48 protein-coding genes (1 of these 48 running past the window's edge) are annotated in these 57,671 nt (G+C 61.1%); 16 read left to right on the top strand and 32 right to left on the bottom strand.

The window, feature by feature from the left end; genetic code table 11:
• Positions 1-175 carry the 3' end of a helix-turn-helix domain-containing protein gene (locus PQR40_RS21395; RefSeq protein ID WP_494478198.1) on the top strand. Its footprint begins 764 nt before the window's first position, so only the last 175 of its 939 coding nucleotides appear in the window; its start codon lies off the left edge, out of view; it ends in the stop codon at positions 173-175.
• A 17-nt stretch (positions 176-192) separates the two neighbouring features.
• Here the strand turns inward: PQR40_RS21395 and PQR40_RS21390 are convergent, their stop codons facing one another.
• From PQR40_RS21390 to PQR40_RS21375, 4 genes are all read right to left on the bottom strand, one after another.
• Positions 193-3,213, bottom strand: a complete 3,021-nt coding sequence (locus PQR40_RS21390; protein WP_408509822.1) for an FAD-binding and (Fe-S)-binding domain-containing protein — start codon at positions 3,211-3,213, stop codon at positions 193-195.
• Positions 3,214-3,237: 24 nt separating this feature from the next.
• Entirely contained in the window at positions 3,238-3,987 is a 750-nt protein-coding gene (locus tag PQR40_RS21385; RefSeq protein WP_408509821.1) for a 2-keto-4-pentenoate hydratase, read from the bottom strand.
• A gap of 37 nt (positions 3,988-4,024) precedes the next feature.
• Positions 4,025-5,305, bottom strand: a complete 1,281-nt coding sequence (locus PQR40_RS21380) for an MFS transporter (RefSeq protein ID WP_408240161.1) — start codon at positions 5,303-5,305, stop codon at positions 4,025-4,027.
• 214 nt (positions 5,306-5,519) lie between these two features.
• On the bottom strand, positions 5,520-6,740 hold the full coding sequence (locus PQR40_RS21375; RefSeq protein ID WP_408509820.1) for a pyridoxal-phosphate-dependent aminotransferase family protein: 1,221 nt from the start codon (positions 6,738-6,740) through the stop codon (positions 5,520-5,522).
• Positions 6,741-6,901: 161 nt separating this feature from the next.
• Here PQR40_RS21375 and PQR40_RS21370 point away from each other — a divergent pair, with 161 nt between their 5' ends.
• Positions 6,902-7,627 (top strand): GntR family transcriptional regulator, encoded by a 726-nt coding sequence (locus PQR40_RS21370; RefSeq protein WP_408240167.1) that lies wholly within the window; start codon positions 6,902-6,904, stop codon positions 7,625-7,627.
• Positions 7,628-8,466: 839 nt separating this feature from the next.
• Positions 8,467-10,053, top strand: coding sequence for a Na+/H+ antiporter (locus PQR40_RS21365; protein ID WP_408240681.1), 1,587 nt, complete (start codon positions 8,467-8,469; stop codon positions 10,051-10,053).
• 54 nt (positions 10,054-10,107) lie between these two features.
• Here the strand turns inward: PQR40_RS21365 and PQR40_RS21360 are convergent, their stop codons facing one another.
• Positions 10,108-10,401, bottom strand: a complete 294-nt coding sequence (locus PQR40_RS21360; protein WP_097394929.1) for a hypothetical protein — start codon at positions 10,399-10,401, stop codon at positions 10,108-10,110.
• A 266-nt stretch (positions 10,402-10,667) separates the two neighbouring features.
• Entirely contained in the window at positions 10,668-11,306 is a 639-nt protein-coding gene (locus PQR40_RS21355) for an HD domain-containing protein (protein ID WP_408240684.1), read from the bottom strand.
• 252 nt (positions 11,307-11,558) lie between these two features.
• Here PQR40_RS21355 and PQR40_RS21350 point away from each other — a divergent pair, with 252 nt between their 5' ends.
• Together PQR40_RS21350 and PQR40_RS21345 are read left to right on the top strand one after the other, a co-directional pair.
• Entirely contained in the window at positions 11,559-12,521 is a 963-nt protein-coding gene (locus PQR40_RS21350) for a GlxA family transcriptional regulator (RefSeq protein WP_408509819.1), read from the top strand.
• A gap of 166 nt (positions 12,522-12,687) precedes the next feature.
• A complete protein-coding gene (locus PQR40_RS21345) occupies positions 12,688-13,446 on the top strand; it encodes an SDR family oxidoreductase (RefSeq protein ID WP_408509818.1) in 759 nt (252 codons plus the stop codon).
• A gap of 54 nt (positions 13,447-13,500) precedes the next feature.
• On the opposite strand, the gene PQR40_RS21340 is transcribed toward PQR40_RS21345, so the two are convergent.
• The 6 genes from PQR40_RS21340 to PQR40_RS21315 all read right to left on the bottom strand — a co-directional run bounded on the left by PQR40_RS21340 (position 13,501) and on the right by PQR40_RS21315 (position 21,122).
• Positions 13,501-14,247 (bottom strand): winged helix-turn-helix domain-containing protein, encoded by a 747-nt coding sequence (locus tag PQR40_RS21340; RefSeq protein WP_408240693.1) that lies wholly within the window; start codon positions 14,245-14,247, stop codon positions 13,501-13,503.
• Positions 14,248-14,781: 534 nt separating this feature from the next.
• A complete protein-coding gene (locus PQR40_RS21335; RefSeq protein ID WP_408240696.1) occupies positions 14,782-16,095 on the bottom strand; it encodes an MFS transporter in 1,314 nt (437 codons plus the stop codon).
• 210 nt (positions 16,096-16,305) lie between these two features.
• Positions 16,306-17,235, bottom strand: a complete 930-nt coding sequence (locus PQR40_RS21330) for an NAD(P)-dependent oxidoreductase (RefSeq protein ID WP_408240699.1) — start codon at positions 17,233-17,235, stop codon at positions 16,306-16,308.
• Positions 17,232-18,959 (bottom strand): dihydroxy-acid dehydratase, encoded by a 1,728-nt coding sequence (gene ilvD / locus PQR40_RS21325; RefSeq protein WP_408484530.1) that lies wholly within the window; start codon positions 18,957-18,959, stop codon positions 17,232-17,234. Before ilvD ends, PQR40_RS21330 begins: the two co-directional genes overlap by 4 nt.
• Before the next feature lie 35 nt (positions 18,960-18,994).
• Entirely contained in the window at positions 18,995-19,774 is a 780-nt protein-coding gene (locus tag PQR40_RS21320) for an SDR family NAD(P)-dependent oxidoreductase (protein WP_408509817.1), read from the bottom strand.
• 10 nt (positions 19,775-19,784) lie between these two features.
• On the bottom strand, positions 19,785-21,122 hold the full coding sequence (locus PQR40_RS21315; RefSeq protein WP_408509816.1) for an MFS transporter: 1,338 nt from the start codon (positions 21,120-21,122) through the stop codon (positions 19,785-19,787).
• A gap of 237 nt (positions 21,123-21,359) precedes the next feature.
• Between PQR40_RS21315 and PQR40_RS21310 the strand changes: the two genes are divergently transcribed.
• Positions 21,360-22,325 (top strand): LysR family transcriptional regulator, encoded by a 966-nt coding sequence (locus PQR40_RS21310; protein ID WP_408240711.1) that lies wholly within the window; start codon positions 21,360-21,362, stop codon positions 22,323-22,325.
• Positions 22,326-22,447: 122 nt separating this feature from the next.
• Here PQR40_RS21310 and PQR40_RS21305 read toward each other — a convergent pair whose 3' ends face one another.
• The 10 genes from PQR40_RS21305 to PQR40_RS21260 all read right to left on the bottom strand — a co-directional run bounded on the left by PQR40_RS21305 (position 22,448) and on the right by PQR40_RS21260 (position 36,146).
• Positions 22,448-23,614, bottom strand: a complete 1,167-nt coding sequence (locus tag PQR40_RS21305) for a porin (protein ID WP_408240714.1) — start codon at positions 23,612-23,614, stop codon at positions 22,448-22,450.
• Positions 23,615-23,797: 183 nt separating this feature from the next.
• Positions 23,798-24,652, bottom strand: a complete 855-nt coding sequence (locus PQR40_RS21300) for a class II glutamine amidotransferase (protein WP_408509815.1) — start codon at positions 24,650-24,652, stop codon at positions 23,798-23,800.
• 241 nt (positions 24,653-24,893) lie between these two features.
• Positions 24,894-25,259, bottom strand: coding sequence for a response regulator (locus PQR40_RS21295; protein ID WP_408240720.1), 366 nt, complete (start codon positions 25,257-25,259; stop codon positions 24,894-24,896).
• A gap of 20 nt (positions 25,260-25,279) precedes the next feature.
• A complete protein-coding gene (locus PQR40_RS21290; protein WP_408389733.1) occupies positions 25,280-25,819 on the bottom strand; it encodes a hypothetical protein in 540 nt (179 codons plus the stop codon).
• Positions 25,816-26,550: a methyl-accepting chemotaxis protein gene (locus PQR40_RS21285; RefSeq protein WP_408509814.1), complete on the bottom strand. Its 735-nt coding sequence runs from the start codon at positions 26,548-26,550 to the stop codon at positions 25,816-25,818. The genes PQR40_RS21290 and PQR40_RS21285 overlap by 4 nt, the downstream gene beginning before the upstream one ends.
• Positions 26,551-26,583: 33 nt before the next feature.
• Positions 26,584-28,974 carry a HAMP domain-containing protein gene (locus tag PQR40_RS21280; RefSeq protein WP_408509813.1) on the bottom strand — a complete coding sequence of 797 codons (2,391 nt, stop codon included), beginning with the start codon at positions 28,972-28,974 and terminating at the stop codon, positions 26,584-26,586.
• A gap of 328 nt (positions 28,975-29,302) precedes the next feature.
• Entirely contained in the window at positions 29,303-29,998 is a 696-nt protein-coding gene (locus PQR40_RS21275; RefSeq protein ID WP_408389739.1) for a DNA alkylation repair protein, read from the bottom strand.
• A gap of 248 nt (positions 29,999-30,246) precedes the next feature.
• On the bottom strand, positions 30,247-31,713 hold the full coding sequence (locus PQR40_RS21270) for an efflux transporter outer membrane subunit (RefSeq protein WP_408509812.1): 1,467 nt from the start codon (positions 31,711-31,713) through the stop codon (positions 30,247-30,249).
• The gene (locus PQR40_RS21265; RefSeq protein WP_408509811.1) at positions 31,710-34,913 is read right to left on the bottom strand and encodes an efflux RND transporter permease subunit; all 3,204 of its coding nucleotides are present in this window, start codon (positions 34,911-34,913) and stop codon (positions 31,710-31,712) included. The genes PQR40_RS21270 and PQR40_RS21265 overlap by 4 nt, the downstream gene beginning before the upstream one ends.
• Positions 34,914-34,925: 12 nt before the next feature.
• Positions 34,926-36,146 (bottom strand): efflux RND transporter periplasmic adaptor subunit, encoded by a 1,221-nt coding sequence (locus PQR40_RS21260; RefSeq protein ID WP_408509810.1) that lies wholly within the window; start codon positions 36,144-36,146, stop codon positions 34,926-34,928.
• A 365-nt stretch (positions 36,147-36,511) separates the two neighbouring features.
• Between PQR40_RS21260 and PQR40_RS21255 the strand changes: the two genes are divergently transcribed.
• Both PQR40_RS21255 and PQR40_RS21250 read left to right on the top strand, forming a co-directional pair.
• Positions 36,512-37,252 (top strand): response regulator, encoded by a 741-nt coding sequence (locus PQR40_RS21255; RefSeq protein ID WP_408336860.1) that lies wholly within the window; start codon positions 36,512-36,514, stop codon positions 37,250-37,252.
• Entirely contained in the window at positions 37,236-38,483 is a 1,248-nt protein-coding gene (locus tag PQR40_RS21250) for an ATP-binding protein (protein WP_408240747.1), read from the top strand. Before PQR40_RS21255 ends, PQR40_RS21250 begins: the two co-directional genes overlap by 17 nt.
• A 32-nt stretch (positions 38,484-38,515) precedes the next feature.
• Here the strand turns inward: PQR40_RS21250 and PQR40_RS21245 are convergent, their stop codons facing one another.
• The 4 genes from PQR40_RS21245 to PQR40_RS21230 all read right to left on the bottom strand — a co-directional run bounded on the left by PQR40_RS21245 (position 38,516) and on the right by PQR40_RS21230 (position 41,437).
• Positions 38,516-38,692 (bottom strand): hypothetical protein, encoded by a 177-nt coding sequence (locus PQR40_RS21245; RefSeq protein ID WP_408240750.1) that lies wholly within the window; start codon positions 38,690-38,692, stop codon positions 38,516-38,518.
• Positions 38,693-39,512: 820 nt separating this feature from the next.
• Positions 39,513-40,031, bottom strand: coding sequence for a hypothetical protein (locus tag PQR40_RS21240; protein WP_408509809.1), 519 nt, complete (start codon positions 40,029-40,031; stop codon positions 39,513-39,515).
• A 223-nt stretch (positions 40,032-40,254) separates the two neighbouring features.
• On the bottom strand, positions 40,255-40,734 hold the full coding sequence (locus tag PQR40_RS21235; RefSeq protein ID WP_408336866.1) for a nuclear transport factor 2 family protein: 480 nt from the start codon (positions 40,732-40,734) through the stop codon (positions 40,255-40,257).
• A 13-nt stretch (positions 40,735-40,747) separates the two neighbouring features.
• Positions 40,748-41,437 carry a TetR/AcrR family transcriptional regulator gene (locus PQR40_RS21230; RefSeq protein WP_408509808.1) on the bottom strand — a complete coding sequence of 230 codons (690 nt, stop codon included), beginning with the start codon at positions 41,435-41,437 and terminating at the stop codon, positions 40,748-40,750.
• Between the two features lie 110 nt (positions 41,438-41,547).
• Here PQR40_RS21230 and PQR40_RS21225 point away from each other — a divergent pair, with 110 nt between their 5' ends.
• On the top strand, positions 41,548-42,198 hold the full coding sequence (locus PQR40_RS21225) for a YceI family protein (RefSeq protein WP_408336870.1): 651 nt from the start codon (positions 41,548-41,550) through the stop codon (positions 42,196-42,198).
• A gap of 56 nt (positions 42,199-42,254) precedes the next feature.
• On the opposite strand, the gene tdh is transcribed toward PQR40_RS21225, so the two are convergent.
• Together tdh and kbl are read right to left on the bottom strand one after the other, a co-directional pair.
• On the bottom strand, positions 42,255-43,286 hold the full coding sequence (tdh, locus tag PQR40_RS21220; RefSeq protein ID WP_408240765.1) for an L-threonine 3-dehydrogenase, zinc-binding type: 1,032 nt from the start codon (positions 43,284-43,286) through the stop codon (positions 42,255-42,257).
• A 13-nt stretch (positions 43,287-43,299) separates the two neighbouring features.
• Positions 43,300-44,499, bottom strand: a complete 1,200-nt coding sequence (gene kbl, locus PQR40_RS21215) for a glycine C-acetyltransferase (RefSeq protein ID WP_408509807.1) — start codon at positions 44,497-44,499, stop codon at positions 43,300-43,302.
• Between the two features lie 169 nt (positions 44,500-44,668).
• On the opposite strand from kbl, the gene PQR40_RS21210 reads away from it, so the two are divergent.
• From PQR40_RS21210 to PQR40_RS21200, 3 genes are all read left to right on the top strand, one after another.
• Positions 44,669-45,295: a helix-turn-helix domain-containing protein gene (locus PQR40_RS21210; protein WP_325043743.1), complete on the top strand. Its 627-nt coding sequence runs from the start codon at positions 44,669-44,671 to the stop codon at positions 45,293-45,295.
• Positions 45,296-45,421: 126 nt separating this feature from the next.
• Positions 45,422-45,820, top strand: a complete 399-nt coding sequence (locus tag PQR40_RS21205; protein WP_408336874.1) for a DUF2471 family protein — start codon at positions 45,422-45,424, stop codon at positions 45,818-45,820.
• A 63-nt stretch (positions 45,821-45,883) separates the two neighbouring features.
• Positions 45,884-46,951 (top strand): tyrosine-type recombinase/integrase, encoded by a 1,068-nt coding sequence (locus PQR40_RS21200; RefSeq protein WP_408509806.1) that lies wholly within the window; start codon positions 45,884-45,886, stop codon positions 46,949-46,951.
• Positions 46,952-47,039: 88 nt separating this feature from the next.
• Here PQR40_RS21200 and PQR40_RS21195 read toward each other — a convergent pair whose 3' ends face one another.
• Positions 47,040-48,245, bottom strand: coding sequence for a DNA-binding protein (locus PQR40_RS21195; protein ID WP_408484538.1), 1,206 nt, complete (start codon positions 48,243-48,245; stop codon positions 47,040-47,042).
• A gap of 1,847 nt (positions 48,246-50,092) precedes the next feature.
• Between PQR40_RS21195 and PQR40_RS21190 the strand changes: the two genes are divergently transcribed.
• Positions 50,093-51,442, top strand: a complete 1,350-nt coding sequence (locus PQR40_RS21190; RefSeq protein WP_408240781.1) for a replication initiation protein — start codon at positions 50,093-50,095, stop codon at positions 51,440-51,442.
• Positions 51,443-51,520: 78 nt separating this feature from the next.
• Here PQR40_RS21190 and PQR40_RS21185 read toward each other — a convergent pair whose 3' ends face one another.
• Together PQR40_RS21185 and parA are read right to left on the bottom strand one after the other, a co-directional pair.
• Positions 51,521-52,576 (bottom strand): ParB/RepB/Spo0J family partition protein, encoded by a 1,056-nt coding sequence (locus tag PQR40_RS21185; protein ID WP_408240783.1) that lies wholly within the window; start codon positions 52,574-52,576, stop codon positions 51,521-51,523.
• A gap of 24 nt (positions 52,577-52,600) precedes the next feature.
• Positions 52,601-53,263, bottom strand: a complete 663-nt coding sequence (gene parA / locus PQR40_RS21180) for a ParA family partition ATPase (protein ID WP_063498136.1) — start codon at positions 53,261-53,263, stop codon at positions 52,601-52,603.
• 916 nt (positions 53,264-54,179) lie between these two features.
• Here parA and arsC point away from each other — a divergent pair.
• Positions 54,180-54,560, top strand: coding sequence for an arsenate reductase (glutaredoxin) (gene arsC, locus PQR40_RS21175; protein WP_408509805.1), 381 nt, complete (start codon positions 54,180-54,182; stop codon positions 54,558-54,560).
• A 5-nt stretch (positions 54,561-54,565) separates the two neighbouring features.
• On the opposite strand, the gene PQR40_RS21170 is transcribed toward arsC, so the two are convergent.
• Positions 54,566-55,549, bottom strand: a complete 984-nt coding sequence (locus PQR40_RS21170; protein WP_408241118.1) for a sulfonate ABC transporter substrate-binding protein — start codon at positions 55,547-55,549, stop codon at positions 54,566-54,568.
• 227 nt (positions 55,550-55,776) lie between these two features.
• Here PQR40_RS21170 and PQR40_RS21165 point away from each other — a divergent pair, with 227 nt between their 5' ends.
• Both PQR40_RS21165 and PQR40_RS21160 read left to right on the top strand, forming a co-directional pair.
• Positions 55,777-57,153 (top strand): GntT/GntP/DsdX family permease, encoded by a 1,377-nt coding sequence (locus PQR40_RS21165; RefSeq protein WP_408509804.1) that lies wholly within the window; start codon positions 55,777-55,779, stop codon positions 57,151-57,153.
• A gap of 141 nt (positions 57,154-57,294) precedes the next feature.
• Positions 57,295-57,585 (top strand): DUF1272 domain-containing protein, encoded by a 291-nt coding sequence (locus PQR40_RS21160; protein WP_408389757.1) that lies wholly within the window; start codon positions 57,295-57,297, stop codon positions 57,583-57,585.
• Positions 57,586-57,671: the final 86 nt, after the last annotated feature.

The raw sequence follows: 57,671 nt of genomic DNA, 5'->3' as shown, positions 1-57,671 counted from the left end.
GATCGCGCAGCAACGGCTCGAACGCGCACGCACGCTGCTGCGCACCACGAGACTGCCGCTCGCGCAAGTCGCGGAACAATGCGGCTATGCGAACGCCAGCCATTTCAGCCACCGTTTTCGTGAAAGCGTCGGCGTGGCGCCGACAGCGTATCGGCAGGTGGTCAGCGCCGCATAGTGGCTAGCCGGGCGCCCTCACTGCAAAGCCATTGCCAGCACACGCGCCACATGGATTGCGTCGACGCCCGCGCCGTCGTAAATCTGATGCCGGCAACTCGTGCCATCCGCGACCATCACCGTATTGCCGTCAATCTTGCGCACCGCGGGCAGCAATGACAGTTCCGCCATCGCCTGCGATGTGGCGTAATGCTCGGCTTCGTAGCCAAAGCTGCCCGCCATCCCGCAGCACGACGATTCCACCGTCGACACCTTCAAATCAGGAATCCAGTTCAGCACGGTTTGCACCGGCGTGAACGCGTCGAAGGCTTTTTGATGGCAGTGGCCGTGAACGAGCGCCTGCTCCTTGCCCAACGGCTTCAACGCAAGCTGCAAACGCCCGGCTTTTTCCTCGCGCACCAGAAACTCTTCGAACAGAAACGCCTGTTTCGAAAGCCGCTGTGCTTCCTCGCCGAAGCCATAGTGCAAAAACTCGTCGCGCAACGACAGCAAACACGACGGCTCCAACCCGACGATCGGCACTCCACGCTCCACAAACGGCTTGAACAGATCGAGCATGCGCCGCGCTTCCTGCTTCGCTTCATCGACCAATCCGGCCGCGAGGAAGGTACGGCCGCAACACACCGGGCGTTCACCCTGACGCGTATTGAAGTGCACCGTGTAACCGGCCGCCTCCAGTACTTGCTGCGCGGCGCGCGCGTTTTCAGGTTCCATGTTGTTGTTAAACGTATCGACGAACAACAGCACTTCTTTCAGCGCGCCACCTTGGGACGGCCTGGTCGTCACTGCGTTAGACAGAAACGATTTCTTGAAGCGCGGCAACGCACGTTCGGGCGCAAAACCCACCGACCGCTTGAACCACGCTGACAACACCGGCACGTTGTCGGCCAGCACCATCAAGCCCGGCACACGGCTCGCGGTTGCCGCATAGCGCGGCATGAAGGCCACGAGTCTGTCACGCAGACGCAGCCCGTGCCGTTTGACGCGCGCCGCCCGCGCCTCGATCTTGAACTTCGCCATGTCGACGCCCGTCGGGCAATCGCGCTTACAACCCTTGCACGAAACGCACAGGTCGAGCGTCTCCTTGACGTCGTCGCTGGCGAGTCCTGCTTCGCCGAGTTGCCCGGAGATTGCCAGACGCAACGTGTTCGCGCGTCCCCGCGTCACATGTTGCTCATCCTTCGTCACGCGATAACTCGGGCACATGGTGCCCGCGTCGAACTTGCGGCAATGGCCGTTGTTGTTGCACATCTCGACGGCCTTCGCGAGACCGCCCGACAGATCGTTGCCGCTGCCTGGCAGCGTCTCCTGCCCCGTCAGCGGATCGCGTTCGACGTTCCACGCGGACCAGTCGAGCGCGGTCTCGATCCGATGCGCTTTGTAGCCCGGCGCGAAGCGGAAATTACGCGCGTCGTCCATTTTCGGCGGACGCACGATCTTGTCGGGATTGAAGCGATTGTCCGGATCGAACAGCGTCTTGATCTCGGCGAACGCCTGGTTCAGACGCGGCCCGTATTGCCACGCGACCCATTCGCCCCGGCACAAACCGTCGCCGTGTTCACCGGAATACGCACCCTTGTATTCACGCACCAACGCCGCCGCTTCTTCGGCGATGGCGCGCATTTTCACCGCGCCGTCGCGCCGCATATCGAGAATCGGCCGCACGTGCAGCGTGCCGACACTCGCATGCGCATACCAGGTGCCTTCGGTGCCGTTGCGGTGGAACACTTCAGTCAGCCGGCTCGTGTATTCCGCCAGGTGTTCGAGCGGCACCGCGCAATCTTCGATGAAGGAGACCGGCTTGCCGTCGCCCTTCATGCTCATCATGATGTTCAGTCCGGCTTTGCGGACTTCCCACAGCGCCTTCTGTTCGCTCGCGGCAGGCATCGCGACGACCGAATCGGGCAAGCCCAGATCAGCCATCAACTCAGTAAGCTGCTTGAGCGACGCAAGTTGCTGGTCACGGTCATCACCCGCGAATTCCACCAGCAGGATCGCTTGCGGCTCGCCAACCAATGCCTTCTCGATCACCGGCCGGAAGGCGGGATTGCTCATCGCCAGATCGATCATGGTGCGATCGACCAGTTCCACGGCCACCGGCTTCAGCTTGACGATGTGTTGCGTGAGATCCATCGACTGCCAGAAAGTCGGGAAGTTGACCACGCCAAGCGTCTTATGCGCGGGCAGCGGTGCGAGCTTCAGCGTCAGTTGCCGGCTGAACGCCAGCGTGCCTTCCGAACCGACCAGCAGATGCGCGAGATTCGCCATACCGTCGTCGGTATAGGCGCGCGGGTTCTGGCAATCGAACATGTCGATGTTGTAGCCTGCTACGCGCCGCAGCACCTTGGGTATGCGTTCGACGATTTCATCATGCTCCCGCTCGGCGATCCGCTTGACGCCCTCCACTATCTGCTGCAAGCGTGCACCTTGCGGCGTCTCGCGCAATGAGGCGAAACGTGCTTCGCTGCCGTCGGCGAGAATGGCGTCGATCGCGTCGACGTTGTGCACCATATTGCCGTATTCGATCGAGCGCGAGCCGCACGAGTTGTTGCCGGCCATTCCGCCGATCGTACATTGCGCCGCCGTCGAGACATCGACCGGAAACCACAGGCCGTGAGGCTTCAACCATGCGTTCAGATGATCCAGCACGACGCCCGGCTCGACCGTCACCGTGAGCGCGTTTGCATCGAACGCGACGATGTTGTTCAGCCACTTGCTGGTGTCGATCACCAGTGCCTCGCCGACGGTCTGGCCGCATTGGCTCGTGCCCGCGCCGCGCGCGAGTAACGGTACCTTCTCGCTTCGCGCAATTTCCAATGCGATGCGCAGGTCGTCCTGATCGCGCGGCACCACTACGCCGATCGGTGTGATCTGATAGATCGACGCATCGGTTGCATAACGGCCGCGGCTCGCCGCATCGAACAGCACGTCGCCGCGCAACGACTTGCGCAGATGCTGCGCGAGCGGTGTCGTCAGGCGCGCGGCGGACGGAACAAGATGAATCGGCTTGACGAGTAAAGCGGAAGTGGGGTTCGACATATCGTCGGCCTATAAGAAAACGGGCTAGTACAGCGTCAGACTGATCGGTGCGAGCCCTTCGATGCGCCCGCTCGCCGTGCCCGCGCTCTGCGGAAAAAACATGCCGGTGTACGAACCGGTGGTGACGACCATCTCCGGCGTGATCGCGATGCCGCGCGACGTGGCGTGATTGACGAGCCATGTCAGCAGGCGTCGCGGATCACCCGCCGGATTAGCAGGCGTCGCTTCCACCACGTCGCGCCCTTCGAAGCTGAAACGTGCCGACGGCGCCACAAACGGAAAGTCCTCGCGATACGGCGTAAATTCACCGACGATCAGCGCACCGTGATTCTGCAAGTCCGCGAGTTGGGCGAGCTTGTCGACCTTGGGCCATGCTGCATAACGGCTCGCCACGATTTCGATGGTCGCGCCGATCGAGCCGATGCCCGCGTGCACTTCGGCTTCGCTATATGGAGTCGTGGAAGGCTCGAAGCGGCGACCGAAGCGGAATGCGATCTCCAACTCGAGCCCGAGCGGCGCGAAGGCTTCGCGCGGCAACCGTGCGCCGTCGGCGTGCAGATCGCGCGCAGGCAATGGTGCGCCCTGGATCGGGCCGCTGTCGGATTTCGCACCAATCTTCCAGCCGCCAATCGGCGCGTCCAGTATGCGCAGGATGTCGTGCTGGATCGCGTAGGCAGCCACGCCGTCTGCGGGCGTTTGCTCCGGCTGCAACGCATCGAGCGTCAGATGATCGCGGCGCGCCTCGGCAAGACGTTGACTCAATGGTGTTGTCATTTCTTTGAAGGCGAAGAGAGGGAACGGTGCATCTGGCTTACACACCCACTGTTGTAACGTGCGCGTCGGCCGCGTCGAGCTCGAATTTGCTTTCGGGCTGCATACGGAACGCGAGCACCACGCCAATCGCCATCAACAGCATGCTGCCGACGAACGGCAACTCCCAGCTACCGAAGTAGTCGATCAGAAATCCGCCGACCACCGGCGAGATGATCGCGGCCAGTGCCGAGCCGGTGTTCATCATGCCGCTCGCGGTGCCCGAGTATTCCGGCGCGATATCCATCGGGATCGCCCACATCGGGCCGATCGTCATTTCGGCGAAGAAGAAGCCTGACGCGAGACACGCCATCGACAAATACAGGTCGTGCGTGAACATCAGCGGAATCAGGGAGAGCAGACAAAAGAACATGCACACCGACACCATCCAGCTTCGCGCACGCTTCAGGCTGCGGGTCCGCGTGAAGATCCAGTCGGTCACGATGCCGCCGAGCGTATCGCCGAGTACTCCGGCAAAGAATACGACCGAAGCGAAGATCGCCGACTTTTGCAGTTGCAGGTGATAGCTGTGCAGGAAGTACTGCGGAATCCAGCTAAGGAACAGCCACAATGTCCAGCCGTAGCAGAAGTACACGATCGTGACCGGCCACATGCGGCGAAACAGTTTTCCCCACGGCACGCCGGCCACTTTCGCCTTCGGCGCGGGCAAGACTTCGAGTTCCTCGGTCGTGATACGCGGATGATCTTTCGGATGTTCGGTGAACGTGAACGACCACACCGCCACCCACAGCAGGCTGAACACGCCGCAGATATAGAACGATTCGCGCCAGCCCCAGGTCGCCATCACCAGCACGATCAAGCCGGGCGCAACCGCATTACCGATACGCGATGCCGCGTGGGTGATGCCCTGCGCGAAGCCGCGCTTTTCTTTCGCGACCCAACGCGCCATCGCGGATGTGGCGGCAGGAAACGTGGCGCCTTCGCCGAAACCAAGCAGCACGCGCGCGGCCAGCAACGAAACCAGGCCACCGGCGAGGCCGGTCAGCAAAGTCGCGACGCCCCAGATCGCGCCGCAGAAAATCAGCGTGCGTTTCGCACCGAAGCGGTCACTGACCCAGCCACCGATGATCTGAAAAATCAGATACGGATAAGCGAAGGCGGAAAACACCAGGCCCACTTCCGTATGGGAGAGGCCAAACTCCTTGCCGAAACCTGCTGCCGCGGTACTGACGTTGACGCGGTCCAGGTAAGTGATGAAGTACATGATGCATAGCATCACTAGAACGATACTGGTCGCACTGCTCACACGAAACCGCTTCATCGTCTCTCTCCATTGCAGTCTATCGACGGCGCGCCTGGAATGGCGCGCTGCGTCGTCGCCCGGCGACATATGCCGCGGGAACATCGCATGTTGTTCATGAGCCGCGTTCTATGCGCGGCCTCTTGAGGGAAGTACTCCCCGCCTTCCCTTGCTGCGAGATGCGCTGTTACGCTGTGGCTCGCCGTTGCGCTGAGGCATCGACGCGCTGAAGCGCTCAAGCCGCTGCTTTCATCCCTGAGGCTTGCGTCGGCTGGCTCAACCACTCCATAGCGGCAGGCAGGCCGCTTTCCTTGAGCGGTACGCCCGCGAGCCGCAGACCCATTTCGCAGCCGGCGAGCGTCGCCAGCAGCATCAGGTCGTTGCAGTCACCGAGGTGGCCGATGCGGAACATGCGGCCTTTCATCTTGCCGAGGCCAGTACCGAGCGACATATCGAAGCGTTCGTAGATGACCTTGCGCACCGCGTCGGCGTCGATGCCCTCGGGCATCATCACGCCGGTCAGCACCGGGCTATACACAGCGGGATCCGCGCACTGGATCTCCAGACCCCACGCGCGGACCGCCCGACGGGTGGCTTCAGCAAGACGCTCGTGACGGGCGAACACGTTGTCGAGCCCTTCGCCGAGAATCATCTCCAGCGCCTCATTGAGCCCGTACAGCAGGTTCGTGTTCGGCGTGTACGGCCAGTAGCCGGTCTTGTTCATCTCGACGATGTCGGTCCAGTCCCAGAAGCTGCGCGGCAGCCTGGCCTGCTTGCTGGCCGCGAACGCCTTCGGCGAGATCGCGTTGAAGCTGATACCCGGCGGCAGCATCAACCCCTTTTGCGAGCCCGACACGGTGACGTCGACGCCCCATTCGTCATGGCGATAGTCGGCGCAGGCGAGGCCCGAGATCGTGTCGACCAGCAGCAGCGCCGGGTGGCCGGCGACGTCGATCGCGCGGCGCACGGCAGCGATATCCGAGGTGACGCCCGTGGAAGTTTCGTTGTGAACGACGCACACCGCCTTGATCGCGTGCTGCGTGTCGGCGCGCAGTCGCTCCTCAATCATTTGCGGCTGAACCCCACGCCGCCAGCCTTCGATGCCAGGCAGGCCAAGGAACTCAGGCTTCAGCCCAAGACTTTCCGCCATCTTTTTCCACAACGTCGCGAAGTGACCGGTTTCGAACATCAACACGTTGTCGCCGGGGCTCAGCGTGTTCGACAGCGCCGCTTCCCATGCGCCGGTGCCGGACGCCGGATAGATCACCACCGGCTGCTGCGTCTTGAAGATTTTCTTGATGCCTTCGAGCACCTTCAGGCCGAGTTCGCCGAACTCGGGGCCGCGGTGGTCGATGGTGGGATAACTCATCGCACGGAGAATGCGATCGGGCACCGGGCTCGGACCCGGGATCTGCAGGAAGTGACGGCCAGCGGGGTGAAAGTCTAGCTTGAGCATTGGGCTCCTCCGATTGAATTTTGCATTCAAAAAACTATATCAGAGGAACTGTGACGCCCCCAAGACCAAAATTGCTTGCTGACACCGGTGTTTACCCGTGCTCTTAACTAATCTTTGAGCTTCCGATAGAATCTCGCTAACACGAAGTTGAGGGCTTTTGTATGCAAAATTCGGATTTCGATGCGGGTGTGACCGCTTCCCCACTGATGCCGAAGGTCGAGCGTCAGCGCTTGCACGACACGGTGGTGGAGCACATTCGCCGCTTTATCGTCGAAGGGGTACTTGAACCGGGCAAGAAACTGAACGAGCGCGAGTTATGCGAGACGCTTGGGATTTCGCGCACGCCGTTGCGGGAGGCGCTGAAGGTGCTGGCCGCCGAAGGGCTGATCGAGATTTCGCCGAACCGGGGCGCGTCGGTGTCGAAGATGTCGGAAGCGGAGTTGCGCGAGACCTTTGAATTGATGAGTGGTCTTGAGGCTTTTTCTGGCGAGTTGGCAGCGGAGCGGATGACGGCTGCGGAGCTTGCCGAGATCAAGGCGTTGCATTACGCGATGCTGGCTTGCCGGACGCAGAACGATCTGGCTGGGTACTACAGCCGCAACCAGGCGATTCACGACAAGATCAATGAGGCGGCGAGGAATTCAGCACTGCGGCAGACTTATGTCGCTGTTAATCGACGACTGCAGGCGCTGCGGTTTCGGTCGAATTTTCAGATCCCTAAGTGGGATAGCGCGATTCACGATCACGATGAGATGTTGAAGGCGCTTGAAGCGCGGGATGGGAAGAAGTTGAGCTCGATTCTTCGGCAGCATTTGCTGGATAAGCGGGATGCGGTTTTGCAGGTGCAGTCGCGAGAGGAGGCGGCGGGTTCGGTGTTGAAGGCATAAGTTTTTTGGATGCTCGGCGCTTTGTTTGGCTGTTTGCCTGCGGCGTTGGGCTTTCCTTGATCTGGTTTTTTTGGTCTTTGGCCTTTCCTTGAATTCTTATTGGTCTATTAGCGTTGCCCCTGTGCGGGGCGGCACTTACTTTCGTCGCCGCCGAGGCGAAGCCGATGGCTCCCACCGCGCCTCAACGAAGCCCTGGTTTTCCTGGCAGACCCATCCGCGACGCACGTAGTGTGGAGTGGGAGCTGATGAGCCCTTTGTCACACACGCCGAATGTGCGAGGGCACGGATTCCAGATGCACCACTACCGCGACTGTGCGGGGGACCCGCTTAAGAATTAGCGGGGTGAGCCGCTTTCTTTGCTTATCTTTCTTTGCGGCGGCAAAGAAAGTAAGTGCCTGCCCCGCACAGGGGCGAACGCTAATAGACCAAGAACAATTCAAGGAAAGGCCAACACCACAGACCAACAGCCAAACAAAGCGCCGAGCACCCAAAAAACTTGTCCCCACAAATTGTTGGCAAACCTGTGGACAACCCACCCACATCCCAACCAAGTTGTTGAAGCAACAGAAGTATCCTCTAGCGGCTCACGAGTAAGCATCGCTCAACCCCTGCGGCCAGGCGCGCCCAAAAAACCAGACAACAGCGCCGCCGCCCAAATCGCAACAACCTCACTCTCCAGTTGTCCACATAATTTGTGATCAAGCCTGTGGACAACTCGCGCACAGCCCAGTCAAGTCCTTGATGCTGCACGCGTATCTCCCATCGGCTCAGCCGCAGGCAGAAACCCCATCGTGTGATAAAAAGAAACCCCCACCCTAGCCACCCGTCGAGGCTCCCGCATGTCCACCGTCATGGCCTTCAAACTCGTCCTGCTGTCGCTCGGCGCGATGATCGGCCTCCAACTGCTCGCCAAGCGGCTACGACTCCCGCCGGCCGCGGCGCTTCTGGTCGGCGGCGCCGCGATGGCCTTTGTGCCTGGACTCCCTCGCATCAACCTCGATCCCGAGCTGGTCCTGGTCGTGTTCCTGCCGCCGCTCCTCATGGACGGCGCCTACTTCTCCGTATGGGACGAATTCAAGCGCAACCTCGGCGGCATCCTGCTGCTCGCAATCGGCGCCGTCGTCTTTACGACCCTCGCGGTCGGCCTGGTTGTGCATTGGGTCGTGCCGGCCTTACCGTGGAGCGCGTGCTTCGCGCTGGGCGCGATCGTCTCGCCGCCCGACGCCATCGCCGCGAAGGCTGTACTGGAACGCGTCGCGCTGCCGCGCCGGTTGATGGTGCTCCTCGAAGGCGAAAGCCTCCTCAACGACGCCGCCGGCATCGTGCTGGTCCGCTTCGCCGTCGCGGCTGCGCTGACCGGCACGTTCAGCGCTCAACACGCGGCCGGGCAGTTTGCCGTGCTCGGCCTGGGTGGCGTGGCGGTGGGCATCGCAATCGGCTTCGTGGTCGTCAAGCTGCTGCGCTACCTCGACGACGCCTACCTCATCATCACCGCATCCGCACTCTCTCCGTGGATCAGCTACATCGCAGGCGACATGCTGGACGTCTCGGGCGTCATCGCGACCGTCAGTTGCGGGATGGTGTTGGGCTGGCATCAGCATGAAGTTTTCTCTGCCTCGGTGCGCATGCGCGGCACGGCTTTCTGGCAAGTCCTGATCTTCCTGATGGAAGCGCTCGTGTTCCTTCTGATCGGACTATCGCTGCGCGGCGTGATCGTGCGACTAGGCGGCGTCGGCGATACGTTGAACGCGTTTGCACCCGCTGTCGGCGCAGTGATCGCAGCCGTCGTGCTGTCGCGCTTCGTGTGGGTCTTCGCCGTCGAATGGTTGAAGGGACTCGTGTGCAAGCTGATGCGGCGCGCAAACATTGCGCTCGACTGGCGCTCGTCAGCAGTGACGAGTTGGGCCGGCATGCGTGGCGTGGTGACGCTGGCGATCGCGCTCTCGTTGCCTGAGGCGATGCCGGGGCGCGATCTGATTCTGGTCGCGTCGTTCGCGGTGATTCTCGTGACCGTGCTCGGGCAAGGGACCACGATCGGCGCGCTGATTCGCTGGGTCAAACTGGATAGCGTGAAGGAGCGCAACGAACAGCATTTGACCGAGCCTCAGGCGTGGGCAAGACTCGAAGCGGCTCAACTTGCCGCGATCCAACCGCTTGTGCACGACGCCCAGGGACAAGTGATTCATCCGCGCCTGCTGGAGCAATATAGCTATCGAGCGCAGATGACGGAAACCTACCAGCATGTGACGGAATATCCCGCCGACGTTCGCGTCGCGCATTACGACGTTGTGCTCGCCGCCGTGGCAGCCGGTCGCAGCGAGTTGTTGCGGATGCATCGGTCAGGGATGATTCATGATGAACTGCTAACCGAACTGGAGCGAGATCTCGATTTGCAGGAGATCGCCGCGTTGCATGGCCGAGGATGACCGGGCCGCGTCTGAAGTGAGTCGACACGCGAACCGGTCGAACTGCGGTGAGCGTCAATGGCCTTTGAAAATATCCAGCAGCTGATTTTGCATTTGCATCATTTCATGCGCATGCTTCATCTCCATCTGCGCCATCGTGTCCTGATACTCCATTTCCATCTGCATCATTTTCTGCTCGATACCGATGGCCTGAGTACGCTGTTCAGGTGTCAGCTTGTCCATCATCATGCCGTAGTTCGGCGGCATCAGATACGTGCCGGCGCGCCCTATTCCCTGTGCCTGTACGGAGCCCGCTAAAAGCGCGAGTGGCAACAGGCTACACATCATTACAGCTCGAATCGATTTCATGTCATCTCCAGTCTCAAGTGAGTAGCCGGGTTTCAAAATCGGCTACATAGGCGACGTTCAAACGCTCAGACAGACAGGCCGCGGTCGATCCGCGGCACATGACGGGCCTGGATGCAACACCCGGGACCGACCGCTGCACACGATCGACCGGGTGTTTCATGGGTTTAGTCGCAAACGCTGACTGGAAATGACATGCTGGATGAAAATTGCACCGACGGTTTTTTTCTTCTGTGCGGCTGTCATTTTCGCCGCGGCACGCCGACTAATTAATCCTTCCACGCCGACCCGAGAATCATCGTGCAAAAGTTCTCACGATGGTAATGCGGGTCTTTCAGCGCCAGCACGTCCGCCTTCACGTTGCCGAAGGTCGTCTCCGGTTTATGAATCGTCCCGTGTGCGAATGCATCGATGATGCCTTCCTTGAAATGCGCGCCGCGCGGATGCGCATGCGTAACCTCATGACGTTGCTGCTCGCTGAACTCATCGTAAGCGAGGCCGAGTACGTCCATCTCCACGCCCGCGGTGACCAGCGCAACCACCGGCTTCATATATTGCGGAATCCCTGGCGTGGTGTGCAGCGCGATCGAGTTCCACACCTGCTCGATATCGTCTTCGCCGATGCCATGGCGCTGCAAAAAATCACGTGCGGCGTTCGCACCGTCCACCTCGAAGCGATCATGCTCGCTGCTATACGGCGCGACGAGCCCCATGTCATGAAACATCGCACCGATATACAGCAGTTCTGCATCGTATTTGAGTTGCTTGCGCGCGCCGGCCAGAGAACCGAACAGGAACACCCGGCGCGAATGGTGATACAACAGTTCGGTTTCGGTATCGCGCACGAGTTGCGTCGCTTCGCGCGCCATCATGCTGTCGGGAATCTGGATGCCTGCGATCGTGGTCATGCAAAGTACTCCATGAAAGACTTGAATGAACCGGGCGCGCGATCTTTGTGAGCCGATGGCGCGTTTGGTATGCTGGTCCGCGATGCGCTTTCTGACCGCGTTTCTGACTGATTAAGCAGCGCATCCGATGAAATCCAGTATTGGTCAGCGCACTGTCGCAGGCAATCGCCGTGCACCGTCGAACACTGCCAAACGCACCACGTTGACTGCCGCGGATTGCGGGCTCCGTCCATCGTCAAAGGAAGTCATTCGATGCCTACCGTCGCAATCGCGATCTTTCCTGGTGTGCAGGCGCTCGACGTCGCCGGTCCGGTCGATGTGTTCTCCGAAGCCAACCGGTTCATCGCGCCGCCGGATCGCTATAAGGTCACGCTGCTCAGCGCGGAGCCGGGTTCGCTGCGTGCGTCCAACGGCATGATGCTGACCGCCGATGCCACTTTCGGGAAAGCGCGCCGCCCGTTCGACCTTGCGCTGGTGGCGGGCGGCCCCGCGCTGCCCGACGATGCCTCGCCCGACACGCGTTTGCTGGAATGGTTGTCGCAAGCCGCCACGCAATGCGAGCGTTATGGCTCGATCTGCACCGGCGCATTCGCGCTCGGCCACGCGGGACTGCTCGACGCGCGCAATGTCACCACGCACTGGCAGCACGCGGCGCAACTCGCCGAGCAATTTCCGCAGGCACGTGTCGATTTCGACCGGATCTATCTGCGCGACGGCAACCTGGTCACGTCAGCGGGCGTGACGGCGGGCATCGATCTGTCGCTCGCGTTGGTCGCCGAGGATCACGGGCCGCACACGGCGCTCGCGGTCGCCAAGCGGTTGGTGGTATTTGCACAGCGACTGGGCGGCCAATCGCAGTTCAGCCCCTACCTGACCGCATCAGCCGACGAGACCTCGCCGGTCGCCAAAGTGCAGGCGCACGTAATGGAGCGGATTCGCGAAAGCTTCACGGTCAAACAACTGGCAGATGTCGCAGGAATGAGCGCACGGAATTTCGCCCGCGTGTTCGTGCAGGAGACCAAGGTGACGCCGCACGAATTCGTCGAACGCGCACGCGTGGATGCGGCGCGCAAGTTGCTGGAAAGCAGCGGCGCGGCGCTCAAGACGATTGCCTACGACTGCGGTTTCGGCACGGCGGACCGGATGCGCATCGTCTTCACGAAACGGATCGGCGTAACGCCGATGCAATATCGCGAGCGCTTTCGCTCTACCTGACTGCGGCATGAACAGGATATGAAGGCGGCGACAGCGGGTTAAGCGCGCGGCATGAGCGCGACTGGAGCGCCGCCGGAATACGGCTTGAAGTATGGCGCCGCTGCAAGCATCCGATATAGCGTGAGAAAATGACGGTCTTCTCAAGCCAACGATCACCAGGAACGACATGTCCACTTCTTCTCCGATCCGCGCGATCGTTACCGGCCACACTCGCGGCCTCGGCGCATCCCTTGCTGAACAACTGCTGGCGCGCGGCGTCGCGGTGCTAGGTTTGTCCCGCTCGCGTCACGCCACACTCAAAGAGCGCTTCCCGGCGCTGCTCGAAGAAATCGAACTTGAGCTTGCCGATCCCTCGCGCGTCGCACAATGGGTCGCAACCGATGCACTGCGCAGCTTCGTCAGCGGCGCGCGGAGCGTACTGCTGATCAACAACGCGGGTATGGTTCAGCCAATCGGTCCGATCGAAGGCCAGGACGCCACGGACATCGCGACCGCCGTGAGTCTGAACGTGGCCACGCCGTTGATGCTGGCGAGCGCGCTCGCCGCAGCCAGCGCCGACGCAACCGATCGGCGCATCATGCATATTTCCAGCGGCGCGGCGCGCAACGCCTATCCCGGCTGGAGCATCTACTGCGCGACCAAGGCCGCACTCGATCATCACGCACGCGCCGTTGCACTCGACGCGAATCGTGCGCTGCGTATTTGCAGCCTGGCGCCGGGCGTCATCGATACGAATATGCAGGCGGAAATTCGCGGCAGCGGCACCGAGCAGTTCCCGATGCGCGAAAAATTCGAAGACCTCAAACGCAACGGCCAACTGTCGACACCGGAACAATGCGCCACCCAGTTGCTCGATTACGCTTTCAGTGATGCGTTCGGGCAAACGCCGGTGGCCGACATTCGCGAGGTCGCGAAACAGGCCTGACTCGCGAGCGCCATGCTCCTGTAAAACCTCACCTTTCGGCTGATACGCCGACGCTCACACGCCGGGCGCGACCATCGCGCCGCGCTCGGCCGCCCCAATTTCGCCGTGCGGCACGAACACATAGCCACGCCCCCACACTGTCTGAACATAGCGTGGCTCGGAAGGATCGATCTCGATCAGCCGTCGCAGCCGCCAGATCGATACGTCGAGGCTGCGCCCTTGATGCAGCACGCTATTGCCGCGTAATTTCTCGTTGAGTTGCACACGAGTGAGTACGGTCATCGCGTGATTGACGAAGATTTTCAGCAATGCGAACTCGGAACTGCGCAGCGCGAAATGCTCGTTATCGCGGCGCAATTCGCGTGCAGAGAAGTTCAGCTCGCAACGTCCGAAGCGATACGGCGGCCGCGTTTCCGGCGCGCCTGGCGCAAGCGCGCCGCGCCGGCGCAGCAATACGCGAATGCGGGCGAGCAGCTCGGCAGGGTCGGCGGGCTTGCTCATAAAATCGTCGGCGCCAAGCTCAAGACCAATCACACGATCGATCGCCTTGCTGCTCGCCGACAGCAAAATCACCGGCACGTCATTGCTGCTCATGCGCAAGTCGCGCAATACGGCAAGGCCATCACCGTGTGGTGCTGAGATGTCGAGCACCAGCAACGCCGGCCGTTCCATCTCGACCACGTGCTTCAGTCCGGCGCAATGCGGACGTGCGGACACACCGCAGCCCTGCCCGCGTAAAGATTCGCCCACGACGGCCGTTAAGCCGGCGTCGGCGCCTACAAAAAGAATGTGCTGACTCATCCAACTGATTCCAGGAGACGATCGGTTTTCAGAGACAGGCGATGGCTTGCGGGAATAGCTAATCCGCTGACCGCTTGTCGTCCGCGTCGCCATCTTCCCTGTATGCGGGTGTTCTCAAAACGGGGAACAGCCCCCAAGGTTGGCAATTTCTTCCCAACTCTTTCAATACGGAACGTGATAAGGGACGACTCGTAATGTCACGGTACGATGCGCGGATCGGCTCCCGAAAAGTCTCACCTTTGGCACGGAGCGATTGGGGTTCGGTGCGAAGTACCCATTGGGCGGCTCCCGAAAACGCTCACCTCAAGGGTTTGGGGGCAGGCCGCAAAGGCATGCTGGGCGGGGCACCGGTGTTCCCGAACAGGCTACTCCCGCAAACCCTCACCTTTGGAGAGGGTCGAGTAATCTGCATACCCAGGTAAGAGGCGGTGCGTGTCAGTCACTCCGCGCGGCGGGGAGCGGTGCACTTTCGGGCTTGCCCAAATCGTCGCAAGGACGACGGCGCCGAACAACGGCACCAGCCGTTGAACGGCATCAGTGTGTCGAGTGCGAATCGATCTTGCCGCTCACCGCTTTCAATCCGAAGCTCGCGACCAGCGAGAGCGCAGCGCACGCCGCCATGAAATACCCAGGCGCGGCAACATTACCCGTCGACGAAATCAGCCACGTGGCGATCAACGGCGCGGTGCCGCTAAATACGGTGAAGCTGACATTAAACGTCAACGCGACGCCGCTGAAACGCACGCGGGTCGGAAACATGTCGGCAATGATGCAGGCGAACGTGCCGTTGGCAAGGCACGCGGCCACACCGGCCAATGCAAGCAGCAGCACGACATCGATCGTATGGTGGCTTGCTGCCAGATAGAACGGATAGCTCAGCACCATCAGGAGCAGTGAGCCGAAACGCAGCACAAAGCGCCTCGGCAGTTTGTCGCCGAGCCAGCCGGATAGCAGAATGCCCGTCGACACCACCGCGAGACCGACGTTCTGCCCGATCGCCACGCGGCGCGGGTCGTAGTGCAACACGCGATCGAGGTAAGCCGGCATGTGCGCGAACAGCAAGCCGTTGAAAGCGGCAACCACGGCTGTCGTGCCAATGCCGAGCAGCACAGGCCGCCAGTGCTCGCGCAACAGTTCTGCCAGCGGATGCTTCGCAGCGAGATGCTTCATCTCTGCGAACGCCGGCGTTTCTTCGAGTTTGCGGCGCAGCCAGAAACTCAGCAAGCCGATTGCGCCACCGAACAGGAACGCAATACGCCAGCCGTATGCCGCGACATCGTCGCCACTCAAAAAACTGTGCACCGAGAGATTGACGGCCGCCGCCAGCAACACGCCGGAGTTCACGCAAAAGAACACAATGCCGCACACAAGTCCCGCACGCCGCGGCACCGTTTCGACCACGTAGGTAATCGAACCGGGCAACTCTCCACCGAGGCAAAAACCTTGCAGGAGACGCAGCAGGATCATCAGCAGGGTGGCGCTGATGCCCCACGTCGCGTAGGTCGGCACGATACCCATGCCGATGGTGCACATCGACACGACGATCACCGACACGATGAACACGCGCCGACGTCCGTACCGGTCGCCGAAATAGCTCAGCACGATACCGCCTACCGGCCGCGAGAGATAGCCGATCGCAAACACGGCGAATGACAGCATCAAGCCGACGATCGGATCGCGCATTGGAAAAAACGCGCGACCGATAAACTGCGCGAAAATGCCGTAGACGACGAAATCGTAGAACTCGAGCGCGCCGCCAAGACTCGCGAGGATGATCATGCGCCACTGCGAGCGCGTAAGCCGCGCCGGGGCCTCTTCCGAAAATCTGGCGGATTCAAGACTGGACATGATTGTCTCCTGCGCGACCCGGCATGGCTCATTGCCATGTTCGCCGCGTTGCGATTGCCGTTGCCGTTGCCGTTGCCGTTGCCGTTGCCGTTGCCGTTGCCGTTGCCGTTGCCGTTGCCGTTGCCGTTGCCGTTGCGCCTTTTTCATTGCGCTTCTATCAGCCGCGTCTGCCTTGTGTCAGGCGATATAAGCGGCGCTTACGCTTGCTGCTTAGCCCGCGTTGTTGACTTCCCGCTCATGCGTCGTGCGTTGATCGCGCAGGACCTGGACGATCTGCGAGATGTCTTCATCGCCGAGTCCCCGATCGACCGCTTCCTGCAAAAGCTTGCGCACCTCGCCGACGGCGCGCAGCGGCGCGTTAGCCTCGTGCGCCAACTCCGCCACCGCGTCGAGGTCCTTCAGCATCGTTCTGATCGTGCCCGATGGACTCGACGGTGGCGTCAGCATCCGCGGCATCAAGGTTTGCAGCAGCACCGAATCGGCCCAGCCGCCTTGTAACGCGGCCGGTATCGCAGCGGCGTCGATGCCGGCGCGCTGAGCTAGAACGCAGGCTTCAGCAATGCCCGCGATGGTCGTCACAACAATCGCCTGGTTCGCAAGCTTGGTCGCTTGTCCCGCGCCCGTGGCGCCCATGCGCGTGACACGCGAAGCATAGGCGCGCAGTAGCGGTTCGACTGCGGCGATATCGTTCGCAGTGCCGCCGCACATGATCGCAAGCGTGCCCGCCGCCGCGCCTGCTGTACCACCGGACACGGGCGCGTCGATCCACGCGCCGCCAGTCAGTTCGTGCCAACGCTGGGCAAAGCGCCGGGTTTCGGTGGGGGCGATGGTCGAATGGTCGATCAGAAAGCGCGGCGCGGCGGCGGCATGGGCAAGTCCCTGTTCACCGAAGACGACTTCTTCAACGGCGCGCCCGTCGCCGAGACACAGCATCACCACATCGCTCGTCCCGGCCAGTTGCCTCGGCGAGTCGCTGACGACACAGCCCTCTGCTGCCAGCGCCGCCAGTTTCGCCGACGATCGATTCCACACCCGCAGCGCGTGTCCGGCCGCGAGCAACCGCCAGGCCATCGGCTCGCCCATCTTGCCGATGCCGCAGAAACCGACGCGTGACGCATCCAGCGTGAGGGTGACGCTCATGCCTCATCCTCACCGATCGACGCCTCATACGGCCACTCCACGGCGCCCGAGTGAGTCACCGCGCCGAGATTCGCCGGCCGCACTAACGCTTCGTATTTCTCCAGTACGCCGCCCAGGCGGCCCCGTGCGAACGGCACGGCCTCCTTGGCGCGCCGCGCGAGTTCTTCGCCGCTCAATTCGACGTCGAGCGTGCCTTTGTGTGCATCGATATGAATCCGGTCGCCGTCTCTGAGCAAGCGAATCGGCCCGCCTGCTGCCGCTTCCGGTCCGACGTAGCCGATGCACATGCCGCGTGTCGCGCCTGAGAAGCGTCCGTCGGTCAGCAGCGCAACTTTTTCACCCATCCCCTGACCGTAGATCGCCGCCGTCACGCTGAGCATCTCGCGCATGCCAGGGCCGCCCTTCGGCCCTTCGTTGCGGATCACGAGCACGTCGCCTTCCTGATAGGTCCGCTTCGACACCACCGACATGCACGCCTCTTCGGTCTCGAACACGCGCGCAGTGCCGCTGAAAACCAGGGACTTCAAACCCGCGGTTTTCAGACACGCGCCATCCGGTGCGAGATTGCCGCGCAACACCACCAGCCCCGCGTTCTCGCTCAGCGGTTCGTTATGCGGACGGACGACGCGGCCATCCGGACCCGCGAACGCCTTCAATGCGGTTTCGAGCGTTTCGCCGGTTTGCGTCAACGTGTCGCCATGCAGGAAGCCGCCCGCGAGCAGCGCATTCAGTACCACCGGCACACCGCCAACGTGATACAGATCCAGCGCGAGATACTTGCCGCCCGGCTGCAGATCGCCGATCAACGGCGTGCGGGCCAGCACCTCGGACACATCGTCCAACGTAAAGCGAATACCTGCTTCGTGCGCGATCGCGGGAATGTGCAGCGCCGCGTTGGTCGAACCGCCGGTGGCGGCCACTGCCGCACACGCGTTTTCCAGGCTCTTGCGCGTGACCAGATCGCGCGGCAGCGGACCGCCGTTTTTCAGCGTGTTCATGACCGTTTCACCCGCACGGCGCGCAATCGCAATGCGCTCGCTGTATACCGCGGGCACCATCGCCGAGCCGAGCGGCGCGAGACCGAGCGTTTCGGCGACCATCGCCATCGTGTTCGCGGTGAATTGTCCAGGGCAAGAACCCGCACCCGGCGTGCAACGTTTCTCGATGCCGCGCAAGGTTTCAAGCGACATGTCGCCGCGTTGTGCCGCGCCGACCGCTTCGATCGCCGTGAGGATGGTGGCTTGCGTGCCGTCCGGTGCGATGCCGGGCAACATCGCGCCGCCGAACAGAAATACGCCCGGCACGTTTACGCGCACCATGCCCATCAGAATGCCGGGCAGCGTTTTGTCACAACCGGCCACGCCGACGAACGCGTCATAGCAATGCGCGCGCACGAAAACCTCGACGCTGTCCGCGATGATCTCGCGTGACACAAGGCTAAAACGCATGCCCGAATGATTCATCGAGGTGCCGTCCGACACCGAGATCGCCGAGCCGCGAATCGGCACGCCGCCGCCCGCCGCGACGCCGAGGCGCACGTTGTCGGAAACAGCCGCCAGCGACATCGAGCATGGCGTGTTTTCGCCGAACGTATCGACAATCGCAACGAAGGGCTTTTCGATCGCCGCGTCGTCCATGCCGGTCGCCCGCAGGAACGCGCGATGCGGCGTGCGCGTGATGCCTTCAGTGACGGTGCGCGAGCGGTGTTTGTGGAGATTGCTCATGGTTTTTTTCCTGTACGTGTCCGTATGCTGTGCGTTCAGCCGTTCAGCAACATGCCGTTCTCGGCGGCGATCACCTGGCCGGTCATCGAAGGCGCATGCGCGACGATAAACCAGGCAAGGTCGGCGATCTCACCGGGCTGCGACACACGCTTGAGCGGCGCGACATTCGTCATGCTGTCGACGATCTTCGCGTACGCCTCTTCGCCCAGCACGCGACGCGGCAAGCCGTCGTCCACCATGCCAGGCGCCAGTGCATTTACACGGATATGCGGCGCGAGATTGCGGGCAAGCGAGAGGGTCAGCGTATTGACCGCACCCTTCGAAGCCGCGTACGCAATGGAAGAGCCCGTGCCGTTCAATGAGGCCAGCGACGAGATATTGATCACCGCCGTGCTGTGCGAAGCGTTCGACGAATCGCGTAACACCGGCACCGCGGCGCGCGTCATCTGGAACATGCCGATCAGATTCACGCGATACACGCGCTCGAACTCCATATCGTCGACGGCGGCCAGATCGCCGTGCGGGATGAAGCGCGTCGTGCCGGCGCAGTTGATCAGCGCGTCGATGCGCCGCCACTTCGAGGCCACCGCATCGACCGCTTTCACACACGCGGCGTCGGAACCCACGTCGACGTCGAACACCAGCGTTTCAGCGCCGAGCTGTCTGCATTGCGCTTCGACAGCCAACGCCGCTTCGCGCGTGCTGTCGTCGAAGTTACCGATCGCCACCGCCCAACCCGCGCCCGCAAAGCGCAACGCGGTCGCGGCGCCGATGCCGGTGGCCGCGCCGGTGACCATACAAACCTGCTGCGTCATCCTGCTCTCCTTATGCTGCTTTGCGTGTGGCCGGCATTGCCAGCACGATCACCGCAGCCAGCACCAGCGCGCAGGCAAGCACGATCATGCCGGGCAGCAAGGTACCGGTCGTGTCCTTCAGAAATCCGATCACGTAGGGGCTCACGAAGCCCGCCAGATTGCCGGTGCAATTGATCACCGCGATGGCCGCCGCTGCACCCACGCCGCCCATCAGCGCGGTCGGAATACCCCAGAACACCGGCGCAATCGAATTGATACCGATCGCCGCAACCACCAGCGCCGCCATCGAGAGCCATACGTGTTGACCGAGCAGCACTGAAGCCAGCATGCCTATGGCACCCAGCACCGCACACACGGCTACGTGTTTGCGCCGCTCGTCGTGCTTGTCGGCGTGACGCGCGATCAGGATCATCGCAACCGCGCTGATCAGCGACGGCACCGCCGACAGCAAACCGATATTCGCCACGCTCACCACACCGCTCGCGCGGATCATGGTCGGCAGCCAGAAGACCAGGCCGTAGTTGCCCATGGCGATGCAGAAGTACAGCAAGCCGAGCAGCCACACTTTCGGATTGGTGAACGCGCCCCGCACCGTTTGATGAGCACGCGTTTGCGCGTCGGCTTCGAGGTCGAGCGCGAGCAGCGCCTTTTCCTCTTTGTTCAGCCAGCTCACCGACTCGATGCGGTCGTGCAGGACGAAAAATGCGGCGATGCCAACCACCAGCGAGGCGATCCCCTCGATCAGGAACAGCCACTTCCAGCCGGCGAGTCCATGCACGCCAGCCAGTTGCTGCATGATCCAGCCCGACACCGGGCCGCCGATCGCACCCGACACCGGAATCGCAGCCATGAACAGCGCGATGATCTGTGAGCGTCTGTTCGACGGAAACCACGTCGACAGATACAGCACGATGCCGGGAAAGAAGCCCGCCTCAGCAACGCCGAGCAGAAAGCGCAATACGTAGAACGAGGTTGCGCCGCTCGCGAACATGGTCAGACACGAGACGATCGACCACGTGACCATGATCCGCGCGATCCAGATGCGTGCGCCGACGCGATGCAAGATGAGGTTGCTCGGCACTTCAAAGATGAAATAGCCAAGAAAGAAGATACCTGCGCCCGCGCCGTACACGGTCTCGCTCAACGAGAGATCGGTGAGCATCTGCAACTTGGCGAAGCTCACGTTCACACGATCGATATACGCAACGATGAACGCGAGAAACAGGAACGGCACGATGCGCCACGCGAGCTTGCGATACAGCGCCATGCGTTCTGCGGATTCCGCGGGTTCCGCTGGTTTATTGGGCACAGCGGGCCGCTCGGCGCCGCCGTATAGAGGGGTGCTCATGCTTGTCTCCTTCCGCGCGCTTGAATGCGCGCTGTGGTCGCGGCAATGCGGCGCGTGGAGCGACTCCGGTTATACCCTGAGTCATATGGTCGATGCGTAGCTGCTATGCTCGATCCACCCACTTCACGCTCTACCATCCTGCCGATATGGGAGATTAGCCGGATTGAGCGCCACACCGCAAATCACTGTTTTGGCGAAAGTCATTACCATTTAGTTATGTCAGCCGGGTAAACACAGATGGCAACGACCGAAAACGACGCGATCGACCGCTTCTTCCGCAGCGGCCTGAAGCTGCCGCATCTGCGCATCCTGGCGAGTCTCGCGGAGCTCGGGCAGGTGACGCGGGTTGCGGCCGCCTTCCACGTCACACAGCCGGCCATTTCGAAGCAGATCGGTGAAATCGAGGAGGCGCTCGGCGTGCCGGTCGCCCGACGGGTCGGCAATGCGGTCGAGTTGACCAGCATCGGCAAGGTGATGGCCGCACGTGGCCGGGAAGTCCTGCGACACATCGAACTGGCGCGCCGTGACGTCAGCGCGCTGACCACCGGCACGGCCGGTCACGTGCGCTTCGGCGCGGTCGTGACGATTCCGCAGCCGCTGATCGCGCATGCGGTCGAACTGTTCATGCGGCGTGCGCCGTCGGCAACACTGTCGTTCGTGGAAGCGACGCTCGACAAGCTGATCAAGATGCTCGACGAAGGCGAGCTCGATCTCGCCTTAGGCCGTAACCGGCTCGCCGACAATCAGGGCTTGTTGCGTCAGCAGACGTTGCATCGCGAGCCGTTCGTGTTCGTAGTGGGCGCGAGCCATCCACTCGGCAAGGTGGATATGCCGGTGAGCTGGAACGATCTGCGCGCGGCGCGCTGGATTACGCCGCTGCGGGGTTCGCCAGCTTTCGCGACGCTGGCCGAGACGCTCGCCGGGCAAGGCATCCCGCTCGATCGCGGCGCGGTCGAATCGAGTTCGTTGACATTGAATCTGTCGCTGCTGATCGGGGGAGATTTCGTGTCGATCCTGCCGCTGTCGGTCGCGCGGCATCACGTGAGCCGTGGACGCATGCGCGTGCTGCCGCTCGCGCCGCTCGAACCGCTAGGTGAAGTGGTGCTGGTGTGGCGCGCGGATACCTCCGCGCCGGCGGCAGATCTGTTCAGCGAGTGCTTGAGGGAGTCGTCGTCGGAATTGCTGGATGGTGAGGCGGAATGATGCATGTGGACTCACGTGTCGCTGATTGCTCGCCAGCTCCCGAATGTTCTCACCTTTGCGTTTCTTGAAGGCATTCGGAAAGCTGGCCGCCGTCAAGGCAGCCGGCCCGTTCAACCAGACAATCAGAACTTGTGACGAATACCCACGATCGCCACTTCCTGGCTGTTAGTCCCTGAATTCACGCCGTAACTGCCGATCGAGGCTTGCGCGCTCACCACCGTTCCGCTCGCGTTCAGTGTGTTGCCGCTCGCCTTCTGGTAGCCCGCCAGCGCGTACAGTTCGGTGCGCTTCGACAGCGCGTAATCCGCACCGAGGTTGACCTGGTTGTAGTGCGCCGAGCTCGGGCCGGTGAGCGACGTGTAGTTATAGCCCACGCCGGCGCGCAGGGCCGAGGTGATCTGATAGTTGAAGAACAACGAACCGTTGTTGAACCTGGCCGTGTCGTGGAACGCGGAGAACGCATCGTTCGCGTACTGCGTGTTCGAGTAAGCCGCGCCAATGGTTGCCGCGCCGATTACGTACTGTCCGCCGACGCGTACGATCTGAATCGACTTCGCACTCGCAAAGCCCGCATTGATCACGGTGTTGAACAGCGAATCGGAACTGCTGGTCCACGTGCGCACATTCGCCGTGGCCGTGTTGCCGCCATTCGCGTAGAAGTAGCCTGCGCCGAGCGACAGCGGGCCATTCGCATAGCCCGCGCCGAAGCTGTACGTCTGACCGTTGCCGGTTGCGCCGGCCACACCGCCCACGCCGTACAACGCTTCCACCTGGAAGCCGGCGAACACCGGGCTCACATACTTGACCGAGTTGCTCACGCGCAGACTGTTGTCGTAATTGTCGAGGTCGCCGGGCGTGGCGAACACGCCGCCGAAGTAGTTGTCTTCCGTGAGGCCTTGAACCAGATCCACGATCGGATCGTATTGACGTCCTGCCGTGACCGTCCCCCACGTACTGCTCGACAAGCCGACCACCGCCTTGCGGCCGAATTCGCGACCACCTTGACCGAGCGCGCCCGTACCGACGTTGAAGCCGTTCTCGAGCTGGAACACTGCGGCGAGGCCGCCGCCCAGGTCTTCGGTGCCCTTGAGACCCCAACGGCTGCCGGACAGGTTACCGCTGCTGAACTTCACGAGCGACGACTGATTCTGGCCGTTCGCGCCTTGTGCGTTGTGCACATAAGCGATACCGGCATCGACGATGCCATACAGCGTGACGCTGCTTTGCGCCTGAGCGCCGGCAGCAAACAGAAGACCGGCAGGCAATGCGAGGAGAGAAAGACGTTTCATTTTTTGAGTTCCCGTATCAATGTTCTATTTGTTTAAATCTGGCGAAACGATACGAGAGGAATTTGCGTCGGCAAACGAACTAATTCTTCGATGAATATGAAAGCGACAATCGCGTGGCAGCTTCTAAGGCCACGTATTGGCGTGCTTATTGGCGTGCTTATTGGCGTGCTTATTGGCGTGATGTCACGCCGGGACGGCGGACAATTCAGAGGGCGCGTATTTCGAGGTCGCGAGGACTTCTGCAGGAACAGGGACATGCGCGCGCTGCACCAGCGCGCCACTGCGGAACAGCAGCAGATCGCCCGGCTTGCAGGTGGTCCATACTTCATCGGTGAGCGGCGTGGTGGCGATCACCGCCGTGCGATCGGCCGGTGTGCCACGCTCGGCGAAATCCACCGTCAGATCGCCGTCGACGAGACGTGCGCTCGAAAACGGCCAGTGACGTATCACGTACGACAGACGCGTCGAGCAATACGCGAATTGCGCCGTACCGTTGGACAGCACGAAGTTGAAAATGCCATACGGGTTCAGCGTGCGTGTCGCCTGTTCGATAACATGGAACACGGCATCGACGTCGTCCACGTCCGTGTCCGCGTGCATGGCGAAATGCGCGTAGAGGCGATTCATGATGAAGCAGAACGCCGCTTCGCTATCGGTCGTGCCGACCGGCGCATACGGACCTTGCTCTGACTCACCAAGCGGCTGCAGGTCGCCGTTATGCGCGAACACCCATTGCTGGCCGCGCAACGCGCGCATGAACGGGTGGCAGTTTTCCACACGCGCGCCGCCCTGAGTCGCCTTGCGAATATGCGCGACGACATTGCGCGACTTGATCGGATAGCTCCTCAGAAACTCCGCTACCGGCGACTGATACGCGGGTTTCTCATCGACGAACACGCGGCAAGCGCGATCTTCGTAGAACGCCACGCCCCAGCCGTCGACGTGATGGTCGGTGAGGCCACCGCGTGCGGCAAAGCCCGTCAGCGAGAAACTGACGTCAGTGGGTTCGGCGCAGCTGAGGGCGAGCAATTGGCACATGTCCGCGGCCGCCCTATACCCATCGCGCCGGGGCATGCAGGAATGTGACGACATCCGCGGTTGCGGCGCTAGCGCTTTTTGAAGTTTTCGCGGCCATCACGTGTCATCCCAGTCGTTCACATTCACTGGGAGACTAGCGTGTTTCAATCGTCGCCGTTATAGCGAATCATGCTTTGCAAATCACCGGCGCGCGGGCTCCCGAAAACCCTCACCTTTGGCCGGTCCGCCACGCGTGCAGCATCTAGCTCGCCAGCTTGCGGAACGTTTCCAGCACCGCGTCGCCCTTGAACGGCTTGACGATCCAGCCTTTCACCCCTGCCGCCTTGCCGCGCTCTTTCATCGCCGGGCTGCTCTCGGTCGTCAGCATGATGACGTTGACGGTCGTATTCGCGAGTTCGCCGCGAATCTTCTCGACCATCGTCAGGCCGTCCATGTTCGGCATGTTGACGTCGCTGATCACCAGCTTGATGCCGGGGCTGGCCTTCAGTTTGGCAAGGCCGTCCTTGCCGTCCACCGCCGTGTCGACATCCAGACCGTTCCTCTTCAGAAAGCCGGCCACTTCGTCGCGTACCGTGCTCGAGTCATCCACCACCAGAATTTTCGACATGTTTTTTCCTATGACAACTTTCAGAACAACTCCAGCTCACCGCTGGTTTCTTCGATTACGCCCGTATCGGCCACGAAGTCGATTGGCGCATGCGCACACACGCATACAGTCGCGGCAAGCTGCACGGAACCGTTAAGCGTGATCGAATACGACGACAGCAAACCCGGCTTCAATTCGGACAGATGCCCCAGACAACGCGCACTCAATACATAAGGCGTCGACATGCCGAGGTCCGGAAAATAACGCAGGAGTTCCTGATTCATCGCGCCGCAGCACAGATTGCAGATTTCCAGAAAAACTTCCTGAAACGACCGCTCATCGAGCTGTTTCAGGTAGTAGTCGCGGGTGCTGCCGTTTTCGTCGAAGTGCACGATCAGCAGCAGTCTGAACACGATCGACGAGATGGTCAGCACGACCACCTGAGTGTCCTTTGTCGCGCCCGTACCGGCCTCGGCGAGTGGCACGATCTCGCACGTATCGCCGGCCTCCTGCGGCAAACGCGCCTGCGCCGCCTTGCGGAAAATGCGGTCGAAGCTGTCCTTCGCGTTGCCCGTAATCACATCGGCACCTGGTGCAGCTTCGAGTGGAACTGATTGGCGAGCGATTCGACGCTGGAGAGCGACGCGGCGATCATCTTGCCGCCTGCCTGGATGTCCTGAAACGTGGAGGTGGTGGTCAGGTCGTTGCGATGCAAACTGTCGCGATAGCTCTTCGACAGTTCCTCGGAGCGCGCCGCGAGCGCCCGCACCTCGCTCGCCACCACCGCGAAGCCACGTCCGGCCGGACCCGCGCGGGCCGCTTCGATCGACGCGTTCAGCGAAACGATCACCACATGCCGGACGATCGACGACAACTCCTGATTCTTCGCGTGCATGTCGTGGTTCTGCGTCATCAGCGAGATCATCTGCTCGTGCCAGCGTTCGAATGTTGCGCCGAGACTCTTCAGACGCGCGGCTTCGCCGACTATCTGTTGCGCCTGATGTGCCCACTGGTCTTTGTCGTCGGTCGCTGCTTTCAGCATTGCGCGCAATGCTTCGACGCTGGCCGATTGCTGCATCAGTTCGTCGCGCAACTGTTCGGCCAATGCTTCCATCTCTTGCGCGGCCTGTTCGTGCTCGCGGAGCACTTCACCGTGGTCCGCGTATTCCGCCGACAACGCTTTGATCTGGGCGTCCGCTTCGGCGCGCAGCCGTGCCGTCAGCCTCGTGCTGTGCAACTTGTGCGCGACAAATGCCAGCAGCGCGGTCACCGCGCTGCCTGCCACTGCTGCCAATACATACTGTTGAATCACAACCTATCCTTCCGAAGTCCGTCGCGAAGCGCGTCAATCAGCCATCGCGTCAAGTTGCATTTCGCCGGTATTACCACGCGCTTCGACACCCAGCATATCGACGGTGACGCTATCCGGCAGGCAGACGATCGTCTGGAACTGACGGAACGACGCACCCTTGAGATCGTCGGTGAAACGCAATTCAATGTGGCCGTTCTCGCGCTTAAGGAAATCGCGCACGGCGTCCATGCCGACGCCACGGCCCGACACTTCCGTGACCGTTGCGGCGGTCGAGAAACCCGGCCGGAAAATGAATTCGGCAATGGCTTCGTCGCTCAGTTGTTCATCGCTGCCGATCCAGCCGCGCTCGACGGCAATGCCGCGGATCCGTTCGAGCGCGAGGCCACGACCGTCGTCGCTGAGCGTGATCTGCAGCACCCGCTTGTCCACGCCCACTTCGATATCGATCATGCCCGCCGGTGTCTTGCCGCGTGCGCTGCGCGCCTCGGCGGTTTCAATGCCGTGATCCATCGAATTGCGCAGCAGATGCATGAACACGTTGTTCAGCGTGCCACCTGCCTGGCCGCGCAGGCGATAGCCGTTGTCGTCGATACGCACGGTCGGCGCCGGCTTGCCCAGTTCCTGCGCGAGCGAAGGCAGCGAGTCCAGCACGCCGGACAGCGCATCGCGCACGCTTTCGCTGCCGAGCGCGCGCAAGGTTTGGCGCATCGCATCGCGCATCGACTGCAATTCGTGGAGTTCGCTGGCGTCCGTCTTGTCCAGCATGCTCAGCGTCTGCTGAATCTGATCCTTCTCGACCATCACGTAGCGGTTGGCGTTGCCGGCGCTATTCGCTCCGGCTTTGCCCTTGCGCCCGAGGCTATGTTCGTTGATCTTCGCGTAGCTCTCGATCGCCTCGCGCACGCGCGTCAGTTCCTGCATCAGGTCTTCCTGATCCCACGAGCGGTCCGCATCCGGTTGGCGCAACTCGTGATAGCTCTGCTCGGTTTCATGGACGACGTTGGTCAGATGCGCCAGGTTATAGGTGCGCGCATTACCCTTGATGGTGTGCATGTTGCGGAACAGTTCGGCGATCGCCGCATGGTCCGCTTGCGAATGCTTGCGGATGATGCGCTCGTTCTCGCTGACAAAGCCCGCGGAGCTTTCGATAAAGTGATGGAACTTCTCTTCGCTCACCGCGAGAATCTCGCCGATCATGTCGAGACGGCGGCGCTGTTCGCTGGCTTCTGCAGCGAGCTTGCGCAGCTCGGTGACGTCACGCACGCATAGCATCAAACGCAGGATCATGTCGTTTTCGTCGGTGATCGCCGACCAGCTGAGGTCGAGAATCTTCACGCGGCCATCGGCCATGCGCTTCGAAATTTCGCCGACCAGCAAATGCTGATTGAACGCGAAGTTGATGCAGTCTTCGCCGAGGCACGCATGCGCGGCGGCATCGATTTGCGAGAGCACGTCCGAGCCGAGATCGGTATCCGAGAACACCAGATCCATCAAACCGCGGCCGGCGATGTCTTTCGTTTCGAAGATGTCTTCCAGATACGCGGAGTACTCTGCGTGGACCACAGCGCCGTCGATCACCGTCAAAATACCCTGCTGCATGTTCTGCAACATCGCCTGAATATCGGCCGTCTTCTGCTTGAGCTGCGCCGAGCTTTCCTGGATCTTCTCGATCATGCCGTTGAAGGCGACGATCGAATGGCCGATCTCGTCCAACCGGCCCACCGGCACGCGGCGCGTGAAATCCTGGCTCGATGCGATCTCGCTCATCATGGCTTGCATGCGGCTGAGCGGGCGGGTGATCTGACGGTAAAGCAGCGAGCCGATCGAGGTCAGCAGAATGATCGCGATACCGGTAACAACGGCGATGGCTGTCGTGATGGTGGCGAGCGCGGCGTTCAGTGCGGTGATCGCCTCGTCTTTCTGGCGGTTCTTCTCGACGCGGAGCGTTTCGACAATACCTTCGAGCTCGTCGCGATACTGCGCGACGTTGGCAAACAGATACGCTTGCGCGAGTTCGTTCTTGCCGTCGGCCTTCATTTTCGCGGTCTCGGCGATAGCGGAGAAGTAGTTCCCGAGGCTGTCGTTAGCCTGGGAAACGAGACCTTGCTGCGCATGGCTCGCTGCGTCTTTGGCTTGCAGCGCGAGGGCCTGTTGCAACGAGGCCTTTTTCTTCTTTAGTTCGTCCTGTGCCTGCGCGACCATGTTGGCGTCCGGCGCGTAGACGAGCGTCATGGTGGCGAGTTGCACGTCCTTGACCTGCGAGACGAGGTCGGCCGAGGCAAGCGCACTAGGCACAACGCCTTCGGTCACTTTGCGCACTTCGGCTGCGCTGCCGCGCGTCTGATAGACGGCGTAGCCGCCGATCGTCAGCAAGGCGACAAACATCAAGACAACCAATAGCGTAATGCGATGACGGATAGTCATGTGAAACCCCCGCGGGTGGCCTTTTGCGTCGGCCCTCGATCGGGGCTGCGCGTTTTTTGCAAAGTGTTGGGTAATGCCTGCAGCCTGGTCGTGCTTGCAGCTTTGCTGAGTATTGCTGAGTCATGTTACTAAGCGATGACTACACAATTTTGAATAGCGGAGAAGACGTTAAATATATTTCTAAAGTTTCTGGTTTTAACGCCGTTAATTAATGGCTATTAATTTTGTGTGCGGTCGCCATTCCAACAAACTGCGCGCGCAGACGGAACGCCGTCCGATTGTCGGTGCACGGTGTGGACTGATTCGCGGAGGTCGCGCGCTCGACGCGTCAGCCGATCGGCGGCAGATGCTTCGCCGCCTCACGCAAGCTAAGCGGCGACAAGATGTCCCGTGATTCGAATAGAAAGCGGCTCACCGCTTGAGGCGCATGCCACGCGTAGTCGCGCAACGCCCAACCGATCGCTTTACGGATGAAGAAGTCGCTTTCGGCCGCGAGCGAACGCGCGTAACCGAACAAACGCACTTCGTCAGTCTGGTCGCGCCAGCCGAGTTGATGAATCATCGCGATGCGCCGAACCCACAGCGATTCATGCAGAAGCGCCGCATCCATCGAAGCCTGGGCCTGTGGCGTCTGCGCTCGCGCGGCTTTCAGCACATCGCCCACCACGCCTGCCAGCGGATCAATCGAATCCCACCAGGTGTTGCGCTGGGCGAGCGCGAGCAGATGCGCAATGTCCGCAACCGCAAGCGCCTTCCATTTGCGTGCTAACAGGTCAGTGGCCACGTAGTGATACTCGCGTTGCGGCATGGACCAAAGGACGTTGGCACAGGCGAGCAGGTGCTCGGCATTTTCCACCGACAAGCGCTTGAACACCGGCAATACCGCTTGCCGCCGCAAGGGTGTCGGCACACCGATGAAGTCGAAGTTGTCCCGCATATAGGCACGCATGGCGACAGCGCGCTGTGCCTCGGCGTGCGGGGCGAGCGCGGCCTTGATTTCTTTGCGGAAAGCGTTGGGTGTCATTGTGTGATGTTCGCTCGATTGGAACCGCGAGCATCCGGTGGATGCCGGCCGGGTCTTCCATCGTGTTAACAATCACCGATTTGGTCACGCGAGGCAAGTGTTCCAAAAGGGTTTGTCATTCGATACGCGCTTGTGCACGAAGAGCTTGTCGCATGCTCCCGAATCTTCTCACCTTTGGGTCTGAAGTGCGCAGACAGGTAGCACTATTCTCACCGCGCCGACTCCCGAATCTCCTCACCTATCAGCTTCTAGCCGCCCTCCCAACCGCCACCCAGCACCTTGTACAAAGTCACGAGATTGGCCTGCCGCGACAGGCTATCCGTCGCAAGTTGCTGCTGCGCGGTGTAGAGCGTGCGCTGCGCGTCGAGGAACGTGAGGAAGCTATCCGTGCCCGTCTTGTAGCGCGCCTGAGCAAGCGTGTAATACCGCTGTGACGACGCCACATATTCGCGATCCGCCTCCACCTGATCGACGTAAGTCGCGCGCGCGGTCAGCGCGTTTGCGACCTCCTTGAAGGCTGTCTGGATCGTGCTCTCGTAATCGGCCACCTCGATCTGCTTCTCGATTTTGGCGACGTCGAGCGACGCCTTATTGCTGCCGTAATCGAAGATCGGTACCGACACGGTCGGCGCAAATGCCCAGGCGCCCGTGCCCGCCTTGAACAGACTTGACAGCGTCGAACTCGATGTCCCGGCTGAAGCCGTCAGCTCGATCTTCGGGAAGAACGCAGCGCGCGCGGCGCCGATGTTCGCGTTCGCCGCCTTCAGCGCGTGTTCCGCCTGCACGATATCGGGACGGCGGGTGAGCAGCAGTGACGGCACGCCCGCACCGATGTCGGCGAACGTCGACTCGTCGTCGAATGCGCGGGCGGGAGGAAGGTCGTCCGGGATCGGCGCACCCAGCACGGCGACCAGGTTGTTGCGGTCCTGCGCCACGGCGCGCCGGTAAGACGCCAGACTCGCCTTCGCGCTCGCCAATGAGTTTTGCGCCTGTTGCACGTCGAGCATCGACGAATTGCCCAACGCCTGGATTCGCTTGGTCACGTCGTACGTCGACTGATCCGCCTTGACCGTATCTTCGGTTATTTGCAGAAGACGTTCGTCGGACAGCAGGGTCAGATAGTCGGTCGCCACGGTCGCGATCAAGCTGATCTGCGTGCTCTGCCGCGAGGCATCCGTCGCGAGATAGTTTTCCAGGGCCTGGCGCTTGAGGCTGCGCAAGCGGCCGAAGAAGTCGATCTCCCACGAAGTCGTGCCGACGCTCACGCCGGTGGAACTGCTCGTTACGCCCAAAGTGCGCTCGCGAGTCAGACTGCCGCTCGCGCTGATCGACGGCGCGAGCGCGGCACGCGTGATACGGTATTGCGCCTCGTACTCAGCCACGTTCAATGCGGCGACTCGCAGGTCGCGGTTGTTGTCGAGCGCGATCTCGATCAGCCGTTGCAGACGCTCGTCGCGAAAGAAACTGCGCCAGGCCATATCGGCGCCGAGCGGCGCTGCGGCAGTCGTCGTACCTGCCGTGGTCGTGGCCACGGCGGTTGCCGAAGCCGCAGTAGCTGCTGCTGCGGCGGCGCTCGTGCTCTCGTATGCGTCGCCCTTTGGATACGCCACCGCGACCGGGGCTGCGGGCCGTTCATAGTGTGGGTCTAGCGTGCAACCCGTCAGCATGGCAACGGCAAACGCCACCATGCATGCGCCCAATTTGAGTCTCATCATTCAACACCTTCCTGTTGCTTGGCATCGCCGTGCTCACCGAACAGGCGGCGCACGACGACAAAGAACACCGGCACGAAAAAGATGGCTAGCAGCGTCGCGGCGATCATGCCGCCCATCACGCCGGTGCCGATCGCATGCCGGCTCGCCGAACCGGCGCCTGTGCTGATGACGAGCGGCAGTACGCCGAACACGAAGGCGAGCGAAGTCATCAGAATCGGCCGCAGACGCAATCGCGCGGCTTCCAGCGTGGCGTCGATCAGGCTTCGGCCCTGCGCCTGCAAGTCCTTGGCGAATTCGACGATCAGGATCGCGTTCTTGGTGGACAGTCCGATGGTCGCGAGCAGGCCCACCTTGAAGTAGATGTCGTCGGACAGCCCGCGGATATGCGCGCCCAGCACCGCACCAAGCACGCCCAGCGGCACGACCAGAATCACCGCGATCGGAATGGACCAGCTTTCGTACAGACCTGCCAGACAGAGGAACACCACGACCAGCGAAATCGCGTACAGGTAGATCGCCTGCGATCCGGCAATGCGCTCCTGGTACGATTGCCCGGTCCAGTCGATGCCGAAGCCGGCGGGTAGCTTCTTCACGAGCGCGTCGACGGCGGCCATCGCCTGGCCCGTGCTGGTGTTCGCACCGGTTTGCGCGGTGATTTCCATCGCCAGCGTGCGGTTGAAGCGCTCGATCTGCGGCGGCCCGAACGTCCATTTGCCAGTGGCAAACGCGGAGAACGGGACCATCTGGCCGTCATAGCCGGTCGTTGTGGTGGTGCTCGTGCTGGTAGTCGACGTGCTGCTGCTCGATGTGCTCGTGCTCGAACTGCTCGTCGTACTGGACTTCACGTACCACCGTCCAATGTCCGACGGCATCATCCGGTAAGGCGCATCGGCCTGCACATAGACCTTCTGGATACGTCCCGTGTCGACGTAGTTGTTCACATAAGTCGAGCCGAACGCAGTCTGCAAGGTGTCGTTCACGTCGGCGATGGAAAGTCCGAGCGCACTCGCCTTCTCGCGATCAATATCGACATGGAACTGCGGCGTGTCGTCGAGGCCGCCGGGTCGCATGCCGGACAGCGCACTGTCCTGCGCGGCGAGCGCGATCAACTGCTGGCGCGCGGCCATCAGCTTGTCGTGGCCCTGCCCGGCGCGGTCTTCCAGTTCGAAGTCGAGGCCGCTCTGTGTACCGAGTTCCTGAATGGCCGGCGGATTGAGCGCGAAAATCTGCGCGTCGTGCGTGGCGGCGAAGTGCATGTTGGCGCGCTGAATGATCGCCGCCGCCGAGCCGTCGCTGCCGCGACGCGTGCTCCAGTCCTTGAGCTTGATGAAAGCAAGACCGTTGTTCTGCCCCGAGCCGTTGAAGCTGAAGCCGGTCAACGCGATGATCTTGTCCACCTGCGGCAGACCGAGGTAATACGCCTCGACCTTTTTCACGACTTCCAGGGTCTGCGCGGCGGGCGTGCCGGCCGGTGCGGAAATCGACGTGATGATGATCCCCTGGTCCTCGTCCGGCAGGTAGGACGACGGCAGCTTCATGAAGAGCAGTGCGACGACGCCCACAATCAGCACGTAGATCACCATATAGCGCGTCGGCTTGCCGATCACGCGCGAGACCGTCGAATCGTAGCGATCGGTCCCACGTGTGAGCACACGATTAAACCAGCCGAGGAGGCCACGCTTCGTATGGTGCTCGACGTCCGCGCGCCTGAGCAGGGTGGCGCACAGCGCCGGTGTCAGCGTCAACGCGAGGAACACGGAAAGCAGCATCGCGGCGACGATGGTGATCGAGAACTGCCGGTAGATCGCGCCCGTGGACCCCGAGAAAAACGCCATCGGAATGAACACGGCAATCAGCACGGTCGTAATCCCGACCAGTGCGCCGGTGATCTGCTTCATCGCCTTGCGAGTGGCTTCGACGGGCGACAGTCCCTCCTCCGCGATCAGCCGCTCGACGTTTTCCACCACCACGATCGCGTCGTCCACCAGCAGCCCGATGGCGAGCACGAGCCCGAACATCGAGAGCACATTGATCGAAAAGCCCACCGCCGACATCACCGCAAACGTGCCGAGCAAGGCGACCGGCACGACGATGGTCGGAATCAGCGTCGCGCGCAGGTTTTGCAGGAACACGTACATCACGACGAAGACCAGCATCACCGCTTCGATCAGCGTCTTCACCACCTCTTCGATCGAGATGCGCACGAACGGCGTGGTGTCGTACGGATAGTCGACCACCACGTTGTGCGGCAATTGCCCACTCAGTTCATCGAGCTTGGCGCGGACCGCTTTGGCTACGTTCATCGCGTTCGCGCCGCTGGCCAGTTTGACCGCGAGCGAGGCCGCCGGCTTGCCGTTCAGACGCGAGTCGGTGCTGTAATCGTCGCCGCCGACCTCGACGCGCGCGACGTCCTTGAGCATGACCTTCGAGCCGTCGCTATTCACGCGCAGCAGGATCGCGCCGAACTGCGCGGGCGTAGTGAGCAGGCTCGATGCCGAAATGGTCGCGTTGAGCGCCTGCGTCTTCGTAGACGGCGAGCCGCCGATCTGACCGACCGAGAGTTGCACGTTCTGATTCGTGATCGCGGTAGTGACGTCGCCGGCCGTCAAACCGACGGCCTGCAACTTCACCGGATCGAGCCAGATGCGCATGGCGTGCTGCGCGCCGAACAGCGTCACGTCGCCGACGCCGTCGATCTGCGTGAGCGGATCTTCGACCTGCGTCGCGATGATATTGCCCAGGTCGATGGAATTCATGCTGCCGTCAGTCGACGACAGCGACACAATCATCAGAAACGAATTGGCCGCCTTCGCAACCTGCACGCCCTGGTCCTGAACGGTTTGCGGCAGCGACGAACTGGCCTGCTCCACTTTGTTCTGCACCTGCACCTGAGCGATGTCGGCATTGGTGCCTTGCTGGAACGTCAGCGTGATGGTGGCCTGTCCGGCCGAACTGCTGGTGGACGACATGTAGAGCAGATGATCGATGCCGCTCAGTTTCTGCTCGATCACCTGCGTGACGGTGGTTGCCACGGTTTCGGCCGAGGCGCCCGGATAGGTCGCCGTGATCTGCACGGAGACCGGCGCCACACTTGGATACTGTTCGACCGGAAGCGTCCCGATGGAGGCGCCGCCGATCATCATGATGACGATGGCGATGACCCACGCGAGGATCGGTCGGTTGATAAAGAAACCTGCCATGAGTGTCTCGCTTTAGCTGTGTGCGGCCGACGTGTTGTCCGCGGTGGCGGGCGCACCCGATGGGGCGGCCGATTCAACCGGCTTCACAACGCCGCCCGCGCGCGCGTTCTGCGAGCCGGCAACGATCACGCGATCGCCCGCCTTGAGGCCGCTCGTCACGAGCCAGTCGGCACCTGATGCGGTGTCGGCCGTGACGGGTGTCTGCGTGACTTTGTTATCGGCGCCGACCGTCAGCACGCTCGCCGAACCGTCGGATGCACGCGAGACCGCGAGTTGCGGCACCGTGATCGCCTGCTGGTTCACGCCCTCTTCAAGCCGCGCGCGCACGAACATGCCGGGCAACAGCACGCCGTCCGGGTTCGGGAACACGCAACGCAAGGTCACCGAACCGGTGGTGGCGTCGACGGTGATATCGGAGAACAGCAACTTGCCGGGTTGCGCGTACGCGCTGCCGTCTTCCATCACAAGATGAACGACCGCGCCGTCCGGGCCCGCCTGCTGCAACTGGCCACTGGCGAATTCTTTCTGCAACCGCAGCCAATCGACGGAAGAGCGGGTGACATCGAGATACATCTCGGTCGTCGCCTGGACCGTCGCGAGCGCAGTGGTCTGCTCCGCGGTGACGAGCGCGCCTTCGGTCACGCTCGATTTGCCGATCCGTCCCGCGATCGGCGCAACCACCTTGGTGTAGCCGAGGTTGATAGCAGCGGTCTTCAATGCGGCGCGGTCGGCGACCACGTCGGCCTTCGCTTCCACCCACGCAGCGACGGCGTCGTCATAGTCCTGCCTGCTCACACCTTCGATCTTCGACAGTTCGGTGTAACGGCTGGCCTTGGTCTGCGCGGCGCTCGCTGTCGCCTCGGCTTTGGCGAGCGTACCGACGGCCTGGTCGTACGCCGCCTGATAGCTGGACGCGTCGATCTGATAGAGCACGGCACCGGCTGCAACCAGCGAGCCTTCAGTGAAAAGGCGTGTCCTGATGATGCCTTCGACCTGCGGCCTGACCTCGGCGACACGGATCGCCGACAGCCGCCCGGACAATTCGGTACTCGACACAACGGTGTGCGGCGCGATCGTTTGGACGCCTACTTCAGGAACCGACTGCGGCGGTCCATGGGGTGCCTGCTCGCCACAACCCGCCAACAAAAACGTGGCGGCGGCGACTGCGGCGGCAAGATGCGTGAATCTCGGAGCGCGCCGGGAAAGTCCGGGCACGGTATGGGTATTCGGCATGCGTTGGGCATCCTTCGACTCAATTCGACAAAGGGCCGTCTGGCATGCGTCTCTGGGGAAACCGCGCAACGCCGCGCCAGCGGCAAGGGATGGCCCAGCATAGTGAGCGGCGTCTTACGGTGGCTTAGGGAAGGATTACGAGTTGTAACGTAACGCGTGGCGAGGCGCTGAATCGGGCAGTGAGACGTCGAGTGGCGTTGATTGCTTCATGCAGGCTGATAGAACCCGAGGCGGCCTCCGTAATAAACTGTAAGCGCGAATAAGAACCCGAAACCGCTGCCCTTGCGCGATTCGCTATATTGCGATGTGCGACAGGCGCGCGGCCGCGCTGTCCGTCCATTGTCCTCATCGATCAGGGCTCAGCCATGTCAGACACGCCCATCCAGGTTTTACTGGTCGACGACGACGCCGACCTTCGTGACCTGCTCAGAACCTTCTTTCAACAACGCGGCATCGAGATATCCGTGTTGCACGACGCGAACCAACTGGCACGCCGCCTGGAACGCGAGCGGCCCTCGATCATCGTGCTCGATCTGATGATGCCGGGCGTCGACGGACTCAGCGCGCTCAGGCAACTGCGTGCGACCGGCGACACGATTCCGGTGATCATGCTCACGGCGCGCGCAGACGGCGTGGACCGCGTGATCGGTCTGGAGCTCGGTGCCGACGACTACCTCGGCAAGCCGTTCATGCCGCAGGAACTGCTCGCGCGTATTCATGCGGTGTTGCGCAGGCACGCGCATCCCTCGACGGCCACGACCGCGGCGCTCGAGAAGCGTGAAGCGCTGCGCTTCGGCCGCTTCCGGCTCGACTTCGCGACCCGCACACTGTTTCGCGACGACGAACCGCTCAAGCTGACCAGTGGCGAATACGCGCTGCTCGAAGTGCTTGCCGAGCATCCTATGGAGACGCTGTCGCGCTCGAAGCTCGTCGACCTGCTGCATGGGCCGTACTCGGAAGTGACCGAACGCGGTATCGATGTGCCGGTATGGCGCCTGCGCCGTCTGCTCGAAGACGACCCGGCCAACCCGCGCCGGATCCAGACCATACGCGGCATCGGCTACATGTTCGTGCCTGGCGGCAACGACGATGAAAAATCCCTTTAATACGCTGTTCGGCCGGCTCTCGTTGATGACGGTGAGCCTGATCGTGCTGGTGCACATCACCGCCATCCTTCTGGTGGACCGTGACCGCGGCCAGATCGACGCCGGTCATGCGCAGCGCGCCGTGCTCCTCGCAGTGCAGGCGAGGCAGAACGGCACGCTCACCGCTTCGCGCGTCGTGGCAACGCTCGGTGTGTCTTACGTGAATGCGCAAGACGCGATTCGCTATGGCTGTCCCGCGCCTTGTGAGAACACCTCGGGTCCGTTCGAGCATGACTTGCGCAAGAAGTTGCCCGCAGGCAGCCAGGTCGTAGCGGGCACCGACGACGGCACGGTCTGGGTCCACTACGCCGGAAATCCAGGCTGGATCACCATGCAAAACTCGACGCTGCCGGCGCGTCGCTTCTGGGGCGCATCGGCGACGATGCTGGTGCTGGCGGTGATCATCGCGCTGGTCGGCGCGTGGCAATTGCAGCGGCCATTGCACCGGCTTGCACTCGCTGCGCGCGAGTTCCGCACCGGCCATCGCGCGCCGGTTGTACAGGCGAGCGGCCCGCGCGAGCTGAAAGAACTGATCGGCGACTTCAATCAGATGGTGCAGGAACTTGCGCAGGCCGAGCAGGAGCGCGCGGTGATGCTGGCCGGCGTGGCGCACGATCTGCGTGCGCCGATCACGCGCATGCAGGTGCGCGCGGATCTGCTGCCCGACGAAGCGAACCGCCGCGGCTTTTTGCGGGACTCGGAATCGCTGTCGCGCATCGTCACGCAGTTTCTCGATTTTGCGCGTGAGACGGCGGATACCTCGCCAAGCACGAGCGTCGACGCTCACTGCCGCCGGCATTACGGCGACAGTCTCGCGGACGAAGCGCTCGTGCGCCTCGATCTGCAGGCCGGCGATGGTTTCGGCTTGCCGCTTGTCGACCTCGACCGGATCCTGACCAATCTGATCGAAAACGCACTCACCTACGGCGAGCCGCCCGTGGAAATCTCGACCTCGCGCCGCGACGGCCAGTACATGCTCGAGGTGCGCGACCACGGCGGCGGTATCCCCAGCGCTCAACTGGATCGCGCGCTGCAACCGTTCGTACGGCTCGATGAAGCACGCAGCGGCGATGCTCACTGCGGACTGGGGCTCGCGATCGTGCGGCGCCTCGTGCGGTATAACGGCGGCGCTTTTCATGCCGATAACGCCGCCGATGGCGGTTTCGTGGTGACGCTTACGTTTCCCGCCTAGTTATCGGCTTCGTTTTCGGCTTGATTTACGGCTCAGACTTGAGCCGTGTTGTCAGGAACGACGATCGCGCTGTGCGGCCCGCCGCCGGGGCCGCCGGGTCCACCACCGCCCGGGCCGCCGCCGCCCCAACCCGGAGGCGGACCCCACCAGCAACCGCTCAAGGTTGCGCTCAGTGCGGCCAGCGCCGCGATCGTCAATAGCTTCTTCATGCTTTCTCCTTCGATAGATCTACGGTCACGCAAAGTCGTTGCTCAAGTGGCGACGACGCGCGTTATCCGCAACTTATCAATCAGCGGGAGATCATGTTTTACGACGCCGTTACAAGATGGCGAGGCGTGCCTGCTTTTGTCACGAAAGGTTGAGGTGTGCGTCGCCGTGCGGCGCAGGTAACACGGATTTTGCGGTGTGGGGCGACGCAAGGTGCCGCACACACGCTTTGTTTGCATATGGAAGAGGATGTAAGGAGATGGGTGGTATCGGTCCTGCACTGGCGCGCATCAAGGTGAGGTTTGGAGCGCTTGCCACATCACCGTCGGCGGCCATGACGAGGACTCCCTGGAAATCCTCACCTTATTTGAGGTGCGCGCCCAGCATGGCAATTTCTCACCTCCTGGAATCGCTCACCTTTGCGGATCATCTCCTGGAATTCCTCACCTTAGTGCGTCTTTGCGCGCTTCCAAGGTGCTGTTCGGCTCATGGAATGACTCACCTATGACGGAGATGATGTCGTCTCCTGGAATTCCTCACCATTGGTTGGGATAACAACGTCTCCTGGAATTCCTCACCATTCTTCACTGCTCGATGAACCCGAGCGTGAAAGCACCTGGTGTCGTCGAATCGCGTGTCAAGGTGAGTGTTTCCAGGATGGTGAGGACTTCCAGGAGCTGAAACTCATATCCATCGCGTCCTTCGGGCCTTCGGCAATACCTCTCCCGAAAAACCTCACCTCCGTCAATCCCGCCGCAAGGCCTCTAGCGCTGGAATCAGTCAAAAGCCCGAACCCATAAACAAAAAACCGAACCTCTTCTACTAGAACTTCACCTTCAACTGAAACCCGATCGTGAACGGAAGATCGTCCGAAGGGATCGGCGGAATCACAATGAAGTTAGCCCCGACGCGTTTGTATTCAACCATCACGATCGGTGCGACCACCGGCCCGATCGTATGGTTACGGCCCAGACCCCAGTTGCCATAGTTATAGCCCGAGATGATCCCGCCCATCGCCGCGACCCGCACGATGCCCCAGTGCGCGAATTCCGGCGCCCAGACGCCGCCGCCATAATAAGAAGGCCGCCGCAGCGAATTGCGAAAGCCGCCGGCAGTCAGCGCCCATTGATTGTTGAGCCAGCATTCGACGCCAAGGCCAGGATTGAACTGTTCGAAATGCGTGTTCGGGTCCGGGTTGATGTGATACGAGCCGAGCATTGCGTCGACCCATACGCCGCTCTCGCACCAATTGGCCGCATGCGCCGCAGACGCCGCGGCCAGGCTCGCGACAAGCGCCACGGTCGTGTGTCGAATCTGCTTCTTTATCTGCCGAAAATGCATGGGATCTCCGTCACCGGTCGAGCGCCGGTGTCGTCTATGTTCGAGGTGTTTCTGCTTGCCGTCCGTCGCGCACTGTACCTCAACCCGCACTGGCGATGTGGAGGGCACGCTCGGGCGCGCGGGCACAGGACGTGCCCCACGGCGCAGATGAAACCATAACGGAGAACCGATGGCAAAGCAGTGAACACCCGGCAGGTGTCCACCGTTGACGTCTGGGAAAGGCCTAGAGACTGAGGTCGGACAGGCCCGGATGATCGTCGGGACGGCGGCCGAGCGGCCAATGATAAAGACGGTCGGCCTCGCGGATCGGCAGATCGTTGATGCTGGCATGACGGCGCGCCATCAGCCCGTGTTCATCGAACTCCCAATTCTCGTTGCCGTATGAACGGAACCAGTTGTTCGAGTCGTCGTGCCACTCGTAGGCAAAACGCACGGCGATGCGGTTATCCGTGAAAGCCCACAGTTCCTTGATCAGGCGGTAGTCGAGTTCCTTTGCCCATTTGCGGCGCAGCAGTCCGACGATCTCCGCGCGCCCATGCGTGAACTCGGCACGATTGCGCCAGACGCTATCCGGCGTGTACGCGAGCGACACGCGTTCGGGGTCACGGGTATTCCAGCCGTCTTCTGCGGCGCGCACCTTCTGGATCGCGGTTTCGCGTGTGAACGGCGGTAGGGGCGGGCGGGTTTCGATCGGGTCGGCCATGGTGGCTCCTCAGTCAGATTGCGGTGCGCCGGGACGGCGGTCGTTTGCCAGGGGATCTGCTCGCGGATTCACCCCCGAGTTGCGCCGATTCGCTTGTGGACTCGGTATCGAGCAAGGCTTCGGCGGCGGTTCGTGCATCGAGCGCGGCGTCGGCTTCGCCGCTCACCAGCGCCACGGCGATGGCGCCGTCGAGCAGGATCAGCCATTGGCGCGACAAGCGCGCGGCGCGGCGGACGTCCATGCCCGATTCGGCCGCGTATTCATCACACTGGGTTCGCACAAAGGCGAGCAGGCGTTCCTTGTGTTCACGCGCGACGATCCGGATCGGATCATCCGCGGAGGCGATTTCCCCGGCGGCGTTCAGAAATGCGCAACCATGGAAATCCTTCGACGCAAACCATTCGCGCAACACATCGAACATGCCGAGCAGGTGTTTGCGCGCAGTCTTGCCATGCCGCAGCGTGCCCGCGATAAACCAGTTCATCCAGCGCTCGTCGCGCCGCTCCAGCGCGGCGGCGACCAGCGCGTCTTTCGATTCGAAGTGCGTGTAAAAGCTTTTGCGCGCGGTACCGGACTGCTTGACGATCGCGTCGACGCCGGTTGCATGAATGCCGCCGGCGTAGATCAACGCTTCCGCGGCGTCGAGCAGCCTTTCACGCGCGCTGCCGGACGCAGCCAGTTCAGCTGGGTTTTGAGTAGCCATGAGCGAAGGGTAGAACGATCATTCTCCTTCGTCAAGTTTTTTGTGCGCTTCGGCAGGTTGGGTACGCTTACTGCTATCGTGTGGACAATCAAGCAACCGGAACGGATTTCATGAATCGCTCTACTGTCCGCGCAATGTTTGTACGTACGCTTCTCAGCGCAACGCTGCTGGCAGCGATGGCCTGCACGCCTTTGCAGGTGCTCACGCATACCGTCAGCCAGAACGAAGCCCGCGTGCCGGCCGGACGCTACGAGATCGATCCCGACCATAGCAGCATTACCTTCGACATCGATCACTTCAAGTATTCGCGCTTTACCATGCGCTTCGACCGCAAACAGGGGCAGCTCGACTGGAACGAAGGGGGGCTGGACAAGAGTAGCGCGACCGTCACGATCGACGCCGCGAGCATCGATACGAATGTGCCGCTACTCGACAAGATGGTGAAAAGCGCAAGCATGCTCGACGTATCGCGCTATCCGCAGGTGCGCTTCGCCAGCACACGCTTTGAGCGCACCGGTGAATCGCGTGGCACATTGACCGGTGATCTGACGATTCACGGCGTCACGCAACCCGTGACGCTCGACGTGACGTTCAACGGTTTCGCACCCGATCCGCTCACGAAAAAAGACACGCTCGGCTTTTCCGCGGACGGTCACTTCAGCCGCGCGAAGTTCGGTTTGGCGACGTGGTATCCAGCTGTCGGCGACGATATTCACGTACGCGTGCAGGCTGAGTTCGTTAAAACGCCCGCAGGCGCGTGAGCGCGGTGCGGGCGTTTCGTTTCTGCGGCTGCTTCTGCAGCGTACCGTTTTTTAGCTCACGCAGCAGTCCAGTCGAGAATCACCTTGCCGCTCTCGCCTGAGAGCATGGTGGCAAACGCTTCCTGATAATCGTCGACCTTGAAGTGGTGCGTGAGGATCGGCGACAGGTCCAAACCGCTTTGCAACATCGCGACCATCTTGTACCAGGTCTCGAACATCTCGCGACCATAAATGCCCTTGATTTCAAGGCCTTTGAAAATCACCTGGGTCCAGTCGATCGCGGTCTGCGCTGGCGGAATACCGAGCAGCGCAATCTTGCCGCCGTGGTTCATCGCTTCGAGCATGCTGGTGAAAGCGCTCGGTACACCTGACATTTCCAGTCCGACGTCGAAACCTTCGGCCATGTGCAAATCAGCCATGACATCGTGCAACGATTCACGCGAGACATTCACCGCACGCGTTGCGCCCATCTTGCGCGCGAGTTCGAGGCGATAGTCGTTGACGTCGGTGATCACCACATTGCGTGCGCCGACGTGTTTCGCAATCGCCACCGCCATGATGCCGATCGGCCCGGCGCCGGTGATCAGCACGTCTTCGCCGACCAGATTGAACGACAGCGCCGTATGCGTGGCGTTGCCGAACGGATCGAAGATCGCGGCGAGATCATCGGAGATTTCGGGCGGAATCTTGAACGCGTTGAATGCGGGAATCACGAGGTATTCGGCGAATGCGCCTTCACGATTCACGCCAACGCCCACCGTATTGCGGCACAGATGCCGGCGTCCCGCACGACAGTTGCGACAGAAGCCGCAGGTGATATGCCCTTCGCCCGACACGCGATCGCCGATCGCAAAGCCGCGCACTTCCTGACCCATTTCGACAATTTCACCGACGTATTCGTGGCCGACATGCATCGGCACCGGAATCGTTTTTTGTGCCCAGTCGTCCCATTTCCAGATATGGATATCGGTACCGCAAATCGCGGTACGCGTGATGCGGATCATCACGTCGTTGTGACCGACTTCAGGTTTCTTCACATCCGTCAGCGTGAGGCCCGGTGCGCGTTCGAGTTTTGCCAATGCTTTCATGTGCGCCTCCGCTTCAGATAATGCCGAGTTGCCGGCCTACACGCGCGAATGCGTCGACGGCTCGATCGATTTGTTCCGGCGTGTGCGCGGCACTCATTTGCGTGCGGATTCGCGCGCGGCCTTTGGGCACCACGGGGAACGAGAAGCCAATCACGTAAACACCTTCCTTCAGCAACGCGTCGGCCATGTTCGATGCAAGTTGTGCGTCGCCAAGCATGACCGGAATGATCGGGTGTTCGCCCGGCACGAGCGTGAAGCCGAGCGCGCTCATCGCACGACGGAAATGCGCGCCGTTTTCACGCACACGCGCGCGCAGTTGCGCACCTTCGTCGCTTGCCAGCAATTCGAGTACCGTCAGCGAGGCGGCAGCAATGCTCGGCGTCAGTGTGTTCGAGAACAGATATGGACGCGAACGTTGACGCAGTAAATCGATCACTTCCTGTCGCGCGGCGACGTAACCGCCCGAGGCTCCGCCCAGTGCTTTTCCGAGTGTGCCGGTGATGATGTCGACGCGCGACAGCACGCCGCAATGCTCCGGCGTACCGCGCCCATGTTCGCCGACGAAACCGACCGCGTGCGAATCGTCGACCATCACCAGTGCGCCGTAGCGGTCGGCCAGATCGCAAATGCCCGCGAGATTGGCGATGATGCCGTCCATCGAAAACACGCCGTCGGTGGCGATCAGCTTGAAGCGCGCTCCAGCGGCATCGGCTTCTTTCAGCCTGGCTTCGAGATCGGCGAGATCGTTGTTCCTGTAGCGAAAGCGCTTCGCCTTCGAAAGACGCACACCGTCGATGATGCTCGCATGGTTCAGCTCGTCGCTGATGATGGCGTCGTTGTCGTCGAGCAGGGTTTCGAACAGACCGCCGTTCGCATCGAAACAACTGGAGTAAAGGATGCAGTCGTCGGTTTTCAGGAATGCGGCCAGCGCTTTTTCGAGGTCTTTATGCACGGTTTGGGTGCCGCAAATAAAGCGCACCGATGCCATGCCGAAGCCGTCGTTATCCAGGCCAAGCTTGGCGGCCTCGATCAGCCGTTCGTCGTTGGCAAGACCGAGGTAGTTGTTCGCGCAGAAATTCAGCACTTCCGTGCCGTTGGCGAGGCGCACATCAGCCGACTGCGGACTGGCGATCACGCGCTCGTTCTTGTAAAAACCGTCAGCGCGAATCTGCTCAAGGGTACCGCGCAGATGGGCGAGATAAAGGTCACGCATGAACCAGACTCCTGAAAGGGTGGTGCGCCCGTGGGCGACATGGTCGGCAGTTGCGGCATGGTCGGCGACGAGACGGCCTGTTATAGTCGGCTGTCAGTTTTATCGGATATTTTCGTTTTTCCGAACTAAAATCCGGTATGTCGAACAACTCTAAACGATAGGTCAGTAAATGGCAAGTTCGGGAATCCGTCGCGCGGCAGCCAACGCGGCACCCACTCCTGGCGCGAACACGGTCCCAGCGATCGCTGCGCCGCCTCGCGTCGGCGAGCAGATTCAGCGCCTGCGCGCCGAGCGGCGTATGACGCTCGACGATCTGTCACGCGCGGCGGGCGTGTCGAAATCGATGCTCTCGGAGATCGAACGCGACAAGGCCAATCCAACGATCGCGGTCGCCTGGCGTCTGACGAACGCGCTCGGCGTCAGTCTCGATTCGCTGTTCGCGCCGCAAAAGGCGCCGGAAGCAATTTCCGTCTCCGGTCCGCACGACATCCCGACTTTGAGCGGTCATGAGGCCAAGTATCAGTTGCGGGTCTGGGGGCCGATCGAGTTGGCCGGCAAGTTCGAATGGTACGAGCTGACATTGCAAGCGGGCGGGGCGCTGGTGTCCAACGCGCACGAACCCGGCACACGCGAGCATCTGACCGTGTTGCAGGGTTCGATCGAGATCGAGGCGGCTGGCGCGACGAAGCGGCTCAAGGCCGCGGACACCGCGCGCTACGTCGCCGACGAACCGCATGCGATCCGCAACGCCGGAAAGGGCGAGGCGAAAGCGCTGCTGGTGGTGATTCACGGGTAAGGTAGCGGGCGCACTGTCGCCGGTTATTGGTTGCTTCGGGCGGAATCGGGATGAATTGTCCGTTCGGCCGAGGTTGCGCGAGACACTGTATATTTGTACAGTACAGGGTATCGACTGGAGCCGATAATGAACGACCTGACGACCGAACAATCCGAGCATGCTCTGGCCGCGCTGCGCTATCAAACCGCGGCGCGCGATCTTGAACATATCGTGCGCAACATCGCCGTGCGCTACATCGTCCAGCAGGTGCCGCTCTCGTGGCGCCTGCTACATGCAATCGAAGCCGAAGCGTTGGCGGACCTCGGGTTTGCCAGCCGGCATGACGCGATCATGCTCGGCCTGTTCCAACGGCCGTCCGAGTTGCCTTATCCGGAAACGGACGAGGCGGTGGACTTCGGCACGTCCACCGCGTTGCCGGCTGTCTTTGCATTTGCCGTCTCGGCCTATGAAGAGGCTGCACGCCGCACCACGCAACCTGCGTCTGAAGGCGCGCCGCTAAAGCACGCGCGGGCGTGGGGCGACTGACTTAGGCGCTGTACTTTCACCGGTTGCCACCTACAATATGCGCAACTAACGGAAAGATAGCGTATGTCACCTCCTCATCTGTCCGACCCGGTCACACGCCCAGCACCCTCAACCGATCTCTTCGATCAGGAACGTGAAGACTGGCGCCGCGATCCGCAAATCGCTTTCGACGCATGGCTCGCCAAGCAGCATTTCAGGCGTTCATCCGCTGAAGTCTATCAAGCGCAGTGGGGGCTTTTCCTCGACTGGCTTGCGATTCGCCAGAAGAGTCTGGTCACGGTCGATACGCAAACCATCGCTGAATTCGTGGGCGGACTGGCGATCCGAAAACCGCAACGTGTCAGGTATTTGCGACTCATTGAGCGGGTACTGGACCATGTGCGCGAAATCGAATCCGCGTCGACCAATCCTGCACGCTTCATTGCTCAGGACGGCGAGGCGGCATGGCGAGATGCACGCGATAACGAGCCGACCGGTTTTCTCAACCATGCCGAACGAGCCGCGCTCATTGCGCATCTGTTTTCGCCCTTGCCGGTTTTATCCGTGGCGCAGCGCTGGAGAGAGCGACGCGACCGGGCATTAATTGCTGTGTTTCTTGGCGGTGGGCTCAAGACGGGCGAGGCCGCCGCGCTTACGGTTAGTTGCGTAAATGTCGGCTCGCCCTGGATCACGATCGAGTCCGCGAATCCGATGCTGACGCGGCGTACCCGGCTCGCGCCCTTCGCGACCGCCATTGTTGACGCATGGCTTGCCGAACGGCGTCTTTCCGAACTGGCCGGCAATCTGGTCTTTCCCGCTTCACCTTCAGGACGCCCGATGCACAAGGCGACAATGCTGCGCGCAGTTGACGCGTTGATCGACGCGGCTGGAATTGCCGCGTCGCGAACCTCACGCGCCAGTCCGCAAACCTTGCGCAACACCTTTGCGGCTGATCGGTTCGAGAGCGGGGTCGAGGCAGAACTGGTCGGGCAATGGCTGGGGTTTGTACAGGCAGTGTCCGCCAACCGTTTGTATCGGGCCTGGCAAAGATGGATGGACCAGCAGGATTCGCCCGTCGTTAATGAACCGGATCCAGCCGCTCCACCATTGCCCGCCCCCAGACAGGACAGGCGTTTAACGAGGAAAGGGTGATCGGGTGAGCCCTGAACATGCTCACCTTTGGGGTCCCGAATTTCCTCACCTTTGGCGATTTATCCGCTATCGCGGCTGTATCAGCCGCTCATGCCGACGCCGCTATCGAGCCGCTTGATAGAAACCGGCTAACCGCCTCCAGCCGTGATTCGCCGGGACCTGACGAGTGATCGCATTCCGGACACTGCAGTTCGAAGCGGTGATCCACTTGCGATAGCTCGGGCTCACCTTCCTCACATTTTGGGCAGCGTAGCGGCAGCGCGACATGACCGTCCGCTGCGGTGCCGATCGCTGTCAGCTCGTCGGTCGTGAGCCTGCCTGCTTCGACCAGCGAACACAGCAAACTCGCGATCGCGGGGTCGATGCCCTGCTGGCCGCGCAACGTGGCGACCTCTTTCGTCAAAACATCCACTTCGTCCGATTGCTCGCGCAGTTGCGCGTCGAGCCGGTCGCCGCGCGCCTTGGCTGCCGCGATCTGCTGGATAAACTCGAACTCCTTGCGACTTGCGTCACGCACCCCCGATTGATAGGTGGCGGCCATGTTGCGTAGTGAATCGAGTTCGACCAGCATCGGCTTCACGCGCCGCTCGGCTTCGGCGATGGCGTCCTTGATCTGTTGCGCATAGTGTTCGGTGCTTTGGCGCAATTCGACGTGGAGTGCATCGATCCGGTCGCGGAGCGCCGCGTTGGTCGTCTGTTCCGTATCGAGCCGTTGACGCAGTGTTTCGTTTTCACTGTCGAGCCGGCGGACCGTTGCCTGCAGGCCTTCCTGGTGAGCGGTCCCATGTGTTGTGGTGCTGGATAGCTCAGTCTCGAGTGCGCGAACGCGCTCCCATGCGGCTTCAGCTCTTAGTTCGCTGCGCTTGATCGCTTCTTCCGACACATCGCGGTGAATTTCCGCTTCTCGCACACGCTGGTCCGCGGCGGTGGCTTGAGCCCGAATTTCCTCGCGTTCGCTGTCAAGGGTCGAGCGGGCATGAACGAGGGCTTCTTCAAAAAGAGCGCCCAACAGTTCTCCGGCGCGATCTTCCAGTGCTTTCGGGATCGCGCCGGCACCGACTTTCACGCGCGATACCGTTCTGATGCGTTCCCAGAAATGGTCGATGTCCTTCGGGATATCGCTTGCGCTGCCCGTTTGGGTCAGGTCGCGAACAGCTGCCATGGAGGGACGAATACCCAAATCGAAAAAAAGTCGCTTGCAAGCGTGCAGTGACAATTCCTGCCTGCGTGCCCCACTAGCCCTCAACGATTCAAGCTCGTTACGGATGGTTTGCCGTTCCTGGTCCAGATTCATGTATACCTCGATGTCGCTCGAATTGGATGAATCATAACAATTTACGTATTATTTGATACGTATTTGTTGGGAGCGGGTGTTAGTCGGCGAGTTGGCGTGTTTTAGGACTACAGGTAGGTCATAAGATCGGAGCAGGTGGCGTTTTTCCGTGAAACAAAACTAAGATTAGCCAATAAGCTATTGTAAATAAAGAGGTTTCATTGATTTCTTTCTGATCGCTCACTGTTTCACGATCGTGTGATGAGTGCTGTGGTGGTGGAAAGGACTTGTCCAAAGGACACGCGGGGAAAGTCTAGAGAGTAATAAAAGTAAACACCCTTGAACCCATGTTAAAAACGTTAACGCCATGGCAATCCTATACCAGGCGGGGGTTCTAGCCCGGTAAGGTGAAGCTTTACGGGAGTGGTGGTGAGGTCTTGCGGGAGTATTGAGTGATGAGGTTCGGGGGCCTTGGTGAGTAGGTCCGGGACAGAACGTGAGTGGGTTCAGGAGCCACCCCAAAAACGCGGTTTGGCTAAAGGTGAGATTTTGCGGGACCTGAGCATCCGGGATCGCCCGGCAGCGCTCAAAAGTCGGTTCCGAGCGTGACTGCCTTGAAGGTGAGCGCTTTCGGGACCACGGTGGATGCCAATTTTTGCCCTTATTGGGGCCTCGTAAACCCCATTGGTGAGTCAAGACAGGAGAAAACGCGAACCGAAGGTGAGACTTTCCGGGGCCAAGGTGTCATTTTTGCCTCAATTCTGGGCATCCGGACGCTTAAGGTGAGTGTTTGCGGGAGCTGGGCTGGATTTCAACCGAAATTGTCGACGGGGTCTTCGATTGCCTTTGAGGAAAGGTGAGCGAATTCGGGAGACCTGGATCGAGACGATCGCCGACTCTGCAAATTACCTGTTTTGACCAAAAGGTGAGGTTTTTCGGGAGTCTTTTTGAGCACTTGTGATCGCTAAGGTGAGGAAATACAGGACCAAAATCGCCGTGATAGGCCGGAAAGGCCCTACGGACGCTGTCAGAGTCGTTCCGATTTTGTGGCCACTGAATTCTTAAGGTGAGGTTTTTCGGGGGCCTTCGGGCGGCAGCCGGAAACGTCCAGATTCATGGGAAAGCTTCTTAAGGTGAGGATATACGGGGGCTCGTACTCAAAACCCGGCTCGCAAGAATTCTCTAACTCAATGAAACCATTGGATAATTTTTGTGCGGCGCGCAAAGGTGAGGTTTTTCGGGGGCGCTTTTTCGTGACCTGTCCAAGCTTCTTCCGGGCTCATTGGTGAGGTTTTTCGGGAGTATTTATCAGTGTTTTTTCAGCCTCCAGGTCTGGAGGCCGCGTCGTTCCGAGCGCTCAGCAGGCATTAAGGTGAGCTTTTTCGGGAGAGTTTGTCGCGACTCGGATTTCATGCTCGCGTGAATGAGGCGTCTGTCTGCCGGATTTGGCAACCTTGGCTCAAATGTGCATGTGGCGATTGCGCCGGACGCAAGTTTTCTCCGGGTTCCCCCTAGCCTATCCGTGGCGAAGAGGTGAAGCGCATCGGCGGCCGCCGATCCAGTGCGAGTGCGAGCCGCTCACAACATGCACCCGGCAAAAATTCATGAGAATTTTTTGAGGTGAGAAGATTCGGGATCGAATTGCTCCCGTTCGAGGCAGGTCGGAAATCGGTCAGTATTTCGGCAGGCCGCAACCTGTAAGGATGCCCTGAACCTGGCGCGAAACGGGTGAGGTGAGGGTTTTCGGGAGTTGCTCGAGGTGAGTCGCGCCTCGTAAACTCACTTCACCGGGAATGGTGAGCCCCGTGCTATAGACGTGTATCACCACAGTCGGTATGCTCACGCCAAATCCCTCCTCGACCAGACGCATGGCCACTAAGCGCGCGAAGAAGACAGACGTAGTCAGCCCGAGCTCGGCCGAATTGCGCAAGGCCGTCGAGGCGATTGCCATCCAGCCCAAGAGCGGCAAGATCACGCTCCTCACCCGCAAGCTGTTTAACGTGCTCCTCGCCGTCGCTCAGCAAGCTGACGAGTCCGGCGATACTTATCGGGCCTTGCTGTCCGACATCGTCGCCAATTCAGCATTCGATTCGAACGACACCGCGCTTGTGAAAGAGCACCTGCGGCGCATGGTGTCGGTGCAGGTTGAATGGAGTACCGGCACGTCCAGCCAGAAACCGGGCCGGAAATGGGGTATTTCCACGTTGATTGCCGACGCGGAAATTCTCGAAGACCCCACTACCCGCCGCGTCTGGGTGGAATTTTCGTTTGCGCCCAAGATCAAGAAGAAGCTGCTCGATCCGGTTCAATATGCGCGGCTGAGTCTGCAATTCCAGAGCCAGTTGCGCAGTAGCGCGGGTCTCGCACTTTACGAGATTTGCGTTCGTTACCTGACCAACCCGAGCCATCTGACGATGCGCGAATCATGGGAATGGTGGCGCCCTATCCTCTCCGGCACACCCGACACCGAAGCGGGCGACGAAGCGAAGCGCGAGTACAAGTACTTCAAGCGCGATTACCTGCGGCCGGCCATCGCTGAAGTGAATGCGGTCACCAACATTTTTGTCGAATTGATCGAACACCGGGAAGGGCGGCGTGTCGCCGAGATCCAGTTCCGCGTGACCGAGCGCAAGCAGCCCATGCTTGCACTCGATGAACACCCGAATGTGTTCGACAGCACCTTGGTCGACCGGATGGTGAAGATCGGTATTCCGCTGAAAGAAGCGCAAACGCTGTACGCCGATAGCGAAGAAAACCGGATTCGCGCGGCTCTGCAGATGACCGAACAACGCATGCGTAGCACGTCCTTGCCCGCGGTGCGTAGCGCGCCGGCTCTGTTCAAGGATGCGTTGAAGAAAGGCTATGCGCCGCCAGTCGAAGTACTGCCGTCCGGTAGCGGTGGCAAAGCCGCGGTGGCTGCGCCGGCGGACGATCTGAAGGCGCGTCTGCTTGGTGAGTACTCAGCCGTTCGCCGCAAGGAAGCGCGCGAACTTTACGACGAGCAAGGTGAGTCCGAGCGGGAGATCGCGAGGAAGTCGTTTGAGGACGACGAGTTGCCGGATCTTGGCACTCACATGCGTGACGACTGGCGCCGTCGTGGGCTGGATTCGAAGATTGTCGAAACGGCATTCTTCGATTGGCTGGCTCGCAAAACGTGGGGCCAACCCACCGACGGCGACCTCCTCGCCTTCACGCTGAGCCAATCGCGCGCGGCGTAGTCATCAAGATCACATAAGAAAAACGGCGGCCACTCTCGTGCGCCGCCGTATCTTTTCCTGCGGATACTTTCCCCGCTGTTACTTCAACATCTTTTCAATCTGACGAAGAATGTCGTCGCGCTTTTCACGCGTGAGACCCTTCAGGCGCAGTTCGATCCGATCATCCCCATATGATTTCAGATCGCCAACCGCGATGCCACCGAGCTTGATCTCCAGACGCTGTGCATAGCGCTGCCGACCCGCTGGCTTGGTGCTTTCCTGTGCGCTCGCCCTGCCCTTCACGATGTCCGCGACTTGTCGCGTGCTCAGGTCGTCCGAGAGGATTTTGTTGATCAGGCGCAGCGTAGCGTCGGCGCCGCGGGCAGAGTGATAACGGCCCACCTGATAAGCCATGTTCGAGCCGAAGCGGTCGGGCCGTGCGACCATCTCATGCATTACCGCCTCGGGAAGCTTCGCAATCGACAAGGCGACCGCGACGGTCGACTCGTCCAGCCCGAGATGCTCGGCGAGCTCCTTCTGGCTCTGGAAATGTTGCTCGTCGAGAAAGCGTCTCCAGACGACGGCGTTGTCGAACACCGTCTGCGAATCGCGCTGGACATTGAGGTCATAGCCGAGCTTATAGCTTTGGATGCCGATCGGCAGATCGATGACGATCGCCTTAACCGATTCCTTGTTCGCTTCTTTAAGCGCCCGCACGCGCCGGCCCCCGTCACTGACGAAGTAGGTGCCAGGATTGTCGTAATCCGGAATGACGTGGATCGCCTGCTGCTGGCCCTGCTTCGCCAGATTGACGGCAAGGTCGGCAATCGACGGCTTCAGATAGAAATGACGCGGATTGAACGGACTCGGCTTGATCGTTTTGAGCGCGAGTTCGACGACCTGGCCCGGCCGATAGGCATGTTCGATCCGCCACGCGCGGTAGTCCGCCGACTCATTGGCGATCGCGGCGGCGTCCGCTTCCGAGACATCCTGCGACATGACCGACTGGATGGTGCGGCTCGGTACATCGCCAGTCTTGGCGCCATTCTTAACCAAACCATCGATCGCATTCAGGCGGTCGAGTGCGGTTCGTTTTTCGCTGCTGGTCGTATCAGGACGTGCTTGAAAGCCTTTGGCGAATTGGGAGGGTTTCATTCAGGGTCCTTTATGCGCATAAATTCAGGGGAGCAGGGCTGCGATCTCGTTGGCGCACGCCCGTACTTCGATGGCGGCAAGCTTGGCGCCGCGATCGTTCATCTGAAGCACTGTCTGTCCTAACGCCATTGCCTGCTTATAGGCTTCGCGCGTCGGGATCTGGGTCTTGAGCAGCGGGAAACCGAGCTCTTCCAACGCGCGCTTCAGTTCACGCGTCAGCATCCGTTTCTCTTCGGTCTTATTCAGCAGAAAGACTGCGCGCAGGTCTTCGTTCATCACCTGAGCTTGTTGAACGAGTTTGACCAGTCCGACACTCGACCAATAGTCGGCGGGCGACGACGACGTCGGCATGATTGCAACGCTCGCCGCAAGCAACACGACGCCGGACACTTTCTCGGTGATGGAGGGCGGGCAGTCGACGACGATGATGTCGTAGTCAGCCACGAATTTCTTGATCTCGCGATGGATTTGGCTGCCGGCTTCGGAGAGGTTGACAACCGGAAAGGGGATGCCGGTGTCGCCGTCTGATGATGCACTGGCCCAGTGGATCAGTGTGTTTTGACCATCTGCGTCTACGACAAGGACGCGCTTGCCTTTCTCATGGAACGCAGCGCCGAGGTGCATCGCGATTGTGCTCTTCCCGACCCCACCCTTTTGCTGAGTTACCGCGATGATTTCTGCTGCCAATCTCCACCTCCTCTTTTTAGACGCAAATGGATTTTACCTGGATGAATTCGCATTTCAATCGTTTTTGTGTAAACGCGAGAAGAAATAGCCGTTTGGGATAGGTTTATGCGCATAAAGAATGCGAGCGAGGTCGAGCTTTAGCACTGCAGTTGTGGAGCGCGAGCAACGGCAACCGGTTGGTGACGCCTGCGAGATGTCAGGGATGAGGTGACGGAAAAAGCGGAAGTGGCCGCGATCGAGCGCGGTGGCCGGCACACTCGGAGATAGCTGGGCGTGTCAGGCGGCTCGGATTCGATGAGACCTCTTTTGACCCTGGGTCTAGTCTTGCCGTGTGACTTTTGCGAGGCCCGGCGGTCGGCGACGGGAAGCACAAGCGGATCACTATCGGGCCTCGGGAGGCGCGTCGAGTAGCCACCTTTATGCGCATAAACTCCCCCCGAGCATTGCTCACGAGCCGAGCCGTCGTCGCAGAGGAGTTTGAGCGAGCGGGTCGATGCATGATCCTGTTGGCTTGGCTTGGCTTGGCTTGGCTTGGCTTGGCTTGGCTTGGCACGGCACGGCACGGCACGGCACGGCACGGCATCTGGGACTGGGACTGGGACTGGGACTGGGACTGGGACTGGTGGCGAAGGCGCAAGAAGCATCGCTCTCATTCATTCAACGGCAAGCCCACCTCAATACGAATCGAAGCATCCTCCAGAGCTCATGCCAGCCAAAGACACTTAACGACAACCTCCCACGGGCGCTTTATGCGCATAAAGCGAACGAGCCATCTTCAGCGAGCAACCCCCGTTTCCCGAATCAAAAGAAACCCGATCGCTCCGCTCCCTCATCACCCACCCGACTCCCTGCACCCGCTAAAATCCCCACAAGGCTCCCAGCAACCCAACACAAGCAACGCGCATCTAACCCAACCATGATCACCATCTACCACAACCCCCGTTGTTCAAAATCTCGCGCCGCGTGCGACCTGGTTACCAGCACCTACAACAGCGCAAACGAGCCAACGGAAATCGTCGAATACCTGAAGCAGCCGCTCACAGTTGCGCAGTTGAAGCAACTCAACGTGCAGCTAGGCTGCACAGTCCGCGAGATGATCCGTGACACCGAAGCCGAATACAAAGCGCTCGAACTCTCCGACACCACGTTAAGCGACGCTCAGTTATACGAAGCATTGGCAAAGCACCCCATCCTCCTGCAACGACCGATCGTCGTGCGAAACGGGCGTGCCGTTATTGGCCGCCCGCCGGAAAATGTCGAAGCGCTATTCGCCCAGGCGTCGAACAACCCGGCCTAAGTGACCTAGGCCTTGGCCGGCAATGCAGCGTCCTTCGTCACGATCCTTGTCGGGATGATGCGCAGTTCGCTGAACGTGTCGGCAATACGTTGTTGTTCTGCAAGTACGTTCGCGTCGATGGGCTTGTAGATGTGCGCGTAGTGCCGCAGGCCCGCTTCGATCACGCCTGCGTCCAGCCCCTGGATCGGTGCGAGCTGAGCGGCTGCTTCGCTGTAGTGGCCGCGTACCCACGTCCCTTCTTTACTTACCTCGTCCATCATGATCGCGAGCACGTCGCCGTTTTGCTGCGCAAACGGTCGTGCGCTCAGGAAGAACTGATGGTGACTCACGATCCCTTCGGCGTCGGCGAGCAAGCGGGCATTTGACTGGCGTTTTGCCGCTTCGAGGAACGGATCCCAGATCGCCCATGCGTCGATCGCACCACGTTCGAAGGCCGCACGCGCATCGGCGGGCGCCAGAAAAACGGGTTGAATGTCGCTGTATTTCACGCCGTTCTTCTGCAATGCGGCGACCAGAAACCAGTGAACGTCCGAGCCTTTGTTGAAGGCGATTTTTTTGCCCTTCAGATCGGCTATCGTTTTGATCGGCGCGTCCTGATGCACGAGGATGCCTTCGGCGTGCGGTGTCGGGATTTCATAAGCGGTGTAGACGAAGTTCGCGCCTGCCGCCTGCGCGAACACCGGCGGCGCCTCACCGACATAACCGAAGTCGATCGCGCCGACATTCAATCCTTCGAGCAACTGCGGGCCAGCGGGAAACTCCGTCCACTTGACCGTGATGCCGAGCGGCGCGAGCCGCTTTTCGAGCGTGCCGTGCGCCTTCAGCAACACAAGCGTGTTGGCCGCTTTCTGATAACCGATGCGAAATTCTTTCGCATGCGCATCCGCCGCGAAGACCGACGTGGAGACAATGGGCAAGGCCGCGGCGGCCAGCGAGGCGCCCACGCCGGCGATAAACGCGCGGCGGTTGAGCAGCGGATGACGGGACATAAAAGTGCTCGTTAAAAAGACGGACGCAAAATGGACCGGTTGGCTCCGACGATAATTCGTCTGCAAGCCTGGACGAACCGATAAATTTGCATAAGCAAATCACGCCGGAAGGTACGGGACACGTCAGCGGTCCCTCTCTGCACGTCTGGCGGCGCCAAGTCGCCGTGCCCCGCTACAATCCGTCATCCGCGCGCAGTCGCGGCTGCGTCAACCGAAAAAGGGACATCGTGCATCTGACGACAACACTCGCGCCGTGGTCATCCCACGACACTCAACTGATTTTGTCGTGCGTGCTCGGGCTCGCACTGATTATCGTTTTCATCAGCGTGCTGAAGCTCGCGCCGTTTCTGTCGATTCTGGTCGGCACGTTCGCTGCGGGTTTTTCGGCCGGACTGCCGCTGGAAGCGGTAGCCAGCGCATTCAGCAAAGGCGCCGGTGCGTTGCTCGGCGACGTCGGCATCATCATTGCGCTCGGAGCGATGCTCGGTGCGCTAATGGCGGAATCGGGCGCTGCCGACCGGCTCGTCTCGACCATCCTTAAACATTCCACGCCACGCACGCTACCGTGGATGATGGCGCTGGTGGCAATCATCGTCGGCTTACCGCTTTTCTTTGAGGTCGGTCTGGTAATGATGGTGCCGATCATCTTCGTGATGGCGCGCCGCTCGCAGCAGCCGATTCTGCGTATTGCGATTCCCGCGCTCGCGGGCATGACCACGTTACATGCGCTGCTGCCGCCGCATCCGGGTCCGCTGATCGCGGTGAGCGCGTTGCATGCCGATCTTGGCCTGACACTCGGTCTCGGCCTGATCGTCGCGATTCCGGCGGTTATTCTCGCGGGCCCGGTCTATGGCATCTGGTTGTCGAAACGGATGCACGTGGTCGAGCCTGAAGAAATGGGCAAGCTTTTCACCGCGGCGCAGAACACCGGCGAACCGCCGAGTTTCGCAATCTCGCTCATCACGATCCTGTTGCCGGTCGTGTTGATGCTGGGCCGCACGGTCGCCAAACTTCTGCTGCAACCTGAGACCTTCCTGTTCAACGCACTCAACTTTCTGGGTGAGCCGTTGGTCGCGCTCGGCCTCACCGTGCTGTTCGCGGTGGTGGCGTTGGGCTGGTCGCGCGGCATGGCGCGCGATCGGGTCGGCGGCATTCTGCGCAAGAGCTTGCCGCCGATCGCCGCGCTGCTGCTGACCATCGGTGCAGGCGGTGGCCTCAAGCAGGCGCTTGTGGTGGCCGGCATCAGCACGACGATCGGCAAGATCGCCGTTGGCGCGCACATGCCGCTGATTCTGCTGGCGTGGCTGATTGCCGTCGCGCTGCGGCAGGCCACCGGTTCCGCGACGGTTGCGACCACCACGACCGCCGGCATCGTCGCGCCAGTCGTGGCGGGCCTCAGCGCGACTCATAATTCGCTGATGGCGCTCGCGATCGGCGCCGGTTCCGTGTTCTTCTGCCACGTGAATGATGCGGGCTTCTGGATGGTGCGCGAATACTTCGGGCTGCAATTGAAGCAGACGGTTCTGGTCTGGTCAGTGCTGCAGACGATCGTATCCGTCGTCGGCCTCGTATTGACGTTCGCGTTGTGGACCCTGTTGACCTGAGCGCGGCACAGGAGTCGCAAGCGATGGCAGGAATTGACGCTCAACCGTCAATTCCGCATGTGCCTGTCCGCTTACACTGCTTCGGTACATACATACGAGGTGCAGTCCCGCGCCTCGTTCCCCTGCCTACGCGGAGGCACCATGCTTGAACTGAGACCGTCCTGCGAAGGATGCGGTAAATCACTGCCGCCGAACGCGCCCGACGCGATGATCTGCACGTACGAATGCACCTTCTGTGAAGTGTGTGCGCTCAGCACGCTGCGCAATGTGTGTCCGAACTGCGGCGGCAATTTCCAGCATCGGCCGATCCGCACGCGGGCGCAGCTGGTCAAGCATCCGGCTCGCGCCGAAGCGCATCCCGTCGCGATCGACGAACCGTCGCACGCAAGCTTCTTCGAGCGCTACCGGAACACGCCGCCCGGCGAACGCTAAACAAAGCCATCAGCACAAGGCGGCGTCGAGGGCGGCCGCCGTTCGTCGCCCCCCCCCCCCCCCCCGCCAAGCCACCCCAAACCCCC

The organism is Paraburkholderia sediminicola (assembly GCF_046026855.1).
Classification (GTDB): Bacteria; Pseudomonadota; Gammaproteobacteria; order Burkholderiales; family Burkholderiaceae; genus Paraburkholderia; species Paraburkholderia sediminicola_A.
The sequence above is the reverse complement of the archived record's forward strand: the minus strand, read 5'-3'. Positions and strand labels throughout refer to the sequence as shown.

Excerpts from the sequence above, each read along its gene's own strand:
- PQR40_RS21390 (WP_408509822.1), bottom strand. The coding sequence starts at position 3,213 with ATGTCGAACCCCACTTCCGCTTTACTCGTCAAGCCGATTCATCTTGTT.
- PQR40_RS21385 (WP_408509821.1), bottom strand. The coding sequence starts at position 3,987 with ATGACAACACCATTGAGTCAACGTCTTGCCGAGGCGCGCCGCGATCAT.
- PQR40_RS21380 (WP_408240161.1), bottom strand. The coding sequence starts at position 5,305 with ATGAAGCGGTTTCGTGTGAGCAGTGCGACCAGTATCGTTCTAGTGATG.
- PQR40_RS21375 (WP_408509820.1), bottom strand. The coding sequence starts at position 6,740 with ATGCTCAAGCTAGACTTTCACCCCGCTGGCCGTCACTTCCTGCAGATC.
- PQR40_RS21370 (WP_408240167.1), top strand. The coding sequence starts at position 6,902 with ATGCAAAATTCGGATTTCGATGCGGGTGTGACCGCTTCCCCACTGATG.
- PQR40_RS21365 (WP_408240681.1), top strand. The coding sequence starts at position 8,467 with ATGTCCACCGTCATGGCCTTCAAACTCGTCCTGCTGTCGCTCGGCGCG.
- PQR40_RS21360 (WP_097394929.1), bottom strand. The coding sequence starts at position 10,401 with ATGAAATCGATTCGAGCTGTAATGATGTGTAGCCTGTTGCCACTCGCG.
- PQR40_RS21355 (WP_408240684.1), bottom strand. The coding sequence starts at position 11,306 with ATGACCACGATCGCAGGCATCCAGATTCCCGACAGCATGATGGCGCGC.
- PQR40_RS21350 (WP_408509819.1), top strand. The coding sequence starts at position 11,559 with ATGCCTACCGTCGCAATCGCGATCTTTCCTGGTGTGCAGGCGCTCGAC.
- PQR40_RS21345 (WP_408509818.1), top strand. The coding sequence starts at position 12,688 with ATGTCCACTTCTTCTCCGATCCGCGCGATCGTTACCGGCCACACTCGC.
- PQR40_RS21340 (WP_408240693.1), bottom strand. The coding sequence starts at position 14,247 with ATGAGTCAGCACATTCTTTTTGTAGGCGCCGACGCCGGCTTAACGGCC.
- PQR40_RS21335 (WP_408240696.1), bottom strand. The coding sequence starts at position 16,095 with ATGTCCAGTCTTGAATCCGCCAGATTTTCGGAAGAGGCCCCGGCGCGG.
- PQR40_RS21330 (WP_408240699.1), bottom strand. The coding sequence starts at position 17,235 with ATGAGCGTCACCCTCACGCTGGATGCGTCACGCGTCGGTTTCTGCGGC.
- ilvD (WP_408484530.1), bottom strand. The coding sequence starts at position 18,959 with ATGAGCAATCTCCACAAACACCGCTCGCGCACCGTCACTGAAGGCATC.
- PQR40_RS21320 (WP_408509817.1), bottom strand. The coding sequence starts at position 19,774 with ATGACGCAGCAGGTTTGTATGGTCACCGGCGCGGCCACCGGCATCGGC.
- PQR40_RS21315 (WP_408509816.1), bottom strand. The coding sequence starts at position 21,122 with ATGAGCACCCCTCTATACGGCGGCGCCGAGCGGCCCGCTGTGCCCAAT.
- PQR40_RS21310 (WP_408240711.1), top strand. The coding sequence starts at position 21,360 with ATGGCAACGACCGAAAACGACGCGATCGACCGCTTCTTCCGCAGCGGC.
- PQR40_RS21305 (WP_408240714.1), bottom strand. The coding sequence starts at position 23,614 with ATGAAACGTCTTTCTCTCCTCGCATTGCCTGCCGGTCTTCTGTTTGCT.
- PQR40_RS21300 (WP_408509815.1), bottom strand. The coding sequence starts at position 24,652 with ATGTGCCAATTGCTCGCCCTCAGCTGCGCCGAACCCACTGACGTCAGT.
- PQR40_RS21295 (WP_408240720.1), bottom strand. The coding sequence starts at position 25,259 with ATGTCGAAAATTCTGGTGGTGGATGACTCGAGCACGGTACGCGACGAA.
- PQR40_RS21280 (WP_408509813.1), bottom strand. The coding sequence starts at position 28,974 with ATGACTATCCGTCATCGCATTACGCTATTGGTTGTCTTGATGTTTGTC.
- PQR40_RS21275 (WP_408389739.1), bottom strand. The coding sequence starts at position 29,998 with ATGACACCCAACGCTTTCCGCAAAGAAATCAAGGCCGCGCTCGCCCCG.
- PQR40_RS21270 (WP_408509812.1), bottom strand. The coding sequence starts at position 31,713 with ATGATGAGACTCAAATTGGGCGCATGCATGGTGGCGTTTGCCGTTGCC.
- PQR40_RS21265 (WP_408509811.1), bottom strand. The coding sequence starts at position 34,913 with ATGGCAGGTTTCTTTATCAACCGACCGATCCTCGCGTGGGTCATCGCC.
- PQR40_RS21260 (WP_408509810.1), bottom strand. The coding sequence starts at position 36,146 with ATGCCGAATACCCATACCGTGCCCGGACTTTCCCGGCGCGCTCCGAGA.
- PQR40_RS21255 (WP_408336860.1), top strand. The coding sequence starts at position 36,512 with ATGTCAGACACGCCCATCCAGGTTTTACTGGTCGACGACGACGCCGAC.
- PQR40_RS21250 (WP_408240747.1), top strand. The coding sequence starts at position 37,236 with ATGAAAAATCCCTTTAATACGCTGTTCGGCCGGCTCTCGTTGATGACG.
- PQR40_RS21245 (WP_408240750.1), bottom strand. The coding sequence starts at position 38,692 with ATGAAGAAGCTATTGACGATCGCGGCGCTGGCCGCACTGAGCGCAACC.
- PQR40_RS21240 (WP_408509809.1), bottom strand. The coding sequence starts at position 40,031 with ATGCATTTTCGGCAGATAAAGAAGCAGATTCGACACACGACCGTGGCG.
- PQR40_RS21235 (WP_408336866.1), bottom strand. The coding sequence starts at position 40,734 with ATGGCCGACCCGATCGAAACCCGCCCGCCCCTACCGCCGTTCACACGC.
- PQR40_RS21230 (WP_408509808.1), bottom strand. The coding sequence starts at position 41,437 with ATGGCTACTCAAAACCCAGCTGAACTGGCTGCGTCCGGCAGCGCGCGT.
- PQR40_RS21225 (WP_408336870.1), top strand. The coding sequence starts at position 41,548 with ATGAATCGCTCTACTGTCCGCGCAATGTTTGTACGTACGCTTCTCAGC.
- tdh (WP_408240765.1), bottom strand. The coding sequence starts at position 43,286 with ATGAAAGCATTGGCAAAACTCGAACGCGCACCGGGCCTCACGCTGACG.
- kbl (WP_408509807.1), bottom strand. The coding sequence starts at position 44,499 with ATGCGTGACCTTTATCTCGCCCATCTGCGCGGTACCCTTGAGCAGATT.
- PQR40_RS21210 (WP_325043743.1), top strand. The coding sequence starts at position 44,669 with ATGGCAAGTTCGGGAATCCGTCGCGCGGCAGCCAACGCGGCACCCACT.
- PQR40_RS21205 (WP_408336874.1), top strand. The coding sequence starts at position 45,422 with ATGAACGACCTGACGACCGAACAATCCGAGCATGCTCTGGCCGCGCTG.
- PQR40_RS21200 (WP_408509806.1), top strand. The coding sequence starts at position 45,884 with ATGTCACCTCCTCATCTGTCCGACCCGGTCACACGCCCAGCACCCTCA.
- PQR40_RS21195 (WP_408484538.1), bottom strand. The coding sequence starts at position 48,245 with ATGAATCTGGACCAGGAACGGCAAACCATCCGTAACGAGCTTGAATCG.
- PQR40_RS21190 (WP_408240781.1), top strand. The coding sequence starts at position 50,093 with ATGGCCACTAAGCGCGCGAAGAAGACAGACGTAGTCAGCCCGAGCTCG.
- PQR40_RS21185 (WP_408240783.1), bottom strand. The coding sequence starts at position 52,576 with ATGAAACCCTCCCAATTCGCCAAAGGCTTTCAAGCACGTCCTGATACG.
- arsC (WP_408509805.1), top strand. The coding sequence starts at position 54,180 with ATGATCACCATCTACCACAACCCCCGTTGTTCAAAATCTCGCGCCGCG.
- PQR40_RS21170 (WP_408241118.1), bottom strand. The coding sequence starts at position 55,549 with ATGTCCCGTCATCCGCTGCTCAACCGCCGCGCGTTTATCGCCGGCGTG.
- PQR40_RS21160 (WP_408389757.1), top strand. The coding sequence starts at position 57,295 with ATGCTTGAACTGAGACCGTCCTGCGAAGGATGCGGTAAATCACTGCCG.